This is a genomic window from Geodermatophilus sp. DF01-2 (genome assembly GCF_004571065.1).
Lineage (GTDB): Bacteria > Actinomycetota > Actinomycetes > Mycobacteriales > Geodermatophilaceae > Geodermatophilus.
Window position 1 is genome coordinate 1 of sequence record NZ_SPQN01000024.1, and the last position, 43714, is coordinate 43714.

Consider the following 43714-nt stretch of genomic DNA (forward strand, 5'->3'; position numbering starts at 1 on the left):
ACGCGCCTCCCCCGCCGGCCGCCCCGACCGTGCCGGCGTTCGTCAGCTTCGTCGCCCCGCCCGAGGCCGAGGCGCCGCCCGCTCCGCGCCGGCGCAGCCGCCGCCCGCTTGCCGAGTCGCCCGTGGTCGAGGAGCCCGACGTCGAGCCGGCCGAGGACCTCGACGAGGAGACTCCCGCACCCCGCTCGCGGCGCAGCCGCTCACGCCGCCGCGGCAGCGGCGACGAGATCGCCGAGACCGTCCAGGATGCCGACGCGGACATCGGCACCGACACCGACGAGGACGCCGAGGGTGAGGCCGGCGCCGAGGACCGCGACGACAGCGGGTCCGCGGGCACCCGGCGGCGCCGCCGGGGCCGGCGCGGCCGGGGCCGCGGCCGCAGTGGCGAGGATTCCGCCGAGGCCGAGGACGAGGACTCCCCGGACGAGGAGGCCGGCGCCGAGGCCGAGGACGAGGAGTCCGACGAGGAGACCGACACCGACAGCGGTGAGGACACCGCCGAGGGCGACGAGGACGAGGGCGGCTCGAGCACCCGCCGCCGGCGCCGCCGGCGCCGCCGCGGGGGGAACGGCGACAGCGGCGAGTCCGCCGCCGAGTCCGACGACGACCGCCCCGAGCGGGCCGGCCGCAACGGCCGCACCACCAGCGACGACGACGTCAAGGGCGTCACCGGCTCCACCCGGCTGGAGGCCAAGCGGCAGCGCCGCCGGGACGGGCGGGACAGCGGCCGTCGCCGGGCGCCGATCCTCACCGAGTCCGAGTTCCTGGCCCGCCGCGAGGCGGTCGACCGGAAGATGGTCATCCGGCAGCGCGGCGAGCGGACGCAGATCGCCGTCCTCGAGGACGACGTGCTCGTCGAGCACTACGTGACCCAGGCGCAGGCGACGTCCTTCGCCGGCAACGTCTACCTCGGCCGGGTGCAGAACGTGCTGCCCAGCATGGAGGCGGCGTTCGTCGACATCGGCAAGGGGCGCAACGCCGTCCTGTACGCCGGTGAGGTCAACTGGGACGCTGCGGGCCTGTCGGGTAAGCAGCGCTCCATCGAGCAGGCGATGAAGTCCGGCGACAAGGTGCTGGTCCAGGTCACCAAGGACCCGATCGGCCACAAGGGCGCCCGGCTGACCCAGCAGATCAACCTGCCCGGCCGCTTCCTGGTCTACGTGCCCGGTGGCTCGATGACCGGGATCAGCCGCAAGCTGCCCGACACCGAGCGTCAGCGGCTCAAGGACGTCCTCAAGAAGATCGTCCCCGAGGACGCCGGCGTCATCATCCGCACCGCCGCCGAGGGTGCCTCGGAGGAGGAGCTGACCCGCGACGTCGTCCGGCTGCAGGCCCAGTGGGACGTCATCCACAAGAAGTCGGAGTCCGCGTCGAACGCGCCGACGCTGCTCTACGGCGAGCCCGACCTGGCCATCCGGGTCATCCGCGACGTCTTCAACGAGGACTTCAAGGAGCTCGTGGTCCAGGGCGACGACGCCTGGGACACCGTCGAGGCCTACGTCGCGCACGTCTCCCCGGAGCTGGTCGGCCGGCTGACCCGCTCCACCGGCGAGGGCGACGTCTTCCGCGACCTGCGCGTCGACGAGCAGCTGGCCAAGGCGCTCGACCGCAAGGTGTGGCTGCCCTCGGGCGGCTCGCTGGTCATCGACCGCACCGAGGCGATGACCGTCGTCGACGTCAACACCGGCAAGTTCACCGGCTCCGGCGGCAACCTCGAGCAGACGGTCACCCGCAACAACATGGAGGCGGCCGAGGAGATCGTCCGCCAGCTCCGGCTGCGTGACATCGGCGGCATCATCGTCATCGACTTCATCGACATGGTGCTCGAGAGCAACCGCGACCTGGTGCTGCGCAGGCTCACCGAGTGCCTGGGCCGCGACCGCACCAAGCACCAGGTCGCCGAGGTCACCTCGCTGGGCCTGGTGCAGATGACCCGCAAGCGGGTCGGCCAGGGCCTGCTCGAGGTCTTCTCCGAGCCGTGCGAGCACTGCCGCGGCCGGGGCGTGCTCGTGCACGTCGACCCGGTGGACGAGAAGCGCCGCAGTGGCGGGGCGAACTCCGGAGGGGGCAATGGCCGGCGCGAGCAGCAGCGCGGCGATCGCGGCGGCAAGGACGCCGGCCAGAAGGTCGAGGCCCGGGAGGACGCCGAACCGCGGGAGACCGTCGCGGTCGGCGCGGAGGCCCCCGGCCCGAACGGGGCGGACGGCGAAGGTCAGCGCTCCGGTGGCCGGCGCAACCGCGGCCGCCGCAACCGCAGCCAGTCCGGCGAGGAGCGCGTCGCCGAGGACGCGGCGGTGCTCGCCGGGACGCGGGACGACGAGGCCGGGAACGAGACCGTGGCCGAGGTGGCCGCCCGCCAGTGGCCCCGTCCCGGCGGCACTCCTGCAGAGTCCCGGCGCGAGCCTGCGAGCGTTGGAGGGCAGGGGGGTCCTTCTGCCGAGCTTCGACCGGCCTCCCTGCAGGGTCCCGCCGCGAGCCTGCGAGCGTTGGGGGGCAGGGGGGTCCTCCAAGGGCAGGACGGGGTCCTTTCTCAGCCCGACGCGGTGACCCCGGAGCCGGCGCCCGAGCCGGCCGCAGCCGACCCGGCTCCCCAGGTCCCGGCTCCCGAGGCCCTGGCTCCCGAGCCCCCGGCTCCCGAGGCTCCGGCCTCGGGGGTGCCGACGGTGCAGGACACGGCGGCTGCCGACGACGAGGCGGTGCCCGCCGGTGCCGGCCCGGACGACCCCGGTCCCATGGACCCCGGATCGGAGGACGGGGCGCCGGCGGACGGTGCGCCGTCCGGCCAGGAGCAGGGCCAGGCCGGGGAGGCCCAGCCGCCGGTGGCCGACGACGGGAGCGGGACCGCCACCCCCGTCACCCGCCCGCGCCGCCGCCGGGCCGCCAGCCGGCCGGCCGGTCCGCCCGCCTCCTAGTGAAGGACCCCCTGCCCCCCACCGCGGTGGGGGCAGGGGTCCTTCCCCCGTTCGGCCGCTCGGGTACGCTGGTCGGGTTGCACCGCCCCGGCGGGGCACCATCCGGTGCCGCCTGGGAGGCGGGCAGCCCGTCCAGCACCCGGCGCCCGATGTCCGGGCGCACGCAGGACACGACAGAAGCGATCGAGGAGTCAGTGGTGTACGCAGTCGTGAAGGCCGGTGGCCGGCAGCACAAGGTGGCCGTGGGCGACCGGTTCACGGTCAACCGTCTCGCGGGTGAGGCGGGCGACTCCGTCACCCTCCCGGCCCTCCTCCTGGTCGACGGCGACACCGTCACCAGCGACGCGGAGACCCTGGCCGGCGTGACCGTGACCGGCGAGATCGTCGGCCACGGCAAGGGCCCGAAGATCCGTATCCACAAGTTCAAGAACAAGACCGGTTACCACAAGCGTCAGGGCCACCGTCAGCCGCTGACCGACGTGGTCGTCCGCGACATCACGAAGGGCTGACGCCGACATGGCACACAAGAAGGGCGCCTCATCCTCCCGCAACGGCCGCGACTCGAACGCGCAGCGCCTCGGTGTCAAGCGCTTCGGGGGCCAGGTGGTGAAGGCCGGCGAGATCATCGTGCGCCAGCGCGGTACCCACTTCCACCCGGGCCTGGGCGTCGGCCGCGGCGGCGACGACACGCTGTTCGCGCTGCAGCCCGGCGCGGTCACCTTCGGCACCCGACGGGGGCGCAAGACCGTCTCCATCACCGCCGTCGAGGCCTGAGCTTCCTGCGCCCACCTACCGGCCTACCCGACACGGCGGCCCCTCTGTAGGGCCCCGCCGCGAGCGTGCGAGCGGTGGGGGGCAGAGGGGTCCTTTCCATGGCCGCTTTCGTCGACCGCGTGGTCGTGCACGTCGCCGCCGGCAACGGCGGGCACGGGGTCGCGTCGATCCACCGGGAGAAGTTCAAGCCACTCGGCGGCCCCGACGGGGGCAACGGCGGCAACGGCGGGGACGTGGTCCTCGAGGTCGACCCGAGCGTGCACACGTTGCTGGACTTCCACCACCGCCCGCACCAGAAGGCCGGCAACGGCCGCCCCGGTGAGGGCAGCAACCGGCACGGCGCCCGCGGCGAGGACCGCGTGCTGCGGGTGCCGGCCGGCACCGTGGTGAGCACACCCGACGGCCGGGTGATCGCCGACCTCGTCGGCGCCGGCACTCGCGTCGTCCTGGCCTCCGGCGGAAAGGGCGGCCTCGGCAATGCCGCGCTGGCCAACGCCCGCCGCAAGGCCCCCGGCTTTGCGCTGCTCGGCGAGCCGGGTGAGGCGTTCGACGCCGTCATCGAGCTCAAGAGCATCGCCGACGTCGGCCTGGTCGGGTTCCCCTCGGCGGGCAAGTCCTCGCTGATCGCGGCCATGTCCGCCGCGCGCCCGAAGATCGCCGACTACCCGTTCACCACGCTGGTGCCCAACCTCGGCGTGGTCCGCGCCGGCGACACCGTCTTCACCATGGCCGACGTCCCCGGGCTCATCCCCGGCGCGTCCGAGGGCCGAGGCCTGGGCATGGAATTCCTCCGCCACATCGAGCGCTGCGCGATCCTGGTGCATGTCGTCGACATGGCGACGATGGAGCCCGGCCGCGACCCGGAGAGCGACATCGAGGCGCTGCAGCACGAGCTGGCGCAGTACCGGGCGGACCTCGTCGACCGGCTGCGGGTCGCCGTCCTCAACAAGATCGACGTGCCCGACGGGCGGGAGCTGGTCGACCTCGTCCGTGCCTCGTTGGAGGAGCGCGGCCTGCAGGTGTTCCCGGTCAGCGCGGCGACCGGGGAGGGGCTGCGCGAGCTCGGCTTCGCCCTGGCGCAGGCCGTCGAGGAGTACCGCGCCGCGCTGCCCGAGCCCGAGCCGGTGCGGGTCCGGCTCACCCCGCGGGCGGTGGACGACGGCGGCTTCACCGTCGAGCGCGACCCCGAGGACGACGGCGCGTTCGTCGTCCTCGGCACCAAACCCGAGCGCTGGGTGCGCCAGACCGACTTCACCAACGACGAGGCCGTCGGCTTCCTCGCCGACCGGCTCAACCGGCTCGGGGTCGAGGACGCCCTCGCCGAGGCCGGCGCGCAGGAGGGCGACGCGGTCACCATCGGCGAGGTCACCTTCGACTTCGTGCCGACGCTGCCGGCCGGCACGCTCAGCATCGAGGAGACTGCCGGCCTCGGCGGGCGGGGCACCGACTCGCGCATCGACGCCCCGCACCGGGTGCGCGCCGAGGAGCGGTTGGCCGCCAAGCGGGCCCGCCGGGTGCCCTACGAGCTCACCGAGACGTGGACGGACGAGGACCTCCCCGACGGGGACGACGAGACATGAGCCTGCGGACGGAGATCGCCGGTGCCCGGCGGGTCGTGGTCAAGGTCGGCTCGTCGTCGCTGACCACCCTGCCCGGCGGCCTGGACGAGCAGCGGCTGGCGGCGCTGGTCGACGTCCTCGGCGCGGTGCACGCGCAGGGCCGCGAGGTCGTGCTGGTCTCGTCCGGGGCGATCGCCGCCGGCCTGGCCCCGCTCGGCGTGCCCGGCCGCCCGCGGGACCTCGCCACCGCCCAGGCCGCGGCGAGCGTCGGCCAGCTGCGGCTGGTGCAGACCTACGCCGACGCCTTCGCGCGGCACGAGGTGACCGTCGGCCAGGTGCTGCTGACCGCCGACGACCTCACCCGGCGCAGCCACTACCGCAATGCGCAGCGCACCCTGGAGCGGCTGCTCACCCTCGGCGTGCTGCCCATCGTGAACGAGAACGACACGGTCGCCACCGAGGAGATCCGCTTCGGCGACAACGATCGGCTGGCCGCACTGGTCGCGCACGTCGCCCGGGCCGACGCACTGCTGCTGCTCTCCGACGTGGACGGCGTCTACGACGGCGACCCGCGCAAGGGGCCGGCCCAGCTCCTGGACACCGTGCGCGACCCCGCGGACCTGGGTGCGGTCGCCCTGGGTACCGCCCGGCGCAACGGCGTGGGCACCGGCGGGATGGCGACCAAGGTCGAGGCCGCGCTGATCGCGTCGAACGCCGGCGTCCCCGTCGTCGTCACCTCCGCGCAGCAGGCCGCCGCCGCGCTGGCCGGCGAGCCGGTCGGCACCCGGTTCGCCGTCATGGGGCCCCGGCCGCGCGCCCGGCAGTTCTGGCTGCGCTTCGCCACCCGCCCGCGCGGCCGGCTGGTCCTCGACGAGGGCGCCGTGCAGGCGGTGCGCGAGCGGCACGCCTCGCTGCTGCCGGCCGGCATCACCGACGTGGTGGGGGAGTTCCTCGCCGACGACCCGGTCGAGCTGGTCGACCCGGACGGCATCGTGGTCGCCCGTGGCCTGGTCGCCTACGACGCGCGGGAGCTTCCGCCCCTGCTGGGCCGCAGGACCAGCGAGCTCGACCCGGAGTACCAGCGGGAGATCGTGCACCGCGACGAGATGGTGCTGGTCCGGCGCCCGTCCCTGGGTTGAGAGACTGCCTGGCGTGACGATCCGCCCCATCCGTGAGCTCGGTGACCCGGTCCTCCGCACCCCCGCCGACGAGGTGACGAGCTTCGACAAGGAGCTCGCCGCGCTGGTCCGCGACCTGGAGGACACGGTGGTCGACCCTGGCCGGGCCGGCGTGGCCGCGCCGCAGATCGGCGTCGGGCTGCGGGCGTTCTCCTACAACGTCGACGGCGTCATCGGGCACATGGTCAACCCGCGCATCGTCGAGCTGTCCGAGGAGACCCAGGGCGGCGACGAGGGCTGCCTGTCCATCCCCGGCATCTGGGCGCCCACGGTGCGGGCGATGCACGCCGTCGTCGAGGGCTTCGACGTGCACGGCGAGCCGCTGCGGCTGGAGGGCACCGGCCTGATGGCCCGCGCCCTGCAGCACGAGGTCGACCACCTCGACGGCACGGTCTTCCTCGACCGGCTGACCGGCGAGGCCCGCAAGGCCGCGCTCCGGGCGCTGCGCGACCGCGGCTGACCCGGCCGGCGCCGACCGCGCCGGCCGGCGTGGCCGACCTCGCCGCCCGCGCCCGCACCTCGCAGACCTCCACACCGCCCCAGAGATCCTCGTCCTCGCCAACGTGTGGGACGTCGTCTCCGCGCCGGTTGTGGCCGCCGGCGTCGCACGGGTCTCCACCGGCCCGTCCACCCAGCGGGTCGCGCTGCCCGCGCTGCAGGACGCGGCCGCCGAGATGGTCCGCGGCGGGACGCTCCCGCGAGGCAGCCGCGCGCTCACCGAACCTCGTCGCGCGTGAACCTCGTCGCGCGAGTTGGCCAGGCTGACCTGGCCAACCTGGCTGATGGGTCGTATCGTGACGGCATGACCCACGTCAACGTGCAGGAGGCGAAGACGCGGCTGTCCCAGCTGCTCGCGGCCGCCGAGCGTGGCGAGGAGGTCGTGATAGCACGGGGCGGCCGGCCGGTGGTGCGCCTCGTACCGGTCGACGAGCCCGCCCTCCGCCCCGTCGGTTTCGTGGCGGGTTCGCTGACCGAGGCATTCTTCGAGCCGCTGCCGGACGACGAACTGACCCGGTGGGAGTGACCTCCCTGCTTCTCGACACCCACGCTCTGCTGTGGGTCCTGCTCGACCCCGAACGCATCCCGGCTGAGACCCTGGCGACCGTACGCGCACCGGAGACCACCGTGTTCGTCTCGGCAGCCAGCGCCTGGGAGATCGCCACGAAGCACCGATTGGGCAAGCTGCCGGGCGCGGCCGCGGTGGTGAGCGGCTACCGGGAATACCTCGTCCGGCTGCGCGCGGAGGAGCTGCCGATCACGGGGCACCACGCGCTCACGGCCGGCACCCTGCAGTGGTCCCACCGCGACCCGTTCGACCGGGTGATCGTCGCCCAGGCGGTGGTGGAGTCTCTCCCCGTCGTCACCAGTGATGCCGCGCTCGTGGAGTTCCCGGCGATCCGCACCGTGTGGTGAACGGCTGGAGCGCCCGCCGCGTCAGCGCGCTGTGCAGCAGGTCGCGCAGGTGCCGAAGACCTCCAACTGGTGCTGGACGTCGGCGAAGCCGTGCTCGGCGGCGATGCGGGTGGCCCAGCGCTCGACCGGCGGGTCGGCGACCTCCACCGTGCGACCGCACGAACGGCAGACCAGGTGGTGGTGGTGCACCGGGGAGCAGCGCCGGTAGACGGCCTCGCCCTCCGTGCCCCGAAGGACGTCGACCTGGCCGTCGTCCACCAGGGCCTGCAGGGCGCGGTACACCGTCGCCAGGCCCACCGCGTCGCCGCGCTCGCGCAGCAGCGCGTGCAGGTCCTGGGCGCTGCGGAAACCGTCGAGGTCGTTCAGCAGCGCCAGGACGGCGGTGCGCTGCCGAGTCGGCCGACGCGTCGGCCCGTCGACCTCCTGCTCGCTCACGGGCTCTCCTCGCCGGCGCCCACCGGCTGCCTCCACGGTGCCCTCCCCTCCGCGAACCTCCCTGCAATCACGATCGTCCCGCACCGCCGCCCGGTGGCGCGGGCACGGGGTGCTCACCGTGCTCGTCATAGTGCACGCCGTCGTTCGTCCGGTGTGCGGCGTGCCGGTGTCCGTCGTGGTCGTAGTCGACGTGGTCGCCGTGCGGGATCGGGGCGTGCCCGCACCCCTCGCCGTGCTCGTGCGGGTGGGCCGCGTGGACCGCGGCCCGGCGGCGGTGGCGCCGCCGGGCGGTGGCATCGCGCAGGGCCACCGCCGCGGTGACGGCCAGGAACAGGCCGATCGCCAGCACGACGATCGTCCCGCCGGAGGGCGTACCCACGTAGTACGACGCGGTCGTTCCCCCGACGCTGACCAGCAGGCCGATCGCGCAGGCCAGCTGGACGGCGCGGCGGAAGCTGCCGGCGAGCAGCTGGGCCACCGCGCTGGGCACGATCATGAGCGCGCTGATGAGCAGCAGTCCGACCACCCGCATGGAGAGCACCACCGTGGCGGCCACCAGGGTGGCGAGCACGGTGTTGAGGGCGAGCACCGGCAACCCTGCCGCTCGGGCGTACTCCTCGTCGTCGCTGACCGCGTACAGCCGCTGGCCGAGCAGCCACACCACGCCGAGGACGGCGACGGTGATCGCGGCGAACACGACGACGTCCCCGGCGCTGGTCGTGGTGATCGCGCCGAAGAGGTAGGCGTCCAGGTTGGTGGCCTGCCCCCGTGGAGCGAGGCTGAGGAGGACGACGCCCCCGGCGATCCCCCCGTAGAACAGCACGGCCAGTGCGACGTCCCCGCTGGTGCGGCCGCGGGCCCGGACGAGCTCGATGAGCACCGCGCCGAGCACGGCGGCCACCAGCGCCGTGCCCACGGGCGCGGTCGACGTCAGGACGCCGATGGCCACGCCGGTGAGCGCGACGTGCCCGAGGCCGTCCCCGAGCAGGGACAGCCGGCGCTGGACGAGGAAGACCCCCACGGCCGGCGCCACGAGGCCGACCATCAGCGAGGCCAGCAGGGCGCGCTGCATGAAGTCGTACTGGAGGATCTCCACCTCAGCGCCTCCCCTCCGGTGCCCGGTCCCCGCCGGTCACCCGCGGGTGGTCCAGCCGGTACCCGGGCCGCGGGCCCGCCGGCTCGCCGGGGTGGTGGTGACCACCGGGGTCGGCGAGCGACGCCCCGCCGGCGAGCGGCCCGTCGTAGCTGATCCGGCCGTGGTCCACCACCACCGCACGGTGCAGCACGCCGGCCAGCGGCCCGAGCTCGTGGGTCACGACCGCCAGTGTGGTCCCGGCGGCGGACACCCGGGCGAGGACCTCGGCCAGCGCCTCCTGGCTGGCCGCGTCGACGCCCGCGGTCGGCTCGTCCATGATCAACAGTTCCGGCTCGGCCGCCAGCGCCCGGGCCACCAGCACCCGGCGCTGCTGACCGCCGGACAGCGAGGCCACCGGGTCGTCGATCCGGTCGGTGAGCCCGACCGCCGCCACCGCCTCGGCGACCGCGGCCCGGTCGGCCGCGCCCAGCCGCCGGAACAGGCCCAGCCGCGCGAGCCGACCCACGCCGACCACTTCCCGCACGGTCGCCGGCACGGCCCCGCTCACGGTGTGGCGCTGGGGTACGTAGCCGACCCGGCCGCGCTCGCGCAGCCGGCCCACCGGAGCGCCGAGCACCCCCACCTCCCCGTCCAGCACCGTCGCGAGGCCGAGCAGCCCTCGGGCGAGCGTGGTCTTGCCGGAGCCGTTGGAGCCCAGCACCGCCACGGCCTCGCCGGAGCGGACGACCAGGTCGACGCCGGACACGACGGGGACGTCGCCGTACCCGATGCTCGCGCCACGGAGGCCGACCGCGACGTCGCGGTCGGCCTCCGCAGCGGAGTGGTTCACGCGCAGGACTGGCCCTCCTGCAGCGTCGCCAGGTTGGTCCGCATGACCTCGAGGTAGTCCTCGCCGGCCGACTCGTCGGTCAGGCCCTCGATCGGATCCAGGACGGCCGTCTGCACGCCGGCCTCGGCGGCGACGGTCTCGGCGACGGCCGGGTCGACGAGGGTCTCGGTGTAGACGGTGGTGACCCCGCGCTCCTGGACGAGGGAGGCGATTTCGGCCATCTGCGCCGGTTCCGGCTCCTGGGAGGGACTGAGTCCGCTGATGCCGACCACCTCGAAACCGTAGCGGTCGGCGAGGTAGCCGAAGGCGTCGTGGCCGGTGACCAGGGTGTCGACGGCGCAGTCGGCGAGCCCGGCCTGCATCTCGGCGTCCAGTGCCTCCAGGTCGGCGCGCAGCTCGGCAGCGTTCTGCTCGTAGGTCGCCGCGCCCTCGGGATCGAGCTCGGCCAGCCGCGCGGCCAGCGCGTCGCCGACCGCCGCCAGCCGGGTGGGATCGAGCCAGAAGTGCGGGTCGACCGACTCCTCGCCGGCGTGGGCCTCCTCTTCGGCGTGCGCCTCCTCCCCTTCGTGGGCGTGGTCCTCCGCGGCCAGCGTCAGATCTGCGGCCTGGCCGGCGTCCCATGCGGCATCCCCGGCCTCGGACTCCGCGGCCTCGTCGATCGCGGGTTGGAAGCCCTCGAGGTACACGAGCAGGTCGACCTCGGAGATCGCTGCCACGTCCTGCGGGGCCAGTTCGAGGTCGTGGGCCTCGGCGCCGGGAGGGGTCAGCGAGGAGACCTCCACGCGGTCGCCGCCGACCCGCTCGGCCGCCCACTCCAGCGGGTAGAACCCGGCGACCACGGTCGGTCCGCCCTGCTCGCCTGCCTGTCCGGCCTGCCCGGTGTCGCCGTCGCTGCCGCAGGCGGTCAGGACGAGGACGGCGGCCGCCGACACCGCGGTCGTTCCCCAACGGGGCGCGTTCCTGTTCATGACAATCATTCTCGCATGGATGGCTCCGCGGTGGGGACGCGGCGCCCCGGAGCTGCAGGGCCGCGCGCGTACCCTCGCGGGCGTGTCCGACGTCTCCGGCCTCCCGCTGATCGGGGCCGCGGCGCTGCGTGCCCGCGCCGCCGCCCGCGTGCTGCGCACGCTGTCCACCGACACCAAGGACGGCGCACTGCGCGCCATGGCCGACGCGCTGGTCGAGCGCGCCGACGAAGTCCTCGCCGCCAACGCCGCCGACGTCGAGGCGGCCGCCGCCGACGGCACCCCGGCCGCGATCCTCGACCGGCTGCGGCTGGACACCGGGCGCATCGCCGGCGTGGCCGACGCGCTGCGCCAGCTGGTCGCGCTGCCCGACCCGGTCGGCGACGTCGTCCGCGGGTCGACGCTGCGGGGCGGGCTGCAGCTGCGCCAGGTGCGGGTGCCGCTCGGGGTGGTCGGCATCGTCTACGAGGCCCGGCCCAACGTGACCGTCGACGCCGCCGGCCTGTGCCTGAAGAGCGGCAACGCCGCCCTGTTGCGCGGCTCGGCCTCGGCGTTCGGCACCAACACCGCGCTGGTCGCCGTGCTCACCGAGGCGGCGTCGAAGGCGGGGCTGCCCGAGGGGTCGATCGAGCTGCTGCCGGCCGACCGCGCCTCGGTGGGCGAGCTGCTGAACGCCCGCGGGGTCGTCGACGTCGTCATCCCGCGCGGCGGGGCGTCGCTCATCCAGCGGGTGGTGCGCGAGGCCCGGGTGCCGGTCATCGAGACCGGCGAGGGCAACTGCCACGTCTACGTCGACGCCTCGGCCGACCCCGCGACCGCCGAGGCGATCGTCCTCAACGCGAAGACCTCCCGGGTGAGCGTCTGCAACTCCGCGGAGACGCTGCTGGTGCACCGCGACGTCCCGTTCCTGTCGCGGCTGCTCGCCGCGCTGGTGGACGCCGGGGTGACCCTGCACGGCGACGACGCGGCCCGGGCTGCCCACGGAGCCGTCGTCCCGGCGACCCACGAGGACTGGGCGACCGAGTACCTGTCGATGGACATGGCGGTGCGCGTCGTCGACGACCTGCCGCAGGCGCTGGACCACATCGAGCGGTGGGGGAGCGGGCACTCGGAGGCGATCGTCGCCGACTCGGCGCGCGCCATCGCCGACTTCACCGCCGGGGTGGACGCCGCCGCGGTGCTGGTCAACGCCTCGACCCGGTTCACCGACGGCGGCGAGTTCGGCTTCGGCGCCGAGATCGGCATCTCCACGCAGAAGCTGCACGCCCGCGGGCCACTGGGCCTGCCGGAGCTGACCTCCACCACCTACGTCGTCACCGGCAGCGGCCACACCCGCTGAGACCCCCATCCGGCCCGCCCCACCGCCCAGCGAGGAGCCGCATGCCCCGCCCGCCGTCCCAGTCCCCGCAGTTCTCCTCGGTCTCCGACGTCGGGAAGCGACTGGCGGCGGCCGGCTACCTGCCCGACGCGCAGATCGCGACGACGGTCTTCCTCGCCGACCGGCTGGGCAAGCCCCTGCTGGTCGAGGGGCCGGCCGGCACCGGCAAGACCGAGCTGGCCAAGGCACTGGCGACGTCCACCGGGTCAGAGCTGATCCGGCTGCAGTGCTACGAGGGTCTCGACGAGGCGCGGGCGCTCTACGAGTGGAACTACAAGAAGCAGCTGCTGCGCATCCAGGCCGCCCAGGGGGACGGCGGCGCCGACTGGGGCACCGTGCACGACGACATCTTCGGTGAAGAGTTCCTGCTCTCCCGGCCGCTGCTCACCGCGATCCGCCGCACCGAGCCGACCGTGCTGCTCGTCGACGAGACCGACAAGGCCGACGTCGAGGTCGAGGGCCTGCTGCTGGAGGTGCTCAGCGACTTCCAGGTCACCATCCCGGAGCTGGGCACGGTCACCGCGGCGCGCCGGCCGATAGTGGTGCTGACCTCCAACGCCACCCGCGAGCTGTCCGAGGCCCTCAAGCGGCGCTGCCTGTACCTGGCGCTGGACTACCCGTCGGCCGAGCGGGAGCGGGAGATCGTGCTCTCCCGGGTGCCCGACCTCGCCCCCGGCCTCGCCGAGCAGCTGGTGCGCACCATCCGGGCGCTGCGGGCGCTGGAGCTGAAGAAGTCGCCGTCGATCTCCGAGACCCTCGACTGGGCGCAGACGCTGCTGGAGCTGGGCCTGGACACCCTGGACGAGACGGCGGTCCGCTCGACGCTGGGCGTGGTGCTCAAGCACGCCAGCGACCAGGAGCGGGCCGCGGCCGAGCTGCGGCTGAACTGATGTCGACCCCGGCCACCGCTACCGGCGGGCTCGCGGGCCACCTCGACGGGTTCGTCCGCGCGATCCGCGAGGCCGGCATCCCGGTCGGCATCAGCCAGGCCGTGGACGCCGCCGAGATCCTCACCGTGGTCGACCTGCTCGACCGGGAACAGCTGCGCCACGGCCTGGCCGCGGTGCTGCTGCAGCGGGCAGCGCAGCGGCCGGCCTACGACGTGCTGTTCGACCTGTGGTGGCCGTTGGGCGACCGGCCGCTCGCCTCGGCGGACGACTCCGAGCCCGCGGGGGAGGCGGGGGAGTCGACCCTCGACGTGCCCGACGGCACCGACCTGACCGAGCTGATGCGCGAGGAGCTGGCCCGGCTGCTGCTCGACGGCGACGAGGAGGCGCTGCGCCGCTTCGCGCGGGAGGCCGTCGACCAGCTCGGCCGGGCGGTGCCGTCGCCGTCGGGCCAGTCGTTCTTCAGCTACCGGGTGATGCGGGCGCTCTCGCCGGACACCCTCGTCGCGCGGCTGCTCGCCGGCCTGCTCGGCGATGCCGAACGCGGCGGGCTGGCCGAGCAGGTGGCCCGCCAGGCGGTGCGCGAGCGGCTGGCCGCGTTCCGGGCCGCGGTGGAGGCCGAGGTCCGGCGGCGGACGGCGGCCGAGCGCGGGCGGGACCGGGTCGCGAAGAACGCCGTCCGACCGCTGGCCGACCAGGTCGACTTCCTCCGCGCCCAGTCCGCCGACCTCGCCGAGCTGCGCCGGACCGTGGCCCCGCTGGCCCGGCGGCTGGCGGTGCGGCTGTCGGCGCGGCGGCAGATGGGCCGGGAGGGCCGGCTGGACTTCCGCAAGACCGTCCGCGCGTCGCTGGGCACCGGTGGCGTGCCGGTGGTCACCCACCACCGGCCGCGGAAGGTGCACAAGCCGGAGCTGGTGGTGCTCTGCGACGTCAGCGGGTCCGTCGCCGGGTTCAGCCACTTCACGCTGATGCTGACCCAGGCGCTGCGCGAGCACTTCTCCGGCGTCCGCGCGTTCGCCTTCGTCGACTCGACCGACGAGGTGACCCGCTTCTTCCGTCCCGGTGCGGACGTCGCCGACGCGGTCGCGCGGATCGGCCGGGAAGCCGACGTCGTCGGCTTCGACGGGCACAGCGACTACGGGACGGCGTTCGAGGTCTTCGCCGACCGGTGGGCCTCCGCGGTGGGCCCCAAGACGTCGCTGCTCGTGCTGGGCGACGGGCGCACCAACTACCGGCCCCCGGGCCTGCCGGTGGTGGCCGGCCTGGTCCGCCGGGCCCGCTCGGCGCACTGGCTCAACCCCGAGCCGCGGCGACTGTGGGGGAGCGGGGACTCGGCCGCCGACCGCTACGGCGAGGTGATCGACATGGTCGAGTGCCGCAACGTCGCCCAGCTCGCGGACTTCGTCACCACACTCTGACGTCGCCTCGTCGCCTCGTCGCCTCGTCGACGTGTCGACCGTGTCCGTGACCCGCCCCGGCCCCCGGTCGTCGGGCACTGCGGATGCCGGGGCCGTTCCGGCGCCGGCCGCGACCGGCAGCAGGGGAGCCGCTCGTGCCGGTCCCGGTCCGGTCTTCCCCGACCGGCCGGGGGACGCCCCGTGCCCACCGTCCGGGGCCGGTCCTCGCGGGCCGGTCCCGGACGCCCCCGGTTAGGCTCGATCGGTGGCAGGTCGGCGGGTCGGGGTGATGGGCGGGACGTTCGATCCCATCCATCACGGGCACCTCGTGGCGGCGAGCGAGGTGGCGGTCCTCTTCGGCCTGGACGAGGTCGTCTTCGTGCCCACCGGTCAGCCGTGGCAGAAGAGCGACCGCGACGTGGCGCCGGCAGAGGACCGGTACCTGATGACCGTCATCGCCACCGCCTCCAACCCGCGGTTCTCGGTGAGCCGGGTCGACGTCGACCGCGGCGGGCCGACCTACACGATCGACACGCTCGGCGACCTGCAGCGGCAGCGGCCCGACGACGAGCTGTTCTTCATCACCGGCGCCGACGCGCTCTCCCAGATCCTCAGCTGGCGGGACAGCGACCGCTGCTTCGCCCTGGCGCACTTCATCGGCGTGACGCGGCCCGGCTTCGACCTGGGCGCTGCCCACCTGCCGGAGGGCGCGGTCAGCCTGGTCGAGGTGCCGGCGCTGGCCATCAGCTCCAGCGACTGCCGGGAACGGGTGGGCCGAGGCATGCCGGTCTGGTACCTGGTGCCCGACGGCGTCGTGCAGTACATCGAGAAGCGTGGGCTGTACCGCTCGTCCGGCGGGGCCCGCAGCGTTCTGCCTCGTGGCCGCACCGCGCCGTCGGAGGAACGACCCACCTACGACCGGCCGCCCGCGACGGCTTCCCACACCGAGGGTCCGCCTCCCGAACCGTCGTCCCCACATCTCCAGGAGGTACCCCGATGACCGCCTCGTCCGAGGCCCGGGAGACCGCGCTGCTGGCGGCCCAGGCCGCCGCCGACAAGCTGGCGACCGACGTCGCCATCGTCGACGTGAGCGAGCGGCTGGCCATCACCGACGCCTTCGTGCTCGCCTCGGCGCCGAACGAGCGCCAGGTGCAGGCGATCGTCGACGAGGTGGAGGAGCGCCTCCGGCAGCACGGGGTCAAGCCGGTGCGCCGCGAGGGCGTGGCCGAGGCACGGTGGGTGCTGCTCGACTTCGTCGACGTCGTCGTCCACGTGCAGCACGCCGAGGAGCGCGCCTACTACGCCCTCGAGCGGCTGTGGAAGGACTGCCCGACCATCCCGTTCGTCGACCGCGCCGCGCCGTCCGACGGCGCGGGTACCGAGGATGCCGTCCCTGGCGGCCGCGCGACGCTCTCGGCGGACGACGTCGACCCCGCCAGTGCCGACCCCACGCCGCTGGCGCCCGAGCCGGCGGACGACGCTCCGGGCAGCAGTGCCCCGCTGCAGGGAGACGGCCCGCCGGAGGGAGGCGGCCCGGTGACCGGGGACGGCCCGGTGACCGGCGACGGTGCCTTCCGGCCGGAGGCGACCGGCAGGTGAGCGATGATCCGCCGCTGCCGGTGCCCCGTCTGGTCCTCTGGCGGCACGGACGCACCGAGTGGAACGCCGCGGGGCGGTTCCAGGGGCAGCTGGACCCGCCGCTGGACGACGAGGGACGCCGTCAGGCGGTGCGGGCCGCCCGCCACCTCGCCGGCCCCCTGCCCGGGGGCACCGTCGTGGTGACCAGCGACCTCAGCCGCGCGGCGGAGACCGCGGTGGCTCTCACCGACGTCCTCGGGGCGCCGCTGCGGCTGGATCCCCGGCTGCGCGAGGTCGGCATGGGCTCCTGGGAGGGGCTGACCCGGCAGGAGGTCGCCGAGCGCCTCCCGGAGCAGTACGCCGACTGGCTGGCCGGCCGGCCCGTCCGGGGACGCGGCGGGGAGGACCCGGCAGAGGTGCCGGCCCGGGCGCTGGCCGCTCTGCGGGAGCTCCCCGAGGCACCGGCGGCCGTCGTCGTCACCCACGGCGGGACCTCCGCGCGGCTGCTGGAGACCCTGCTGGGTCTGGGGCCGGAGCACCGCCGGGTGTTCGGCCCCCTCGCCAACTGCGCGTGGAGCGAGCTGGCGATGCAGAACGGCCGCTGGCGGCTGCTGCGGCACAACACCTCGGCCCCCGGTCTGCCCGACGGCCCGGTGCCGCAGCGGGAGGTCCGCCGTCCGGACGCCGGGGCCAGCCCGGAGGAGGGCGCCCCCGCCCAGGACGCCGACGCGCTGTGACCCCGGTCGCACCGGGCTCCGCCGTGCCCCACCCCGGCCGGGCGCCGGAGGCCGCGGGCGGGTCCAGCCGGGTGTCCGTCGCCGTGGTCACCGATTCCTCGGCGTACCTGCCTGCCCGGCTGCTGGAGCAGTACGCGGTCGAGGTCGTCCCGCTGTACGTGGTCATGGCCGGCCACTCGGGGCGGGAGGGGGACGACATCGGGCCGGCCGACGTGGCCCGGGCCCTCGGCGTCCGCGGGCAGCGCGTCTCCACGTCCCGGCCGACGCCCGGGGACTTCGTCGCCGCCTACCGGCGGCGGCTGGCGGCCGGGGTCGAGCGCATCGTCTCGGTGCACCTCTCCGCCGACCTCTCCGGGACGGTCGACGCGGCCCGACTCGCCGCCGCCCAGGTCGGCGAGCACCTGGTGACGGTCGTCGACTCCCGGTCGGCGGCGATGGGCAACGGGTTCGCCGTGCTGGCCGCCGCCCGGGCGGCCGCGCGGGGGGAGGGGCCGACCGCGGTGGCCGGCACCGCCCGCGACACGGCGGCGGCGACCCGCACGCTCTTCGTGGTGGAGACCCTCGAGCACCTGCGCCGGGGCGGCCGCATCGGGCCCGCCGCGTCGATGATCGGCACCGCCCTGGCGGTCAAGCCGGTCCTGCACGTGTCCGACGGCCGGGTGGTGCCGCTGGAGAAGGTGCGCACGTCGGCCCGGGCTCTGGCCCGCCTGGTCCAGCGGGGGGTGGAGGCCGCCGACGGCGGCCCGGTGATGATCGCCGTCCACCACCTGGCCGCGCCGGAGCGGGCCGAGCGGCTGGCCGCCGAGCTCGAGGAGCAGGTGGCCGGCCTCCGGGAGCTCTACGTCAGCGAGCTGGGTGCGGCGGTCGGCGCGCACGTGGGCCCGGGCGCCGTGGGCCTCGTCGTGGCACCGGCCGGGTCGCTCCCCGCGCCGGCACCCGCACGGCAGCAGGACCCGCAGGAGGCGCAGGACCGGTAACGGGCGTGTGCGGGGCACCGGTGCAGCCTGCCCCGTCCGGCCCGCGCGAGGGCTCCGGCGTCCACAGCGGCGACGGCTGTCCACAGTCGGACGGCGACCCACCCGACGGGGTCCGGTGCTCCCTAGCGTCCCGCGGGTGCGCCTTCCCTCCCGCCGCAGCGACGACGCCGACCTGATCAGGGAGCGGCTGCGTGCCCTGCTGCACGAGAGCCGCCCCGCGGGCTGGGTGCCGGAGGAGGAACCGGACGACCGGTGGCCGGAGGAGGACGCCCCGGGCGCGGAGCTGCCGTCCGGCATCGGGCGCCACCGCGCCCCGGGCCGCGCCGTGCGGGTGGACCCGGGGCGCCGCGGCGCGTGGTCGCTGTGGGTCGTCGGCCTGCTCGCCGGGCTGCTGGTGGTCGGCGGCACCTGGCTCGGCCGTCCGCAGGTCGAGCCGGCCCCGACCGAGCCGGCCCCGACCGAGCCGGCCCCGACCGAGCCGGCCCCGGTCGAGCCGCCGGCTGCGGAGAGCGCCGCCGCCACGCCGTCCGTGGGGGTCGCGGCCGACGCCGCCTCCACGGTGGTCGTCTCGGTGGTCGGGCTGGTCGCGCGCCCCGGGCTGGTCACCCTGCCCGAGGGCTCGCGGGTGGCCGATGCGGTGGCGGCCGCCGGTGGCCTGCTGCCGGACGCCGACCCCGCCGCGGTCAATCTCGCCGCGGTCGTCTCCGACGGGCAACAGGTCGCTGTCGGCGTCCCGGGGGCAGCTCCCGCCGGCGGGGCCGGCGGCGGTGCGACCGGCTCGTCCGGCTCCGGCCCGGTGGACCTCAACGCGGCCACCGCCGCCCACCTGGACGCCCTGCCGGGAATCGGCCCGGTGCTCGCCCAGCGGATCGTCGAGCACCGCGAGCGCAACGGGCCGTTCCGGACCGTCGAGCAGCTCGACGACGTGCCCGGCATCGGCCCGGCCACCTACGCCGAGCTCGCCGAGCTGGTGACCGTGTGAGCGAGCTCACCGGCCGGCACAGCAGCGCCGCGAACGCGGCCGACGAGCGCCGGCGAGGAGGACTCGTGAGCGAGCTTGCGAGCTTGCCGGCCGACACAGCAGCGCCGCGAACGCGGCCGGCGAACCCCGGTGACGAGGACTCGTGAGCGTCGCCCCGCCGCGGTGGACCTGGGTGGACCTGCGGCTGGCGCCCGCCACCGCGGCGGTGTGGGGCGGCACCCTCCTGGCCCCGCTCCTGCCGGTCCCGGTGCTGGCCGTCGCGGTGCCACTCGCCCTGGCGGCGGCGGTCTGGGTGTCCCGGCGCGGCCGGTCGGCCGTGGCCGTTGTGCTCCTGGGCGTTCTCGCAGCGGTCGCGGTCACCGCGGCCACGGCCGCGGTGCGGGCGGTGGCGCGGGAGTCGTCCCCCTTGGCGGAGGTCGCACAGGAAGGGCGGACGGTCCTGCTGGAACTGCGCCTGGCCGGGGACCCGACCGCGGTGCGCGGGGTGGGCCCGCAGCGGGTCGTCGCGGAGGCCACGGTCACCGGGCTCGAGCACGGCGAGACGCGCACCCGGCTGGACGACGCCGTGGTGCTCTTCGCGCCCGCGGAGCACTGGCTCGAGCTGCTGCCGGGTCAGGTGGTGCGCGTCCGGGCGGCGGTCTCCCCGGCTGAGGTCGACGAGGGGCTGGTGGCCCGCGTGTCGGTGCGCGGACCGCCGGAGCTGCTGGGGGATCCGCCGTGGGTCCAGCGGGCCACCGGCGGCCTGCGGGACGGGTTGCGCGACGCCGCAGTCCGGGTGCTCGGTCCCCAGGCGGGCGGGCTGCTGCCGGGGCTGGTGGTGGGCGATACGCGGGCCATGGACCCGGTGCTCGTCGAGGACTTCCGGCGGGCGGGGCTGGCCCACCTGACCGCCGTCTCCGGGGCCAACGTGGCGATCGTGCTCGCCGGGGTCCTGGCGCCGCTGCGGCGCCGGGCGGTCGACCGGCGGGTGCAGGCGCTCGTCGCGCTGGTGGCCCTGGCCGCTTTCGTCGTGCTGGCCCGGCCCAGCGCCAGCGTGGTACGGGCGGCGGCCATGGGTGCGGTGACCCTGCTCGCGCTGGCCACCGGCCGGTCCCGCGCCGCGCTGCCGGCACTGGGCGGCGCCGTCGTCGTCCTGCTCCTGCTCGACCCCGCGCTGGCCCGGGACGCCGGCTTCGCGCTCTCCGTCGCGGCCACCGCGGCGATCGTGCTCCTGGCACCCGGTTGGTCCCGCCGGCTGCGCGAGCGCGGCTGGCCGCTCCCGCTGGCCGACGCCGTCGCGGTCGCGGCGGCCGCGGGTCTCGCCACCGCACCACTGGTCGCCGGGCTGTCCGGCCTGGTCAGCCCGGTGTCGTTCCCGGCCAACCTGCTCGCCGCACCGGCGGTCGCCCCGGCCACCGTGCTGGGGCTGCTGGCCGCGATCAGTGCCGCGGTGGTCCCGCCGCTGGGCGACGCGCTGGTCTGGCTGGCCGGGTGGCCGGTCCGGTGGCTCGTGGTCGTCGCCCAGCGCGCCGCGGCGCTCCCCGACGGCGCCACCGGGTGGCCGGCCGGCACCCGTGGCGCGGTGCTGTTGACGGTGCTGCTCCTGGTCGCGGGCTGGCTGCTGTGGCGCTTCCCGCGGGCCCGGCCACTGGCGCTGGCTGCGCTCGTCGGTGTCGTCGTGCTGGGCTGGCCGCTGCGGCAGGTCACCCGTGGTTGGCCGCCGGAGCGGGCCGTCATCGTCGCCTGCGACGTCGGCCAGGGCGACGCCCTGGTGCTCCCGGTGGGCGGCGACGCGGGCGTGCTGGTCGACGCCGGGCCCGACGTCGGCGCGGTCGACGCGTGCCTGAATCGCCTCGGCATCAACGAGCTGCCGCTGGTGCTGCTCTCGCACCTCGACGCCGACCACGTCGGCGGGCTCGCCGGTGCCCTGGCCGGCCGGGCGGTCGGCACGATCGCCACCGGCACCCTGTCACCCGCCGACCACCGCACGACCGACCTGGAGCGCGTCGTGCACCGGGCCGCAGCCGAACACCGCGTTCTCGCGCCCGGCGACGAGCTGACCGTCGGCGGTGTCGACGTCGAGGTACTCGCACCGCGGCCGGAGCGGGCGACCGCCTCCGCCGAGCCGAACGACCTGTCCCTGGTCGCCCGGGTCACCGTGCGCGAGGTGCGCGTGCTGCTCACCGGCGACCTCGGCGCCGAGGCCGAGGCCCGTCTCGTGCGGGACGGCACCGACCTGCGCGCCGACGTGCTTAAGGTCCCCCACCACGGCAGCGGCGACTTCGACGAGGGCTTTCTGACCGCGACCGGTGCCCGGGTCGCACTGGTCTCGGTGGGCGCGGACAACACCTACGGCCACCCGGCGCCGAACCTGGTCGCGGCCTTGCACCGGGCAGGCATGCGGGTGCATCGCACCGACCGCGAGGGGGACCTCGCCGTGGTGGGCGAGAAGGGCGCCTGGGGCGTGGCGGGCTCCGCTCCCTGATTGCGGGCGCAGGGCCCTCGCGCGTCCGGGGACCGTCGCACCCTGGCGTGGCCGGGGACCGTCGCACCCCGGGGGACGATGACGGCGTGCCGCCAAGCCCGTGGAGCCCCACCTTCCGGTTGCAGGCCGCGGTCCTTGGTGAGGATGCCGGCGCCGGCGCCGGCGCCGTCGTAGCTCTTGTCGGCCAGCGTCGGTAGTCCGAGCAGGGCGGCTGCGGCGTAGAGCGCGCCGAGGAAGCCGGTGGCGCGTGCGGCGGCCAGATCGTGGGTCGAGCCAGGCTCGACCTCGGAGACGGCGGCCGGGAATCCCTCGGGATCGCAGACGACCTGCACGTTGCCGCCGAGGGCGCCGTGCTTGCCGAAGTACCACAGGTCGTGGCCGGTGTCGGGATTCTTGACCCGGCAGCGGTCGGTCTCGATCAGCGTGCCGTCAAGGGTGACGTGGCTCCAGCCGGCGGCCTTGCCTTGCTCGAGCACCTCGTGCAGGTCGGGAGCCTGCGCGGCGAGCACGCCGATGCCTTCGTGCAGATAGCGGTCGGCGGTGGCGATCGAGACCTGGGTATCGGCGGCGGGCAACTTCATGTCGGCCTCCTCGCGGAACCAGCGCAGCGCCAGGATCGCCTGGTCACGACAGGAGGCGGCGCGGGCGCCGACCCCGGTGCCCCGACGCAGCTGCTCAGCGACCAGCAGGTTGGTCAGCAGCGTGGCGGTGTCTTCGGGCTTCGCCGACCCCCACGCCCTGATCGCCCTGGCCATGCTCACCCTGGGCGGCGGTCGCCCGGAACTTCCCGGCCGATGATCATGAAACCATCCACGCAAGCGTCAGAAGAGCCAGTTTTCGGCCGCCGTTGACATGGGGACGGGGCGGCCAGCCGGATAGCAGGGTCAGTCAGTCCTGCCGGGGTCGTCCAGCGCGTCGTTCCCCTCCTCGCGGGATGACGCGTCGGCGATCAGTTGCTGGCTGCAGTGGGCTGCTGCGCCAGTCGTTCACCTGCGGTCGGCCACGGGTCGCGCCCGGGACCTCGACCGCGGAGAACGACCCGGCCGGCGACGAGGTCGACGTCGACGAGGCCGGCCTTCTGAGCCACGGTGACGACCCGAAGCGTGAACCGCTGCTCCCGCAGCGTGTGAATCGATGTGGTCGGCCGTGTCCTGAGGAAAGGCCTTTAGCTCGCCGTGCGACCTCCGGCGCACGGCGCGGACGGCGCTTCGGGCACCCCGGCCATCGCTCTGCTCCCGTGAGTCAACCCTGCAGAAACCATGACGACGGCAAGGGACTGTCTCTCCGACGTCGGGGACGAAGCTCGCTGCCTCGTAGGTCACGACGGTGCTGCAACACAACCTCGCCGCGTACGTGCGCCGGGTCCTCATACCCGATCGAGCGGTGGGCATCGGTCCTGCCTCCTTCCATCGGCGTTGGAACAGATTGCTCGGGACCATCGGTCGTGGACGGCGCGGAGCTGCGGCCGACTACGTGGAGTCGGACGGGATGTCGGTAGCCAGGCGGGCAACCCTCTCGGGGGAGTAGCCCAGGAGCTGTCCGAAGACGTCGTCGGCATCCTCGCCCTTCAGTGGCGCCCGCCTGTTGCTGAGCGGTTCGTCGCCCACCTTGAGGGGACTGGCGACCTCTCGCACCATGCCGAAGCGCGGATGTTCGATGGTGGCGATCATCTCGCGGGCCAGGGTCTGATCCTCGGCCAACGCGTCCGCGATGGAATTCACCGGTCCGCACGGGACACCGGCTTCCTCCAGTTTCGCCAGCCAGTGCCCGGTGTCCTGAGCGAGGAAGGAAGTCTCGAGCTCCGGTAGGAGGACATCCCGGTGTTCGCGCCGGCCGGCAGCGCTGACGAATCGTAGGTCCTGAGCCAGGTCGTCGCGGTCCATGACCTTGCACAGCCGCTGCCAGAACTTGTCCTTGGCGCAGACGACCACGATCCAGCCGTCGGAGGTCTGGAAGTTCTGGCACGGGACGAGTGACGGATGCGCCGACTGGCGGGTCCGTGTGGGAACGAAGTTTGCGGTGAGGTGCCAGGTCGCCGGATAGGTCAGCAGCGCCAGCGCGGTGTCGTACAGGCTGACGTCGCAGTCCATTCCGCGGCCGTCCCTGCGTGCGGCGTGCAGTCCGGCCAGCATGGCCATCGTGGCGACGTAGCCGCCGCAGTAGTCGACCAAGGACACGCCCGTCTTCTCGGGTGGCCCCTCGGGATCGCCGGTCAACGACATCCAGCCGGTCATGCCTTGGATCAGGTAGTCGTAGGCCGGCTGAGCGCGCCGGGGACCTGTCATGCCGAAACCGGACAGTGAGCAGCACACAATGCGGGGATTGGCTTCCGCGAGGTCCTCGTAGCGGATGCCGAGCTTGGCCGGGAGGTCCCCGCGCAGGTTGCTGAAGACCACGTCCGACACTGCCACCAGATCGAGCAGTACTTCTCGTCCGGCAGAGCTGGTGATGTCGAGCACGACGCTGCGCTTGTTCCGGTTGAATGATTCGAAGAAGAGGCTGTCGTCCCCCTCGCTGTAGGGCGGGACATGGCGGCCGACGTCGCCACCGGTGCGCGGATCCTCGATCTTGATGACCTCGGCTCCCAGATCAGCCAGCTGGAGGGTTGCGAAGGGGCCGGCCCCGTACTGCTCGATGGCGATAATGCGCAGATCTGCGAGCGGTCTCATGGCGCGTCGGTGGTCGCGGGAACCGCACGGCGGAGCTCGGGCACTACTTCGTCGCTGAGCAGTCGCATGGAGGCGAGGGTGTCCTCGAGCGGCATCCCGCTCCAGTGGGTGCGCAGGATAAAGTGGTCGACTCCCAGTTGCTCGCGCCAGGGCAGCAGGCGGGCGAGGCACTCGTCGGGCGAACCGATGATGAACCGATCCTCTTCGAGCTCGGCAAAGGGGATGTCGAAGGATTCCTTGCCCGGCAACACCTTGTCCTGGCCCCAGTTCGCGTAGACCTTGTACTTGTTCTCCAGGTGCGGCCGCGCCATCTCCAGCGCCGTGGCGCGGTCAGGGCCGCAGAAAATCTCCTTGACCGCGGGCAGCTCGCGCGCGGGGGACCGACCCGCTGCTGCGCGCTCGCTGCCGAACAGCTCGACCTGGCGGCCGACCGTCTCCAGTCGCGCATGCGGGTTGATCATCCAGGTGTCGGCGCTCCGGGCGGCCCGGCGGACGGCCCCGTCGCTGTTGGCCGCCATCCACAGCGGTGGGCTGGGCTCCTGCACGGAAGTCACGGCGAGTTTGACATCGTCCAAGCGGCACCACGGCAGGTCGGCGCTGACGCGCTCGCCGCGGAGCAGCGCCGTCGTGATCCGCAGGTTCTCGGTGAACCGGTGCAGCCGCTCGCCGCGGTCCACGCCGAATGCGTCGTACTCGACGTCCCGGTAGCCCAGGCCCACTCCGAAGACGAAGCGGCCGCCGCACACGGCATCCAGGGATACCACGGTCTCCGCCACGTCCACCGGATTCTGCAGGGCAAGGAGCATGATGCCCAAGCCCAGGGTCATGTCTCCGGCGTCGGCAGCCAGCCGGCCGAGAAAGGGTGCCGGCTGCAGCATGGCGAAGTCCTCGCCCAGGTAGTGCTGACCCGCCCAGACCGAGTCCCAACCACTGTCACGGGCGTAGCGCAGCATGGCGAGCTGCTCGTCCAGCTTGTGGGCCATGTCCGTGCCCGGAGGATGCTGGTTGGTGAGGAAGAGCCCGACCTTCACGTGTCCCTCAGTCATGGGTGACGGGCTCCGGAACGTCGGCGGGAGCTGCGTCGGACTTGAGGCGGGAATCCATGTAGTCGTAGAGGCGAGCGAGCTCCTGTAGATGCAGAGTCATCGCTCGGGCAGCGGCGGCAGCGTCGCTCGCCAGCACTGCCTGATAGATGTCCCGGTGCTGGTCGACAACCAGCCGCCAGAACCCGGGTGCCACCCGGTTCCGCTGCACCCGGCGGGCGTTCACCTCGTAGACGGACGAGGCGATGAGCGGAAGAAGACGGTTGCCACTCGCCCGCAACAGGGTCTCGTGGAAGGCCCGGTCGATCTCGAACAGGTGGTCCGGGTCAAGTTGCTCCGGGTGCTCGGGCAGCAGGGTCGACAGCGTGGCGAGGTGGTCCGCCGCACGGTGCTCCGCAGCCAATGCTGCCCCGGGCACCTCCATGATCTCGCGGGCCTGGACGAGTTCGCCCGATGACAGCCCGCTGACCCCCACCAGCAGGGACAGGGATACCCGTAGCGAGTCCGTGATACGGGTGGGGTTCGGATGGCTGACCGTGCTGCCGCCCCCGCCTCCCGGGCGGGTGACGATCAGATCCTCTGACGACAGCAGTCGCAGAGCTTCCCGAACGGTGCCGCGGCTCGTCCCGAAGCGCTCGGACAGCGCCTCCTCCGTCGGAAGGCGGTCGCCGGGGGAGAGGGCGCCGGAGAGGATCCACTGCCGGATCTGGTCAGCGACCTGCTCGTACGCCCGTCGAACCGGTCGAACGTAGGGCCGATGGAGGCCCTCATCCAGCGTCATACCACCAAACGGTATCTGTGGGACTTTCATGGAGCAACCATCTGTGACCGTTCCGTACAGACCTGGTGGGTTTCGTTCAGACGGGTTGCTGGTCGGCAGCCAACACTCCAGGCGATTTCCTGGCCCCCATTGACATGAGCTACATCACATCCCTAGGGTCCAGCCCACTGTCCGACATTCGCCCATCCAGTGAGGTGCACAGTGCGACGAGGTCTTGGAGCCATGGCAGCCCTGCTGCTCATGACGACCGCATGTGGCGGGCAGGGCAACGAACAGGACGCGCAGGCAGGCGAAGGCGATACCGGGCCCATCCGGATCGGCGCGGCCATCGCAGAGACGGGCAAGTACTCCGTGGAGGGCCGTGGCCTCAGGAACGGCTACGACATGTGGGTCGACATGGTGAACGAGCAAGGCGGGATCGACGTCTGCGGCACCAAGCGCCCGGTCGAGATGGTGTACTACGACGACCAGTCCAGCCCGGAAGCTGCCGCGCAGCTGACCGAACGGCTGATCAGCGAGGACGACGTCGACTTCCTCTTCGGCCCGTACTCCTCAGGCCTCACGATGGCCACGTCCGCAATCGCGGAACGCCACGGTGTGATCAACATGTCCGGCGGCGGCGCATCCGAAGACATCTTCAACCGTGGATTCAAGTACGTGTTCGGTCTGGCCACGCCGACCGAGGACTACACCGCCGCGACGCTCGAGGCACTGCAGGCCGCGGGCGCCGAGACCATCGGCGTCGTGCACATCGACGATGCGCCGATGACCAGTGTCGCCGAAGGCACCCAGGCGACGGCCGACGAGCTGGGCATGGAGATCGTCGCCTTCGAGACCGTTCCCCAGGAAGCCGACTACACCGCCGCCGTACAGCGCGTCGCCCAGGCCGATCCCGACGTGTTCGTCGGTGCAGGGGCCTTCCAGTCGGCGCTCAACTTCACCCGTGTCGCCGAACAGCTCGCCTTCCGGCCGGACTACATGGTCCTCGTCAACGGGCCGGCCGATCCCCAGTTCATCGAGGAGCTCGGCGCCTCGGCCGAGGGGATCATCGGTCCGACCCAGTGGCACCGCAGCGCACCCTTCGAGGGCCCGTTCTTCGGTACCGCCGAAGAGTACGCAGCGCTGTACGAGGAGAAGTACGGGAGCGAGCCGCCGTACGTGGCGACCATGGGCACCGGCAGCGGCGTCGCGTTGCAGCTGGCCATCGAGGAAGCCTGCAGCACCGACTCCGACGAGGTCCGTCAGGCGCTGCTGGACATGGAGACCGAGACCGTCCTGGGCCCGGTCGACTTCACCGAGACCGGCATCAACGAGAACAAGCCCATGCCGGGGATCCAGATCCAGAACGGCCAGACGGTCGTGGTGGCACCGCTGCCCGACGACGCCACCTGGCAGCTCCAGAAGTACTCCGAGGCCGGCCAGTAAGGGCGTCGGGGACCGCGGACCTCTGACGCGACCACCTTGAGCAGCCCAGGAACCGCTATGGACTACTTCTTCCAGGTAACCCTCAACGGACTCATGCTCTGTGGGCTGTATGCCCTTATGGCGCAGGGCCTCGCCCTCATCTGGGGCGTACTGAAGGTGGTGAACCTCGCCCACGGCGAGTTCATCGTGCTGGGCGCGTTCCTCGCCTGGTGGGGATTCGGCGAGTTCGGGTGGGATCCCTATCTGGCGGCCCCGCTGATCGGACTGGTCGGCGCGGGACTCGGCTGGCTGGTCAGCCGCGCGGTCGTGCTGCCGCTCCTGGGGCAGCACTTCCTCATGACGCTCTTGGCCACCTTCGGGCTGGCCATCGTCATGCAGAGCCTCATGACGCTGACCTTCGGATCGAGCGCCCGGGTGACCGACGTGCCGTACGCGGCAACCGGGTTCGGCGTCCTCGGGGTCCGGGTGCCGCTGATCGGGGCGGTCAATGCGGTGGCGGCGTTCAGCGTGCTCGGCCTGCTGTGGCTCTTCCTCCACCGCACTCGTCCCGGCAAGGCGATGCGGGCCGTGTCCGAGAACCAGGAGGCCGGCCGCCTGGTCGGCATCGACCTGAAGAAGGTCTACGGTCTGGCCGTCGCGGTCGCGATCGGATTGACCACGGTCTCGGGCGCCCTGCTCAGCTCCATCGAGCCGTTTTACCCGTTCGCCGGCCCGCCACTGACCCTCAAGGTCTTCGCGATTGTGGCTCTCGGCGGGCTGGGCAGCATGCGCGGCATCGTCCTCGCAGCGGCGCTGGTGGCGCTCACCGAGAGCTACGTCGGAGCCTACGTCCCCGAGATCGGAACGGGGCTGGGTGCCGCAGTGGCCTTCATCCTCCTCGTCGTCGTTCTTGCGCTGCGTCCGGGCGGCGTGGCGGGCGCCCGGGCGACGGCAGGCCACGCGTGACGGGCGGACCACACGTGATCAGCAGGCCGACCACATCACCAGACATGAGGGATCTGATGACCGATGGCTGACGAGAGGCAAGCGCTCGCCGACCCCGAATCCCAGTCCGCCGCCGACGCCGACCTGCCGGTCGCACCTCCGGAGCGCCCTGGTGCCCGGCGACCGTGGATCCGGTCCGCCGCGGTGGCGGTCGGGCTGCTGGTCGCGGTGGCCATACCGCTGTTCGGCCCGACCGATTCGACGCTGCTGCTTCTGGCGAACGTGGCGATGTACACCGCGCTGGGAGCGAACTGGAATCTTATCTCGGGGTACACCGGCTACATCGACTTCGGTCACGCCGTGTTTTTCGGCATCGGCGGTTACGTCACCGCGATCCTGATCACCCGCTACGACGTACCGCTGCTCGTCACCTTGCCCATCGCGCTGGCGTTCGCTGCCGTGTTTGCCCTGCTCATCGGCGTCCCGCTGCTCCGGGTGCGGGGGGTGTACTTCTCGATCGCGATGCTCGGGGCGTTCCTCGGTACGCGGGAGATCGCCGGGTTGTTGCCGATCACCGGTGGGGGCGTCGGGATCACGATCCCGCCGTGGACGGACCCGAACGGTCGTACGTACTTCTACTACGCGTTCCTCGCCATGGCCGTCGTCAGCATCGGGCTCCTGGCCTTCGTCCGGAGATCGCAGCTCGGGTCGTGTCTGCTCGCCGTGCGGGAGGACGAGGAGGGTGCCGCGGCCCGGGGGGTGAACACGACGGCGGTCAAAGTGGCGGCCTTCGTCGTGGCCGGCTCGCTCACCTCCGTGGTGGGTGCGGTATGGGCCTACCAGAACACGTTCGTCGACCCGCTCATCCTGTTCCGGGACGAGCTCCTGCTCTACCTGGCGCTCGTTGTGCTCGTCGGCGGGCTGGGCACCATCTGGGGACCGCTGGTCGGTGCGGTGACGGTGGTGATCGTCCGAGACGTCCTCGCGCAGAACTTCGTCCAGCTGCACCTGCTCATCCTCGGACTGTTCCTGCTGGCGGTCGTCCTGCTCATGCCCGAGGGCATCGTCGGTGCTAGGCGGAATCGCCTCCGGGCACCGCTCGTCCGGCACTTCCGTCGTGTGACGAAACAGCTTGCTTCGTCGATGTCGCATGGGGGTCACCGATGAGCGTTCCCGTGAGTGATCGTCCGGTGGACGCGAAGCCGATCCTGGAGGCCCGGAAGCTCTCCAAGCACTTCGGGGGGATACGTGCGCTGCACGAGGTCGACTTCACGGTCTTCGGCGGCGAGATCCTCGGACTGATCGGTCCCAACGGATCCGGCAAGACGACGCTGGTCAACTGCATGGCGGGCGAACTCCGGCCCACACAGGGATCGGTCATGTTCCACGGCAAGGACGTCACCGGCCGGCCGGCGCACAGGCTGTCCCGCATCGGGCTGGCGCGCACGTTCCAGCAGCTGCGGATCTTCGGATCGCTCTCGGTCCGCGAGAACATGTGGCTGGCACGCCAGTGGGGCGGCGTCGGGCTCGCGGGGATATTCCGCAGCGCCGACCGGGCGACGCGAGCGCGCGCGGACCACCTCATCGAGCTGGTCAAACTGACCCGGCTGGTCGACGCGCCCGCCGGCACGCTGTCCGGCGGTCAGCGCCGCCTGCTCGAGTTCGGCATGGCGGTGATGCCGCGGCCGAGCATCGTCCTGCTAGACGAGGCGACCTCCGGCGTGCACCCGACCGTCATCGCCGAGCTGTCCGATCACATCAAGTCGCTCAATCGCGAGGAGGGCGTCGCGTTCCTCCTCATCGAACACAACGTGGAGTTCATCATGCGAATGTGCCACCGGGTCGTCGTCCTGCACCATGGCGAGGAGCTCGCCGTCGGCACTCCGGACGAGGTGCGCAGGAACGACGAAGTCGTCGACGCGTACTTCGGAGCCTGAGGTGGCAACCGAGGAGCCGTTCCTCCAGGTGACCGACCTGCACGGCGGATACGGCGGTCTGGACGTGCTGCAGGGCATCGACATCGAGGTGCGACCGGCCGAGGTGGTCTGCATCGTCGGACCCAACGGGTCGGGAAAGTCCACCCTCTTCAAGGCCATTTACGGCCTGGCTCAGGTCACCGCCGGGCGGGTCTCCTTCAAGGGCAAGGACATCACCGGACTCGCTCCGGAGGCGGTCCTGCATTCGCGCATCGGGATCGTTCCGCAGTTGGCGACCGTGTTCCCCGGGATGACGGTGCAGGAGAACCTCGAGATGGGCATGTACACGGTGCGCGACAAGGCCCGTGTGCGGCAGCGTATCGAGGAGATGCTCGACCTCTTCCCGCACCTGCGCGACCTGCGGTCACGACCTGCTGGCGTGCTCTCCGGCGGTGAACGCCGTGCGCTCGAGATCATCCGCGCGCTGATGCTCGAGCCCGAGCTGGTCCTGATGGACGAGCCCTCCGCCGGCCTGTCCCCGGCGCTCACCGCCGAGGTCTTCGAGCGGATCGGTGAGCTCAATGCCGCAACGGGCCTCGCCTTCCTGCTCATCGAGCAGAACGCGAAACAGGGGCTGCAGGCCAGTCACCGCGCCTACGTGATGGAGATGGGACGGGTCCGCCACACCGGCCCGAGTAGTCAGCTGCTTGAGGACGAGACCGTCCGCAAAGCATTCTTTCCTGCTGCCCTGTGAACCGAGGACCGTCAATGACGATAGTGCAGAGCGCCACACGGACGACCGTTTCCGCGAACATCGCGGATTTCGTTCGGGACCTGTCGATCGACGATGTGCCCGCACCCGTGCTTGCCCGTGCCCGGCTGCACATGCTGGACGCGCTGGGTATCGCGGTCGCCTCGTCCGGAATGGATTTCGGTCGTGCCGTGCATCGCGCGGGGAGCCGCCTCGGTGCCGGGCGCGACAGCCGCGTCCTCGGTTTCGGCACGGCCCTTCCCGCGCCGTCGGCGGCGCTTGTCAACGGCACGCTCATCCACGGCCTCGACTTCGACGACACCCACATCGAGGCCATCCACCACGCGACTGCGCCGGCGCTCGCGGCCGCGCTGGCGGTCGCCGAGCAGAAGCACGCCGACGGCGCCTCGACCCTGCTGGCCTACGTGATCGGCCTGGAGGTCGGCTGCCGGCTCGCCGCGGCGGGCTCGGGCGGATTCCACGACCGGGGGTTCCACCCCACGGGGATCATGGGAACCTTCGCCGCGGTGTGCGGCACCGGAAAACTGCGGGACCTCCCGCAGCAGACGCTCGTGCACGCGCTGGGTCTCGCCGGCAGTCAGGCCGCCGGCATCCTGGAGATCAACAACTCCTGGCTCAAGCGCATGCACCCCGGCTGGGCGGCGCACAGCGCGATCGTCGCCGCCACGATGGCCGAGGAAGGCTTCGTGGGCCCGGCGACGGTCTTCGAAGGACCGCACGGCCTCTACGCCAGTCACCTCGGCACGGTCCCCGACCGCGGTGCGCTCGGCCTCGACGACCTCGGCAGCCGGTGGATGACGGCCGAGATCGCCCTCAAGCCCTATCCGTGCTGTCACTTCACGCACGCCTTCATCGACGCGGCCCTGGAGCTGCGCGCCGAGCTGTCCGCCCAGGGCACCGCCCTGGACGACGTGCGGCGGATCGACTGCCCGACCTCGATCCGGCTCATGCCGGTGGTGACTGAGCCCGCGGACCGCAAGACGGCACCACCGACGATCTACGACGCACTGTTCAGCGTGCAGTACGCGGTCGCACTGGCCCTCGTCCACGGACGCGTGGACCTCGCCGGCTTCTACGACGCGCCACTGGACGACCCGGACGTGCTGGCCGTGGCGTCCCGGGTGACGTGCGGCCCCGACCCGGAGAGCGACTACCCCCGGCACTTCCCGGGCGAGGTCGTACTCCACACCGTCGATGGCCGGAGCCTGCGCAGACGGGTCCCCGCCAGCCGTGGCACACCGGAGTTCCCCTTGTCGGAGGCCGAGGTGACGGCGAAGTTCGCGGCCAATGCCGGCCGCGAGCTGAGTGCCGAGGTCGTGCACGACATCGCCCGAACGTTTACCCGGATCGAAGACCTCGATGACATCGGTCAGCTCGTGACGATGTGCATCGCCCCGGAGAAGCAGGGAGTGGAGAACTCATGACCACAGCAATACGTAGGGAGCGCGGACTCCTGTTCGAGGACTTCGAGATCGGACAGACCTTCGAGCACCACTGGGGCCGCACGGTGACGGCCTCGGAGAGCATGACCTACAGCAACGTCACCATGAACTACAACCCCCTGTACTTCAACGTCGAGTACGCACGTCGACTCGGTTACGACGGAATCCTCATCAACCCTCTGCTCGTCTACACCACCGTGCTCGGACTCTCGGTCGAAGACCTCTCCGAGGCCGGCGGCCCCTTTCTGGGTGTCGACAACCTGGTGTTCAGGACCCCGGTCTACGACGGCGACACGATCACCGCCCGGTCGGTGACCCTCGGAAAGCGACCGTCCGGCTCCCGCCCCGGCTGGGGGATCGTCGAATGGCGGACCACGGGTCTGAACCAGCGAGGTGACGAGGTCCTCGGATACCGGCGCAGCAACCTTTCTCGCATGCGGAACGCGGAGGCAAACCGATGAGCTTTCTGACCGACGACCATCTCGCCCTGCAGCGCGCCACCCGTGAGTTCGCCGAACGCAAGGTCGAGCCCGTCGCGGCGAGTCTCGACCTGGAGGACAAGCAGATCCCCGAGGACCTGCTGGCCGAGATGGGCGACATGGGGCTCTTCGGGGTCGCCATCCCGGCCGAGCATGGTGGCCTGGGCATGGACACCATCGCCCTGTGCGTGGTGACCGAGGAACTGGCCAGGGCGAGCCTGTCGGTGGGCAGCGTCATCCACCGCAACTCCATCACCGGGCACATCCTGAACAGCTTCGGAACCCAGCAGCAGAAGGATCGCTTCCTGCCCGGGATGGCCGCCGGAAAGATCCAGACCGCGTCCGCCGGCACCGAACCCGAGGCCGGGTCGGATGCCGGGAACATCAAGACCATGGCGCGGCGAGAGGGGGACACCTACATCCTCAACGGGGCCAAGCAATGGTGCACCTTCGCCAATCGCGCGAACGTCCTGTTCACCTACGCCCGGACGAACTCGGTGGCCAAGCACAGCGGAATCAGTCTGTTCATGGTGGAGAAGCCGGCCGGTGACTTCGAGCCCCCCCATCTCACGGGTACGCACATCCCGACCTCGGGTTATCACGGGATGTACTCCTACTCGCTGCACTTCGACGACCTCGAGGTGCCGGCGTCGAACCTGGTCGGCGAGGAGGAAGGAAAGGGCTTCCGCCAGTTGATGGGTGGGTACGAGACAGCCCGCATCACCTTTGCCTTCCGCTGCATCGGGCTGGCGCGGGCCGCCTACGAGGCGGCCGTCGAGTACAGCAAGCAGCGTGTTCAGTTCGGCCAGCCCATCGCCAACTTCCAGGCCGTTCGCTTCAAGCTGGCGGAGATGCGCACCCAGATCGAGGCCGCCCGGGCGCTGGGATACACGGCCGCGGCCAAGTTCGACCAGGGTGAGCGCGCCGACCTGGAAGCGGGAATGGCCAAGCTCTTCGCCTCCGAGATGGCGCACAAGGCGGCGTGGGATGCGCTCTACATCCACGGCGGCAACGGCTATGCGCGGGATGCCAACGTCAATCGGTACTGGCGCGACTCCGGCCTCCTGCCAATCGGCGAGGGAACCAGCGATGTTCAGCGCGAGGTCATCGCCCGACGAATCCTCGGCGAGCGCTGAGGTCGAGAAGGAAGGATCGAGCGATGCCAGTGACCAGTGTCGACAACTATTTCGAAGACTTCCGTGTGGGTGACGTGTACGACCATCCCCGTGGCCGCACGATCGACAACAACGACAATCTGTGGATTACCCACGTGACCATGAACACCGCTCAGGCGCACTTCAATCTCGACTACATGCAGCACATGATGGACGGGATCTTCTCCGAGCGACTGGTGATGGGCGCGGTGACCGTCGCCATGGTCGTGGGGCTCACCTCGGAGGACATGAGCGAGAACGCATTTATGGACCAGGGCCTCAGCGCCATCCGGCTCTCCACGCCGGTCTACCGGGACGACACGCTGTACGCGAGCAGCGAAGTGCTCGAGGTCCGCGACAGCGACGAGCGCCCGGACGCCGGGGTGGTGGTGTACCGCTTCACCGGTCGGAAGACAGACGGGTCCCAGGTCGTGCAGGGGGAACGGACACTGCTGGTCAAGCGCCGGTCCCACTGGGCAGCCGACGACGGGCACGGGAACGAAGGTCGGTCGTGAACTCGGCGCTGGACGGGATCACGGTCGTCGACCTCACCCAGGGGGTGGCCGGCCCCTTCTGCACGCGGCTCCTGGCGCAGATGGGTGCGCGCGTGATCAAGGTGGAACGGCCCGGCTCCGGCGACCTCATCCGGGAGTGGGACACCCACGTCAACGGGATGTGCTCCGGTCACGTCTGGGTCAACCCGGGCAAGGAGAGCATCGCGCTGGACCTCTCGCAGCCGGAGGGGCAGGACATCCTGCTCCAGCTGGTCGCCCGGGCCGACGTGCTGGTGGAGAACTTCGTGCCGGGCACCCTCGAGCGGTGGGGGCTCACCCCGCAGCGCATACGGGAAGCGCGGCCGGACCTGATTCTGTGCCGGATCTCCGGCTTCGGTCAGGACGGGCCCTACGCCGAGCGGAGCGCGCTCGACCTAATCATCCAGGGAGAGACGGGACTCATCACCACCAACGGGACGCAGGACGAACCGGCGAAAATCAGCCTCTCGGTGGCCGACCTGTCCGGGGCGATGTACGCGACGACCTCGATCCTGCAGTCGCTATTCCACCGGGAGCGCACGCAGCAGGGACAGGACATCGACCTCGCCCTGTTCGACTCGGTCATGACCTGGACGGGCTACTTCCCGTACATGTGGTGGTACCAGGGGCAGCGGCCCGGGCGTGTGGGGCTGCACCACCACACGATGTTCCCCTACGGGACCTACCGGGCCGGCGACGGAAAGGGCGTGATCGTCGCCGCGGGCGCCGGCAGCCGGGACCAGTGGCAGCGGTTCTGCGAGGCGATCGACCACCTAGAGCTGGTCGACCATCCCGACTACCTGACGAACGGGCTCCGGCTGGCCAACCGGGAGGCCCTCAGCGAGATCGTCCAGGGTGCGATCGGCAGCCGGCCACAGGCGTACTGGCTGGCCCGGTTCCACGAGGTCGGCATCCCCTCGGGCGCCCTCAACGAGTTCGACGAGGGTCTCGACCATCCCCGCATGCATCACCGCGGCATGGTCCGGGAGGTGGACAGCGCCGTCGGCAAGGTCAAGGTCCTGGACTACCCGCCGCAGTTCTCGAGCCTGGAGACGGTGAACGAGCTCGGACCGCCCCTGCTCGGTGAGCACACGGACGCGCTACTGGCGGAGCTGGGGCTCGAGCCCGGCGCGGTCGCCAAGCTTCGCGAGAGCGGCATCACCGCATGACCGCGCTCACCGAACCGGAGGTGGTGGCAGGGGACCTGACCCTCCGGCTGGCCACGTTCGTCAGCGGGATCGACGCAGGGGACCTGCCGGAGCCGGCGGTCGAGCGCCTGCAACAGTGTCTGCTCGACTTCGTCGGTCTGACGGCGTTCGCCGGGGCCCGGTCGGAGTCTAGTGACGCCATCCGCGGCGGGGTGACGAGCCTGGCGACGGCGGACGGTCCGGGCACGGTGGTGGGGGACGACCGCGGATACCCGTTCCCCTACGCCGCCCTCCTCAATGGCGCGTTCGCCCACAGCCTGGATTTCGACGACACGAACATCTACGGGTCGCTCCATCCTGGCGCGCCGGTGATCCCGGCGGCCCTAGCCGTCGCCGAACGGACCGGGGCAACCGGCAGCCAGCTGATGGAGGCGCTCGCCGCCGGCTACGAGACGTGCTGCCGGGTCGGGGCGGCGCTCGGGCAGACCGGCTACGACCGTGGCTTCCACATCACCCCGGTCGCCGGGATCTTCGGAGCGATCGCCGCCGGCGCACGGCTGCTCGGCTTTTCCCCGGACCGGCTGGCAGCCGCGTGGGGGCTGGGTGGCTCCATGGCGTCGGGCTCCATGCAGTACCTGGCCAACGGTGCGTGGAACAAACGTCTGCACCCGGGGCTGGCCTCGCACGACGCCCTACTCTGCCTGTCGTTCGCCGAGTCGGGCGTGGTGGCTGCTGCGCAACCGTTCGAAGGGCGATTCGGGCTGCTCGCCGGCTACAGCAACGCACCGGCGCCTGAGCTGCTGGTGCGGGAGCTCGGGGAGCGATGGGTGCTGACCGAGACGGCGATCAAGCCCTACCCGTCCTGTCGGTTCACCCACGGGGCGGTGGACGTCGCCCTCGAGGTGCGGGAACGGCTGGGCGGGCCGCCGACGTCCGCGGGCCGCCTCGGGCTGCGCATCTCTCCGCGCGCCTACCAGATCGTCGGCGGGACGGAACCGAACAAGACCGCCCCGGCCAATGTGGTCGACGCCCAGTTCAGCGTCTACTTCCAGACGGCGGTCGCGCTGCTGGACGGCGCCGTGGAGTGGGCCAGCTATGACCGGTTGCCCGACCCCGACGTGCGTGACCTGGCGGGACGGCTGGAGCTGGTCGCGGACGAGGCGGTGCCGACTGCCGGAGCCGTCCTGACGTATGCCCCGTCCTCGGGGCAGGCGGTGACCGTCAGCACGGACCGGCCCATCGGGGAGCCGGGGGACGACCTGCCCTGGACCGTGGTGGAGAAGAAATTCCACGATCTCGCGGGGGCCGTCTTCGCCGCCGAGCACCGCGACCGGATCGTCGCCCAGGTCCGCGCGCTGCGGGCGCTGGACTCCGCGGCGGACTGGATCCGCACGCTCCGCCGCCCCTCGGCCGCCGGAGGGCCGTCATGACGATGAGCTGGCACCGTGAGCTCGGCTCCGAGGCAAGCGACTCGTCGTACCTCACCGAGGACCGGCTGGCCATCCAGGCGATGGCCCGCGAGTTCGCCATGCGCGAGGTGCTGCCCGTGGCCAACGAGCTCGACCCGATCAACGGCGAGATCCCTATGGCGATGCGCGAGAAGATGGGCGAGCTCGGGTTCTTCGGCATCCTCATCCCGGAGGAGTACGGAGGGCTCGGACTGGGCGTCTTCGAGTACTGCCTGGTGGCCGAGGAGCTGGCGCGTGCCTGGATGAGTGTCGCCAGCCTGGTGGCACGCGGCAACGGCCTCGGTGGCGGCTTCAGCGCCGAGCAGCGCAGTCGCCTGTTGCCCCGGATGGCCCGCGGGGACTTCCTCGGTTCCTACGCGCTCTCCGAGCCCGAGGCCGGATCCGATGTGGCCAATCTGACCTGCCGTGCGGTGCGCGACGGCGACCACTGGGTCGTCAACGGACAGAAGATGTGGTGCACCTTCGCCGACGGCGCCGACTACATGATGCTGTTCGCCCGGACCGATCCGGTCGTCGATCCGGCGCGACGGCACCGGGGGATCAGCGCCTTCCTGGTCGAGAAGGAGCGCGGGAGCCTGCCGACGGGGGTCAGCGGCACCCCCGTCCGCAAGGTCGGGTACCGGGGATGGAAGACCTGGGAACTGTCCTTCGACGACTTCCGCGTCCCCGCGGAGAGCATGGTGGGCGAGCAGGACAAGGGCTTCTACATCGCCATGGGCGGGCTGGAAGTGGCCCGAGCGCACACGGCGGCCCGAGCCATCGGCCTGGCCCGGGGCGCCCTGGAGGACTCGGTCGCATACGCGCAGCAGCGCAGACAGTTCGGCCGTCCCATTGGTGACTTCCAGGCCATCCGGTTCAAGATCGGCGACATGGCGACGCGCATCGAGGCTGCCCGCCAGCTGATGTACCACGTGTGCACGCAGATCGACGGAGGCCGCCGCTGCGACACGGAGGCGTCGATGGCGAAGCTGTTCGCGAGCGAGATGGCCGAGCAGGTCACGAGCGAGGGGCTGCAGATCCACGGCGGAGCCGGCTACACCACCGACTTCGCCGTCGAGCGGCACTGGCGCGATGCCCGGCTGACGAAGATCTTCGAGGGCACGTCCGAGATCCAGCTGCGCATCATCTCGGACGCGCTCCTCGGAAAGAGCTGAGGCGGGATGCCGGGGCCGCTCACCGGCGTCGTGGTTCTCGATCTCACCAGGATGCTCGCCGGCCCGTTCGCCACGATGCTGCTCGCCGATCTGGGGGCCGACGTCATCAAGGTCGAGCCTTCGGACGGCGACCCGATCCGGAACCAGGGGCCGTTCGTGGTCGAGGACGAGGTTCGCGCCTACGGGGGCTACTTCCAGAGCGTCAACCGGAACAAGCGCAGCATTGTCCTCGACCTGACCTCCGAGGCCGGGCGGGAACAGCTGCTTTGCCTCGTCGACGGGGCCGATCTCCTCGTCGAGAACTACCGCGTGGGGGTCATGGAGCGCTTGGGTCTGTCGTACGAGACGCTGGCCGCGCGCAACCCCCGGTTGGTCTACACGGCGGTGCGGGGCTTCGGTGACCCTCGCACCGGCGCATCGCCCTATCAGGACTGGCCGGCGTTCGACGTGGTCGCCCAGGCGATGGGGGGCCTCATGGGCATCACCGGGCCGGGGCCGGGCCAGCCGACGAAGGTCGGTCCGGGTGTCGGGGACATTTTCCCCGGCACGCTCGCTGCCCTGGGTGCGGTCGCGGCCCTCCAGCATGCCCGGCAGACCGGGCAAGGGCAGTTCGTAGACGTGGCGATGTACGACGGGGTGCTGGCGCTGTGCGAGAGGATCGTCTACCAGTACTCCTACCTCGGCGTCGTGCCCGAGCCGGAGGGCAGCGGTCACCCGCTCTTCTGTCCTTTCGATCTCATCCGCGCTCGCGACGGCTGGGTGACGATTGCGGCGCCCTGGGACCACCAATGGCGGCTGCTGAGCGAGCTGATCGGTCGGCCGGAGCTCGCCCTGCACCCCGACTTCGCGACCAACGAGGCACGCGTCCGCAACGCGGCCGTGGTCCGCGGTGTGCTGGAGGACTGGACGACCGTGCGCACCCGTGCGGAGATCGCCCAGGTCCTGGGAGGTCGGGTTCCCAGCGGACCGGTGAACACCGCCGACAGCATCGTCACGGATCCCCATGTGGCGACCCGCTCCATGCTTCTGGAACTGGAGCAGCCCGGCGCCGAGCGCACGGTCACCGTCGTCGGGAGCGCGATCAAGATGACCGGCACGCCGCTCGGCCCGCATCGCCGTGCGCCCCTCCTGGGTGAGCACTCGCCCGAGATCCTGCAGGCCGCCGGTGGGACCACCGAGGCGGCCCCGACATCCCCTGTTCGAACCGTCCCGAGGAGACCGTCCATGCCCCCCACCCGACTGCGTCGCAGTGAGCTTTCCACCCCCGGAAGCAGCGAGAAGATGATGGCGAAGGCCGCATCCAGTGACGCCGACCTCGTCTTCCTCGACCTCGAGGACGCCGTGGCGCCGAGTGAGAAGGCCGCGGCCCGCGGCAAGATCGTGACTGCGCTGACCACTCTGGACTGGGGGCGGAAGTCGCGCGCCGTCCGGATCAACAACGTCGAGTCCGAGTACGCCTACGAGGACATCATCGAGGTGGTCGAGGGTGCGGGGGAGTTCCTCGACGTCCTCATCATCCCGAAGGTGCGCACCCCCCGTGATGTGTGGTTCGTGGAAACGCTGCTGAGCCAGATTGAAGCGAAGCACCGGTGGACCCGGCGGATCGGTCTCGAAGTCCTCATCGAGGAGGTCGAGGCGCTGATCAACGTCGAAGAGATCGCACGCTGTTCACCACGGCTCGAAGCGATCATCTTCGGGCCCGGCGACTTCTCCGCGTCCCAGGGCGTCCACACCAGCGCGGTCGGCGGATCGGACGAGAGCCGCTATCCCGGGGACATCTGGCACTACGCCCGCAACAAGATCGTCGTGGCTGCGCGAGCCGCCGGGATCGACCCGATCGACGGCCCGTTCGCCGCCTTCGGAGACCCGGACGGTTACCGCCGCGAGGCGATCCGGTCGGCCACGCTTGGGTTCATTGGCAAGTGGGCGATCCACCCCAGTCAGCTCGCCATCGCGAACGACGTCTACTCCCCGGAGCAGCAGGACGTCGACCGGGCGCGCGCGCTGGCCAAGTCCTACGAGGAGGCCGAGGCGCAGGGCCTGGGCGCCGTCGCCGTGGACGGCGACATGGTCGACGCCGCATCGATCCGCATCCTGCGGAACACGATCGCGAAGGCGGATCTCATCGGCATGTGACCCCGCCAACGAAGCGGACCCTCGGACGGTCGGGCGGGGAACGAAGGTGATGGCCTTACATGATCCGGACGATGCTCGTGGCGGCCGGCGTCACAACGATGGGCACGCTGCCCATCTTCTTGTTGACGGCTCAGGCCGTGCTCGTCCAGCAGGACCTGGGGGTCAGCAACGCCCAGGTCGGGACGGCTGCCACGGTGTTCTTCGCCACGGCTGCGCTGGGATCGGTGCCGGCCGGTCGCCTGGCCGAGCGTCTCGGTGGACGAGCGAGCCCGGCTGTGGCAGGTCTGCTGGCCGTGGTGAGCCTGCTGGGGATCGCCCTGTTCCCGGTGTCCTACGCATTCCTGCTCGCCTTTCTCGTCGTCGGGGGGCTGGGCAACGCGATGGGACAGGTCTCGGCCAACGTGCTCTTGGCGCAGGTCGTACCGGCTCGCCGACAGGGCGTGGCATTCGGGGTCAAGCAGTCGGCCATCCCGATTTCCACGCTGCTCGGCGGGCTGGCGGTGCCGGCGATCGGGCTCACGTTGGGTTGGCGCTGGGCGTACGCGGGCGCAGCAGCCTTCGCTCTCACGATGGCTCTCGTAGCGCCGCAGGTGGCCAGCAGGCCCCAGCGGACCGGGCGTGCGAGCGGACCGCCCTTCGACGCGGTGGTGGCAACCGCTACCGCGTCCCTGATCGTGATCGCCATCGGCACCGGTCTGGCGAGTGCGGGGACCAATGCGCTCGGGGCCTATCTGGTGATCTGGTCGGTCCACATCGGCGTGGGAGCCGGTGCCGCCGGTCTCTTGTTGGCGGCCGCGAGCCTGCTCAGCATCACCGCCCGCATCCTCTCCGGGGTGGCGGCGGACCGCCGGGGCGGGCGGAACCTTCCCGTCGTCGCCGGACAGCTCGCCGTGGGGGCGGTCAGTCTGCTCCTCCTGGCCACCGGGGGAACGACTGCCCTGGTGGTCGGGGCGCTGGCGGCCTTCGCGATCGGCTGGTCCTGGCCCGGACTGCTGATCTTCGCCGTCGTCCGGTCCAGTCCGGGATCCCCAGCCGTGTCGACCAGCATCATCCAGGTGGGCGCATTCGTCGGCGGAGCCTCCGGACCAGGGCTCTTCGGACTCCTCGTAGGGGCGTTCTCGTTCGAGGCGGCTTGGCGGGCGGCGGCCTGCAGCCTGGCCCTGGCCGCGGTCCTGATGCTCGTCGGGCGACGTCTGCTGGTGACGGCCCTGGGCCGGCGGACGCCCGTGGTGGTGGAGGCCTCCGAGGGGGCGTCCCGGACCGGGCCACGGGTGATCAGGTGATGGGACCGCCGCGCTTCGACCCACGTGGCCTGGCCCGGATCTACGACTCGCCGGCTGTGAGGGCGCAGCGGACCGTGACCCGCCGACTGCTCGACGCCCGGCCCGGCGAGACTCTCCTGGACCTCGGTTGCGGACCCGGGCACCTCACCAGCGAGCTGGCTGCGGAGACGAGCGGCGACGGGCGATTCATCGCCCTCGACCGGCAACCCGGGATGGTCCAGGCCGCAGCTTCCAGGGCGGTCGCGGCAGGAGTCGCCCAGCGGTGCCTCTTTGTCCTCGGCGAGGCAACGGCCGTACCGCTCGCCCCGGGGACATGCGACGGGGTCGTGGCCGTCCAGGTCCTCGAATACGTCCCCGACATCGCCCGGGCGCTTGCCGAGATCCACCGCGTCCTGAGACCGGGAGGACGCGCGGTCATCCTGGACACGGACTGGCGGTCCTGCATCTGGCACAGCGCGGACGACACGAGGACCGACACGGTGCTGCGCGCTTGGGACGAGCATTGCGTCCATCCGCATCTCCCCGCCCACCTGCTGCCCATGGCACGCGCGGCAGGATTCACCTGCGCCGAGGTGCATGCCGTGCCGTTGGTGGAGACCGACACCCGGGCGGACACCTACAGCATGGGCATGCTGGCCACCATCGCCCACTTCGTGGGGCGCCGACAGCCCGAACTGGTGGAGGCCTGGCGGGCCGACATCCGCTCAGGGGCCGCCGAGGGGGACTACTTCTTCAGCCTCACCCGCTTCGCGACGGTGATCCGGTGCTGAGCCCGTCCCGCCGCCCGGACACACGGCGGCTCGGTCCTCGAATAGACAGGGGCAGTGGTGCGTGCGGATCTCGGCCGGGAGGAGACGGCGCGGGCGGTCCCGGGATCGTCGATGTCACCGCGACCGAGCGGGCGGTGCGGGGGGACGAGAGAGGTTGGGATGACGGGCGACGTGAAGAAATTGATCAGGCAGTACCTCAGTGGCTCCACCGAGGTCGTCGAACCGCGCGACGCCGCCACCGTCGTCCTCCTGCGGGACGGCGCGCGAGGTCTTGAGGTCTACCTGCTCCGCCGGCGCCCCACGATGGCGTTCGCGGCGGGGATGCACGTGTTCCCGGGAGGAGCCGTCGACCCCCGCGACCGCGACGGTGGGGTGCCCTGGGTCGGACATCCACCCACGACGTGGGCCGAGGCCCTCTCCTGCGACACCGAGCTGGCCGCCGCGCTGGTGTGTGCCGCCGTCCGTGAGACGTTCGAGGAATCCGGCGTCCTGCTCGCCGCGCGCCAAGACGGGAGGCAGGTCACGGACACCACGGGGGAGGACTGGGAACGGGACCGGCTGGCACTCATCGACGGCACGCTGGCCCTCAGCAACTTCCTCCGGGCACGGGCGCTGCTGTTGCGAGCGGACCTGCTCCGGCCTTCGCGCACTGGATCACGCCGGAGTGGCAGCCCCGCCGCTTCGACACCCGGTTCTTCCTCGCTGAGCTGCCCGCAGGCCAGCACACTCGGGACGTCGGCGGCGAAGCCGACCGGGTGACCTGGCTGCCCGTCGCCGTGGCATACGAGGCCTTCCGGTCCGGCTCGCTCCCGCTGCTAAATGCCACCGCGTCCACGGTGCGCGATCTCTCCGCCCACACGGACGTGTCCGCCGCGATGGCCGCACCGCGTCGCATACGAACAATCCGGAGCCGTGTCATCGAGACGGATGAACCGTCCTGGAACCGATGGAGGGTGGCGATCAGGCCACCTCACGGCGTGAGGCGATGGAACTAGCATACTCCATTTCCTTCTCGATGGGCGGCATGTTGCCGATCGAGGAATGGAGTCTTTCGG

The 43714-nt window shown here is 72.0% G+C and carries 42 protein-coding genes and 1 pseudogene; 34 read left to right on the top strand and 9 right to left on the bottom strand.

Translation table 11 applies throughout. The features are described from left to right. The 9 genes from E4P41_RS08845 to E4P41_RS08880 all read left to right on the top strand — a co-directional run. Window positions 1-2912: Rne/Rng family ribonuclease (locus E4P41_RS08845; protein ID WP_135140664.1), on the top strand; the 2912-nt coding region annotated here is incomplete at its 5' end. A gap of 197 nt (window positions 2913-3109) precedes the next feature. Continuing rightward, a complete protein-coding gene (gene rplU / locus E4P41_RS08850) occupies window positions 3110-3421 on the top strand; it encodes a 50S ribosomal protein L21 (protein WP_135140666.1) in 312 nt (103 codons plus the stop codon). A 7-nt stretch (window positions 3422-3428) separates the two neighbouring features. Further along, a complete protein-coding gene (rpmA, locus tag E4P41_RS08855; RefSeq protein WP_135140668.1) occupies window positions 3429-3686 on the top strand; it encodes a 50S ribosomal protein L27 in 258 nt (85 codons plus the stop codon). A 98-nt stretch (window positions 3687-3784) separates the two neighbouring features. Further along, window positions 3785-5266, top strand: a complete 1482-nt coding sequence (gene obgE, locus E4P41_RS08860; protein WP_135140670.1) for a GTPase ObgE — start codon at window positions 3785-3787, stop codon at window positions 5264-5266. After that, entirely contained in the window at window positions 5263-6384 is a 1122-nt protein-coding gene (gene proB, locus E4P41_RS08865; protein WP_209307613.1) for a glutamate 5-kinase, read from the top strand. The genes obgE and proB overlap by 4 nt, the downstream gene beginning before the upstream one ends. Before the next feature lie 13 nt (window positions 6385-6397). Beyond that, window positions 6398-6883: a peptide deformylase gene (gene def, locus E4P41_RS08870; RefSeq protein ID WP_135140672.1), complete on the top strand. Its 486-nt coding sequence runs from the start codon at window positions 6398-6400 to the stop codon at window positions 6881-6883. Window positions 6884-6986: 103 nt separating this feature from the next. Next, window positions 6987-7160, top strand: coding sequence for a hypothetical protein (locus tag E4P41_RS22020; RefSeq protein ID WP_167760992.1), 174 nt, complete (start codon window positions 6987-6989; stop codon window positions 7158-7160). Between the two features lie 65 nt (window positions 7161-7225). Beyond that, entirely contained in the window at window positions 7226-7447 is a 222-nt protein-coding gene (locus tag E4P41_RS08875; RefSeq protein WP_135140674.1) for a type II toxin-antitoxin system prevent-host-death family antitoxin, read from the top strand. Beyond that, window positions 7444-7836: a type II toxin-antitoxin system VapC family toxin gene (locus tag E4P41_RS08880; RefSeq protein WP_135140676.1), complete on the top strand. Its 393-nt coding sequence runs from the start codon at window positions 7444-7446 to the stop codon at window positions 7834-7836. Before E4P41_RS08875 ends, E4P41_RS08880 begins: the two co-directional genes overlap by 4 nt. 21 nt (window positions 7837-7857) lie before the next feature. On the opposite strand, the gene E4P41_RS08885 is transcribed toward E4P41_RS08880, so the two are convergent. From E4P41_RS08885 to E4P41_RS08900, 4 genes are all read right to left on the bottom strand, one after another. Next, window positions 7858-8271, bottom strand: coding sequence for a Fur family transcriptional regulator (locus E4P41_RS08885; RefSeq protein ID WP_135140677.1), 414 nt, complete (start codon window positions 8269-8271; stop codon window positions 7858-7860). 67 nt (window positions 8272-8338) lie between these two features. Then, on the bottom strand, window positions 8339-9367 hold the full coding sequence (locus E4P41_RS08890; protein WP_135140680.1) for a metal ABC transporter permease: 1029 nt from the start codon (window positions 9365-9367) through the stop codon (window positions 8339-8341). Between the two features lies 1 nt (window position 9368). Beyond that, window positions 9369-10196: an ATP-binding cassette domain-containing protein gene (locus E4P41_RS08895; RefSeq protein ID WP_135140682.1), complete on the bottom strand. Its 828-nt coding sequence runs from the start codon at window positions 10194-10196 to the stop codon at window positions 9369-9371. Further along, window positions 10193-11164, bottom strand: coding sequence for a metal ABC transporter substrate-binding protein (locus tag E4P41_RS08900; protein ID WP_135140684.1), 972 nt, complete (start codon window positions 11162-11164; stop codon window positions 10193-10195). The genes E4P41_RS08895 and E4P41_RS08900 overlap by 4 nt, the downstream gene beginning before the upstream one ends. 82 nt (window positions 11165-11246) lie before the next feature. Between E4P41_RS08900 and E4P41_RS08905 the strand changes: the two genes are divergently transcribed. From E4P41_RS08905 to E4P41_RS08945, 9 genes are all read left to right on the top strand, one after another. Then, window positions 11247-12500 (top strand): glutamate-5-semialdehyde dehydrogenase, encoded by a 1254-nt coding sequence (locus tag E4P41_RS08905; protein ID WP_135140687.1) that lies wholly within the window; start codon window positions 11247-11249, stop codon window positions 12498-12500. A 41-nt stretch (window positions 12501-12541) separates the two neighbouring features. Next, entirely contained in the window at window positions 12542-13429 is an 888-nt protein-coding gene (locus E4P41_RS08910; protein ID WP_135140689.1) for a MoxR family ATPase, read from the top strand. Next, a complete protein-coding gene (locus E4P41_RS08915) occupies window positions 13429-14844 on the top strand; it encodes a VWA domain-containing protein (protein WP_135140690.1) in 1416 nt (471 codons plus the stop codon). The genes E4P41_RS08910 and E4P41_RS08915 overlap by 1 nt, the downstream gene beginning before the upstream one ends. 244 nt (window positions 14845-15088) lie before the next feature. Next, window positions 15089-15823, top strand: coding sequence for a nicotinate-nucleotide adenylyltransferase (nadD, locus tag E4P41_RS08920; protein WP_245177206.1), 735 nt, complete (start codon window positions 15089-15091; stop codon window positions 15821-15823). Continuing rightward, on the top strand, window positions 15820-16422 hold the full coding sequence (rsfS, locus tag E4P41_RS23100; RefSeq protein ID WP_245177207.1) for a ribosome silencing factor: 603 nt from the start codon (window positions 15820-15822) through the stop codon (window positions 16420-16422). Before nadD ends, rsfS begins: the two co-directional genes overlap by 4 nt. After that, a complete protein-coding gene (locus E4P41_RS08930) occupies window positions 16419-17138 on the top strand; it encodes a histidine phosphatase family protein (RefSeq protein ID WP_135140693.1) in 720 nt (239 codons plus the stop codon). The genes rsfS and E4P41_RS08930 overlap by 4 nt, the downstream gene beginning before the upstream one ends. Beyond that, window positions 17135-18115 carry a DegV family protein gene (locus E4P41_RS08935; RefSeq protein WP_245177208.1) on the top strand — a complete coding sequence of 327 codons (981 nt, stop codon included), beginning with the start codon at window positions 17135-17137 and terminating at the stop codon, window positions 18113-18115. Before E4P41_RS08930 ends, E4P41_RS08935 begins: the two co-directional genes overlap by 4 nt. A gap of 136 nt (window positions 18116-18251) precedes the next feature. Further along, on the top strand, window positions 18252-19097 hold the full coding sequence (locus E4P41_RS08940; RefSeq protein ID WP_135140695.1) for a ComEA family DNA-binding protein: 846 nt from the start codon (window positions 18252-18254) through the stop codon (window positions 19095-19097). Between the two features lie 142 nt (window positions 19098-19239). Next, a complete protein-coding gene (locus tag E4P41_RS08945) occupies window positions 19240-21561 on the top strand; it encodes a ComEC/Rec2 family competence protein (RefSeq protein ID WP_135140697.1) in 2322 nt (773 codons plus the stop codon). Window positions 21562-21713: 152 nt separating this feature from the next. Here E4P41_RS08945 and E4P41_RS08950 read toward each other — a convergent pair. The 5 genes and pseudogenes from E4P41_RS08950 to E4P41_RS08970 all read right to left on the bottom strand — a co-directional run. After that, window positions 21714-22262 (bottom strand): annotated as a pseudogene (locus tag E4P41_RS08950) (transposase family protein); the annotation flags it as partial. 248 nt (window positions 22263-22510) lie between these two features. Continuing rightward, window positions 22511-22648 carry a hypothetical protein gene (locus tag E4P41_RS22025; RefSeq protein WP_167760994.1) on the bottom strand — a complete coding sequence of 46 codons (138 nt, stop codon included), beginning with the start codon at window positions 22646-22648 and terminating at the stop codon, window positions 22511-22513. 382 nt (window positions 22649-23030) lie between these two features. After that, window positions 23031-24230: a CoA transferase gene (locus E4P41_RS08960; protein ID WP_135140700.1), complete on the bottom strand. Its 1200-nt coding sequence runs from the start codon at window positions 24228-24230 to the stop codon at window positions 23031-23033. Next, a complete protein-coding gene (locus tag E4P41_RS08965; RefSeq protein ID WP_209307614.1) occupies window positions 24227-25261 on the bottom strand; it encodes an LLM class flavin-dependent oxidoreductase in 1035 nt (344 codons plus the stop codon). The genes E4P41_RS08960 and E4P41_RS08965 overlap by 4 nt, the downstream gene beginning before the upstream one ends. A gap of 7 nt (window positions 25262-25268) precedes the next feature. Then, window positions 25269-26054 (bottom strand): GntR family transcriptional regulator, encoded by a 786-nt coding sequence (locus E4P41_RS08970; protein ID WP_167760995.1) that lies wholly within the window; start codon window positions 26052-26054, stop codon window positions 25269-25271. 222 nt (window positions 26055-26276) lie between these two features. Here E4P41_RS08970 and E4P41_RS08975 point away from each other — a divergent pair, with 222 nt between their 5' ends. The 16 genes from E4P41_RS08975 to E4P41_RS09050 all read left to right on the top strand — a co-directional run bounded on the left by E4P41_RS08975 (window position 26277) and on the right by E4P41_RS09050 (window position 43418). Further along, on the top strand, window positions 26277-27479 hold the full coding sequence (locus tag E4P41_RS08975) for an amino acid ABC transporter substrate-binding protein (protein WP_135140706.1): 1203 nt from the start codon (window positions 26277-26279) through the stop codon (window positions 27477-27479). A 57-nt stretch (window positions 27480-27536) separates the two neighbouring features. Then, complete coding sequence (locus E4P41_RS08980; RefSeq protein ID WP_135140708.1) at window positions 27537-28424, top strand: branched-chain amino acid ABC transporter permease; 888 nt, start codon at window positions 27537-27539, stop codon at window positions 28422-28424. 63 nt (window positions 28425-28487) lie between these two features. Next, a complete protein-coding gene (locus tag E4P41_RS08985) occupies window positions 28488-29570 on the top strand; it encodes a branched-chain amino acid ABC transporter permease (protein ID WP_135140710.1) in 1083 nt (360 codons plus the stop codon). After that, window positions 29567-30340 (top strand): ABC transporter ATP-binding protein, encoded by a 774-nt coding sequence (locus E4P41_RS08990; protein ID WP_135140712.1) that lies wholly within the window; start codon window positions 29567-29569, stop codon window positions 30338-30340. The genes E4P41_RS08985 and E4P41_RS08990 overlap by 4 nt, the downstream gene beginning before the upstream one ends. Before the next feature lie 28 nt (window positions 30341-30368). After that, window positions 30369-31073 carry an ABC transporter ATP-binding protein gene (locus E4P41_RS08995; protein WP_209307615.1) on the top strand — a complete coding sequence of 235 codons (705 nt, stop codon included), beginning with the start codon at window positions 30369-30371 and terminating at the stop codon, window positions 31071-31073. Beyond that, a complete protein-coding gene (locus tag E4P41_RS09000) occupies window positions 31070-32515 on the top strand; it encodes an MmgE/PrpD family protein (RefSeq protein WP_135140716.1) in 1446 nt (481 codons plus the stop codon). Before E4P41_RS08995 ends, E4P41_RS09000 begins: the two co-directional genes overlap by 4 nt. After that, entirely contained in the window at window positions 32512-32994 is a 483-nt protein-coding gene (locus tag E4P41_RS09005) for a MaoC family dehydratase (RefSeq protein WP_135140718.1), read from the top strand. Before E4P41_RS09000 ends, E4P41_RS09005 begins: the two co-directional genes overlap by 4 nt. Further along, entirely contained in the window at window positions 32991-34148 is a 1158-nt protein-coding gene (locus E4P41_RS09010; protein ID WP_135140720.1) for an acyl-CoA dehydrogenase family protein, read from the top strand. Before E4P41_RS09005 ends, E4P41_RS09010 begins: the two co-directional genes overlap by 4 nt. 29 nt (window positions 34149-34177) lie before the next feature. Continuing rightward, window positions 34178-34681, top strand: a complete 504-nt coding sequence (locus tag E4P41_RS22030) for a MaoC family dehydratase (protein WP_209307616.1) — start codon at window positions 34178-34180, stop codon at window positions 34679-34681. After that, complete coding sequence (locus E4P41_RS09015) at window positions 34678-35868, top strand: CaiB/BaiF CoA-transferase family protein (protein ID WP_167761000.1); 1191 nt, start codon at window positions 34678-34680, stop codon at window positions 35866-35868. The genes E4P41_RS22030 and E4P41_RS09015 overlap by 4 nt, the downstream gene beginning before the upstream one ends. Next, on the top strand, window positions 35865-37277 hold the full coding sequence (locus E4P41_RS09020) for an MmgE/PrpD family protein (protein WP_135140724.1): 1413 nt from the start codon (window positions 35865-35867) through the stop codon (window positions 37275-37277). Before E4P41_RS09015 ends, E4P41_RS09020 begins: the two co-directional genes overlap by 4 nt. Continuing rightward, window positions 37274-38470, top strand: coding sequence for an acyl-CoA dehydrogenase family protein (locus E4P41_RS09025; protein ID WP_209307617.1), 1197 nt, complete (start codon window positions 37274-37276; stop codon window positions 38468-38470). Before E4P41_RS09020 ends, E4P41_RS09025 begins: the two co-directional genes overlap by 4 nt. Before the next feature lie 6 nt (window positions 38471-38476). Continuing rightward, a complete protein-coding gene (locus E4P41_RS23610; protein ID WP_209307618.1) occupies window positions 38477-40606 on the top strand; it encodes an aldolase/citrate lyase family protein in 2130 nt (709 codons plus the stop codon). A 77-nt stretch (window positions 40607-40683) separates the two neighbouring features. Next, window positions 40684-41889: an MFS transporter gene (locus tag E4P41_RS09040; protein ID WP_167761001.1), complete on the top strand. Its 1206-nt coding sequence runs from the start codon at window positions 40684-40686 to the stop codon at window positions 41887-41889. Then, window positions 41889-42659, top strand: coding sequence for a methyltransferase domain-containing protein (locus E4P41_RS09045; RefSeq protein WP_135140728.1), 771 nt, complete (start codon window positions 41889-41891; stop codon window positions 42657-42659). The genes E4P41_RS09040 and E4P41_RS09045 overlap by 1 nt, the downstream gene beginning before the upstream one ends. A gap of 159 nt (window positions 42660-42818) precedes the next feature. Continuing rightward, window positions 42819-43418: a hypothetical protein gene (locus E4P41_RS09050; protein ID WP_209307619.1), complete on the top strand. Its 600-nt coding sequence runs from the start codon at window positions 42819-42821 to the stop codon at window positions 43416-43418. Window positions 43419-43714: the final 296 nt, after the last annotated feature.

Coding starts and splice junctions, on each gene's coding strand:
- rpmA (WP_135140668.1), top strand. CDS start 3,429: ATGGCACACAAGAAGGGCGCCTCATCCTCCCGCAACGGCCGCGACTCG.
- obgE (WP_135140670.1), top strand. CDS start 3,785: ATGGCCGCTTTCGTCGACCGCGTGGTCGTGCACGTCGCCGCCGGCAAC.
- proB (WP_209307613.1), top strand. CDS start 5,263: ATGAGCCTGCGGACGGAGATCGCCGGTGCCCGGCGGGTCGTGGTCAAG.
- E4P41_RS08875 (WP_135140674.1), top strand. CDS start 7,226: ATGACCCACGTCAACGTGCAGGAGGCGAAGACGCGGCTGTCCCAGCTG.
- E4P41_RS08900 (WP_135140684.1), bottom strand. CDS start 11,164: ATGAACAGGAACGCGCCCCGTTGGGGAACGACCGCGGTGTCGGCGGCC.
- E4P41_RS08910 (WP_135140689.1), top strand. CDS start 12,542: ATGCCCCGCCCGCCGTCCCAGTCCCCGCAGTTCTCCTCGGTCTCCGAC.
- E4P41_RS08915 (WP_135140690.1), top strand. CDS start 13,429: ATGTCGACCCCGGCCACCGCTACCGGCGGGCTCGCGGGCCACCTCGAC.
- rsfS (WP_245177207.1), top strand. CDS start 15,820: ATGACCGCCTCGTCCGAGGCCCGGGAGACCGCGCTGCTGGCGGCCCAG.
- E4P41_RS08960 (WP_135140700.1), bottom strand. CDS start 24,230: ATGAGACCGCTCGCAGATCTGCGCATTATCGCCATCGAGCAGTACGGG.
- E4P41_RS08970 (WP_167760995.1), bottom strand. CDS start 26,054: ATGACGCTGGATGAGGGCCTCCATCGGCCCTACGTTCGACCGGTTCGA.
- E4P41_RS08975 (WP_135140706.1), top strand. CDS start 26,277: ATGGCAGCCCTGCTGCTCATGACGACCGCATGTGGCGGGCAGGGCAAC.
- E4P41_RS08980 (WP_135140708.1), top strand. CDS start 27,537: ATGGACTACTTCTTCCAGGTAACCCTCAACGGACTCATGCTCTGTGGG.
- E4P41_RS08985 (WP_135140710.1), top strand. CDS start 28,488: ATGGCTGACGAGAGGCAAGCGCTCGCCGACCCCGAATCCCAGTCCGCC.
- E4P41_RS08990 (WP_135140712.1), top strand. CDS start 29,567: ATGAGCGTTCCCGTGAGTGATCGTCCGGTGGACGCGAAGCCGATCCTG.
- E4P41_RS09005 (WP_135140718.1), top strand. CDS start 32,512: ATGACCACAGCAATACGTAGGGAGCGCGGACTCCTGTTCGAGGACTTC.
- E4P41_RS09010 (WP_135140720.1), top strand. CDS start 32,991: ATGAGCTTTCTGACCGACGACCATCTCGCCCTGCAGCGCGCCACCCGT.
- E4P41_RS09020 (WP_135140724.1), top strand. CDS start 35,865: ATGACCGCGCTCACCGAACCGGAGGTGGTGGCAGGGGACCTGACCCTC.
- E4P41_RS09025 (WP_209307617.1), top strand. CDS start 37,274: ATGACGATGAGCTGGCACCGTGAGCTCGGCTCCGAGGCAAGCGACTCG.
- E4P41_RS23610 (WP_209307618.1), top strand. CDS start 38,477: ATGCCGGGGCCGCTCACCGGCGTCGTGGTTCTCGATCTCACCAGGATG.
- E4P41_RS09045 (WP_135140728.1), top strand. CDS start 41,889: ATGGGACCGCCGCGCTTCGACCCACGTGGCCTGGCCCGGATCTACGAC.
- E4P41_RS09050 (WP_209307619.1), top strand. CDS start 42,819: ATGACGGGCGACGTGAAGAAATTGATCAGGCAGTACCTCAGTGGCTCC.